We start from the raw sequence: 46,146 nt of genomic DNA on the forward strand, positions 1-46,146 counted from the left end.
TGGGATTTGTGCGGGTGGTTGGTGGTGGGCGTCGGGCGTCGCTGCGCTCCGCCCTGTCGTGGCATTGTCCCGGGCCTACGGCCCGTCAATCGGTCGGCTTTCCCGTCTTGTTGGGCCGGTGTTTTCACGGCCCTACGGGCCGATTGGCTGGCAGGGCTTCCCGGGCTGCGCCCGGGGGTGAGCGTTGACGATGTGACGCGGAATTCGGGTAGTGGCCCATCCCTCCGGGGCGGCGGGGTGCCGGCCGGGGCCTGCGGCCCCTCGTCGTTGACGATGTGTCGCAGAGTTCGGGTATCAGTCACAACCCCACCCCCGGGGGGCCTCCCCCGGTCCCGGCCGGTGGGGTGCTCGGGCGCTGGTTCGCCTTGCGGTTGCTGGGCTCGCGGCCCGTCCTCCGCCCTTGGGGCGAGGCCTGCGGCCCTCGGGAGGCAGTCCTCGGGCCACCGGTCCGGCCCGGGCCTCCCCGGCCCCGGTGGCGGACCCTCACCGGCCGCCCGTACGGCGGTCCCTGACGAGCCCTCCACCACAGACTCCCGGCCGAATCCGAAGCGAATCCAGCGGCGTTCTGAACGCGTTCCCGGGAACACCGTACGGCTCTTATCCTGGCGGCCTTGGGCGGGAGCGATACGCGAACATTCCAACATCACGGCAACCATCCATCCAGGCACTATCCGACGGAATTCCTGGCGGAAATCCGAATTCCCTCCCGATCCCTTTCCGGCCGCAATCCGAAACTCTCCCGGGGCGCAGCGGCCTGGAATCGAATCCAGGCACACCGGAAAGGGGCCTATGGCCCTCCACGCCGACACGGCGACCGCCATTCCAGACCACCCAGGAAATCCCGCCCGACGTCACCCGGGCAATTCCCGGAGTGACGACACCAAACCGAACACCGGACCAGGACGACGGCCAGGGCCAGGGGCCGGTCCCGGCAACGGGGCGCGGTACCGGGCAGCGCGGGCAGGACGGCGAGGCGGCGGGGAACCGCCGAGGCCGGCCGACCGGGCACAGCCCGGTACAACAGCAGGTGCAACACGCCCACCCGCCCCCGGCCACATAACACCTGGTCAGAACCGCAACACGCCCCCATGTTGCCCCCCGCTAGGCGGGCGGGACGCGCCGATTCCAAAGGGGCGGCAAGACGGCAATCACCCGGGTCTCCAGATTCCTTGCCTCCTCGCCGGTGCCCGTGACCGCCCAGCACAGCTCCAGTTCAGCCCGCACGATCGCGGCCTTGGCCCAGTGTGCGGCCCTCATCGGCTGGCCGGCCTCGACTTCGACCAGGCGCTCGCGCAGCCAGTGCGGATCGGCCAGAGCGCGGTCCAGCGCCGCCTCGCCCAGCCCCGACGCCAATCCGCCGGTGTACTTCGCGATCCGCCCTCTCATGCCCTGGGGCGGCCGCGAGCTCGTCCCTCGCCGCTCCGCGGCGCAGCCGACGTACACCACCCGGTCCTCCAGCCCCGACCGAGCCATGTACACCCCCGGCAAACGCGGCACCGCCAACCTCGCCTCCTCCAGCCCCACCCACGACGACCACGACGCCATCCCCCACACATCCACCAGCCACTGCCCTCCCCGATACCGATGCCCGCCCAGACGGCGGGCAGGAACAGCCTCCCGCACCACCCCGGAAACGCCATGCAGAGCGGCCTGACGGCCACCCAGCCGTCCAACGACGGGCGCAGCAGGACGACGGACGGCCCGGGACGGCGGCCTGGACGGCCGACCAGGGCGCAGCAGCGGGCAGCCCCGACGACGGGCGCGACGCCCACCAGGACGGGCCCGGAGACGGAGGGCAGGACGGCCGAGACGGGCGCAGCGGAACGGCCTGGCGGCCGACCAGGACGGCGGCCAGGGCCTGGTCCCAGCAGTGGGGCGCGGCACCGGGCGGCGCGGGCAGGACGGCGAGGCGGCGGGGAACCGCCGAGGCCGGCCGACGGGCGCAGCCCGGTGCAACACGAGCCGCAACGCGCCCACCCACCCCCGCTCTCGGCCACACAACGCCTGGTCAGACCCGCAACACAGCCCCGCGTCGCACCCCACCGCAACACCGCGTTGCACCCCCGCGTTGCACCGCCACCGCCCGCCACCACGCCACCACCCGGCCGCCGGCCACCCGCCGCCGAGCACCACCACCAGGACCAAACCGCCCGACAAGGCCAGCCCTCCCGACGACCACCGCCCCGGCCACACCCCGCCGCCCAAGACGGCAACCAGGACGGCAGCCCGGCGACAGCGGCGCAGCGGGCCCGAACGACGGCGCAGCGAGGCAGACAGGGCAGCACGCCAGACCCGGGACCGGCAGCGGCAGGCACCCGGACGCGGCACCGGCCCCGCTGGACGGGGCACAGCAGGACCACCCGGGACCTGGACGGAGCGCACCAACTCCGCCACCCGAACCCCACGTCACACCACACAACACCACCCCGACGCGACAAGGGCATCCCCGGGACGGGCGGGACGGGACGGCGGCCGCGGCCGAGCAGCAGTCACGTTCCCGTCCCGAACCCATAGGGTTGCGAGGCATGACGGACGGTTCGACCACAACAGACCTGCCCGCCCCCGAAACCGTGATCCGCGAGACCGACTGGGCGAGCCTGGAGTGCGGGTTCACAGACCCCCTGCGGGTGCCTGCCGGCCTGCGGAACGTGCTGCACCCGGACCCGGCCGTCCGGCAGGAGGCACAACGGAACCTACGCGGCGCCTTCGACGCCGAGGCCTGCCAGGCGCTTCCGGCCACTGCCCCCGCCGCCACGTACCTGGCCGCGCTGCTCGCCGACCCCCGGGCCGCCGAGGCACTCGACTTCCCCGACCCGGATGCCAGTGATCGATCGATGCGCGCCGTCCTCCTCGACGCGCTCGGTCACTACTTCCACTCCGCCGACGACCGGACCTGCGCCTCGCTCGGACACGGACCCGACGAGAGCGCCCTGCGGTACCTGCGGCCCGCTGTCCACCGGGTTGTCGCCCCGCTGCTCGACCACGAGGACCGTGCGGTCCGCCATGCCTGCGTCTTCACCGCTGTCTCCCTGGTCGAGCACCCTCGACTGGCACCGCACCGCGCCGCACTCGCCGGCCATGCCCGGCGCCTGCTGGCGGAGAGCGGTCGCTTCGACTACCGCGACGCCGCCCTCGAAGGCCTGCGTGACTGGGGGCACGACACCAGCGGTCTCGAAACCGACGAGGACAGCGAACGGCGGCTACAACTGGCCACCGAGCCACCGTTCTAACGGGAACCGAAACCGGCGGACAACAGAGCGGGACCCCGACGCGGCCAGGGCGGGCAGCAGGCCGGCAGGGACGGCGGAGCGGCGAGGCGGGCACGGGCACCGGGAACGGCGGGAAGGGCGAGCACGGCCTGGACGGCGGCACCCAGCCCAGACGGCGGACCCGGGACGGCGGCGGCCGGGCAGGGGCACAGCAGGCCCGGACCACACCGGACCCGACCACCGGGGACGGCGGGCCCGGCCCGGACGAAACCGAACACCAACCCCCGCCGCCATCCCCTGACCCGCAATTCCGACCCGAATTCAGACCACCACCGGAAACCAATACACCAAAACAACCGGGCGAAATATCCGGCGGAATTCAGCCCCCAAAACAAGCCCACAACACGCCACCCGCCCCCGAGCGGCCCCGACCCAACCCCCCAACCCCACCCACCACCACACACAGTCACCACCCCAACCACCCGACACCACCCCCGGACACCCCGACAATCACAACCAAAGGTCCAGACAACCCCGTATGCGGGGCCATTTCACGCCCCGCAAGACCAACAGGTCACACCCTGGGGCCTTCGGGTGGTTCCGTCACCAGGAGGCGGTGACGCAACCACCCCGGTACGGCCCAGGCCAGCGGCGGGCACTCAGGGGTCGACCCCGCGCGGCGACGGGCCTGGCCGGGAACAGGGGGACCGCGGGCCGGGCGACGACCAGGCGTCCGGCCCCGAGACGGGCCGGACGCCGGCCGGGACGGCGTGCGGCCGGGAGTCACGCGCCGGGGTCCGCTTCCGGTCCGGCCGGTGTTTCGTCAGAATCCTCCAGGTGACGGAAACCTTGAGCACCGGGCCGGTCTGCGCGCGGCCGGGCTGTGGCCGCGCCCTGCCGAAGGCGGCCACCGGCCGTCCCGCCCTGCACTGCAGCCCGGCCTGCCGCCAGGCCGAACACCGCCGGCGCCGCCTCGAGGAAGAACTCCCCGCCCTGCGGGACGAGGCCCGCGCCCTCCTGGCCCGCCTCGGCGGCGACGAACAGGCCCAGCGGGCACTGGAGGGCCTGGACGGCGGCCAGGTGGCGGTGTTCGTCCGGCACGCCCGCACCGCCCGGGCCGCGCTCGACGGCGCCTTCGCCCTCCTCGGACTCCCCGCACCCACCCTCGACCAGGCGGCCCGCGAGCGCCAGGACGACACGGCCGCCTCCGCCCTGGCGGCGGCCCCCGCGGGGCGCGGCAAGAGCGCTCAGGTCCACGGTCAGCAGGCCGTCCCCGAAGCCCTGCTGACCGCCTTCCAGAACGCCTGCCGGCCCGGGACAGACAAGACGACGGCGGAGGCGGACGCCCTGGTCCCGGACGGCGGCCACGGCCACGGTGAAGGCCCCGACCGTGGCCGTGCGCCGGCCGCCGAGCCGGTACGGATCCGGGCCATCCTGCCCCCGGACACCCGCCCCCTGCCCACCACCACCGCCTACGACGAACTCCTCCCCACCCGCCGCCGACGCGCACCAGGGGCTCCCGACCGCCCGGCCGACAACACCCCCGGCAAGGACCGCAAGCAGACCACCACCGCCACGACCGGCGCGAAGCCCGACCCCAGCGGCAACGACAGGACCGCCTGGGCGCAGCAGACGACCACGGCGGCCGGTGCCCGGCTCACCGTCGTCTTCGACGACGGCACCCCGCACACCCACCCCGAACCGGCCGTAGCACCACCACACCGGCCCGAGCGGCCCGTACCCGGCCAGACCGGGGCCGCCACCCCACCAGGCCCCGGCCCGGAACAGGACGACACCACGCCCGCGGCCACCGAGGACGAGCTCGCCGCCGCCCGGCCGGACCTCGGCCTGGTCGGTGAGGTCGGCGACGACACCGCCACCGGGCCGCGCGAGCGGCCGGACGTGCCGGCCGCCGAACCGGAGAGCGGGCCGAACTACGACGGCGGGACGCAGCGGCAGAAGGACCCCGCCCCCAGCCAGGACGAGGACGACGACGCGCTCGCGGCCACCGGGGACGAACCCGCCGACGGCGGGCGGGCCGACACCACGGTGGTGCCCGCGCCGACACCCGACAGCCACGACACGTTCACGGCCGCCGAGACCGAACTCGCCGCCGCCCGGGCGCTCATCGGCGACCCGACGTCCGGCCTGTCGAAAGCCGTCGACCGACAGCTGTACCGACACACCACCGCGCTGGTCCGCGGTGAGGACATGCTGCTGCCCCACCTCCGCTACGCCACCGCCGACCTCGCCAGCCGCCGCGGCCGGCTCCGCCTACCCGACACCCCCCAAGGCCAACGCCTCCACACCGCCCTCGCCGCCTACGAGAACGCCTGGAACACCACCAGAACCGGCACCGGGACGGCATCAGGAACGGCACCGTGACGGGACCACACCACGATCCGCCACAACCCAGCCCGTAACGAAACCAACCACCGGGCAGCGCAGCCGCACCAGAGCAGGCCAGGCCGGGCCGGCCGGGCGGCCGCTGAAGGCGGGGCAGCGGGCCTCGACCGGCGGCGGGCCGGGCGGCGGTGCGGGCCCGACCGGGCGGCGACTCGCCGACCGTCGGGTGACGGTACGCCGGCGGCCCGAGCGAGGCGATCGGCAGCAGGCGGTACAGAACCAGCCAGCCGGCGGCGGCCGGGGCAGAACCGGACGGTGCGCGGGCAGGCGGCAGTGCAGCGGGCGGGCGCGCGGCGTCGTCGGCCGACGGGGCCCGACGCTGGCCGGGACGGGCACCGGGGCGGCCGGCGACGTCGGCCAGAACGACGGGCTCGTCCTCCTGGCGGCCTGGCGGAGTCGCCGTCGCCCCACGCATGGGAGGCGGCCGGGCGGGGGGCCGGCCTTCGCCGAGCGCTCACCACCGCCACGGCCCGCCCCCGGCGGACAACGTCGCCCGGCCCCGGGCGCACCCGCCGTCCCTCCCGCACAGCGGGCGCCACCTAATCGGCGAGTTCGATGGCAGGTGGAAGGACGCCGCAGCCCTCATGGATCGGTGCCTGTGCTGGCTGCCCTCGGTGACGGTGCGGAGCGGGCGGCCGAGTCGCGGCCGGTGTGCGAGTTGGCGCGCAGCGCTTCCAGTGCCTTGGTGGCGCCGAGCTCCTTGGCGCGCTGGGCGGCGCGGTCGGTGACCACGGCGTCTGCCGGGTCCGGCTGCTGGTGCTGGTCGGTCACTCGGCGCCCTGCCGCGCCAGCAGGTCGGCGACGGCCTGGTCGACGGCGTCGGATGTCTCCGGGTCGGCGGCGAGCAGCACGCGGCCGCGGTAGGCGGCGGCGATCTCGGCGACCGCGACCAGGTCCACGACGGCGGGGAACCTGGTCGACCTGGTCGAGTCGGTCGACCGGCACGCGGCGCAGCAGCTGCTCGGCGAGTTCGGCGTCCAGGCGCTCGGCGTCGCCGGGGTTAGCCGTAGCCGGCCCGCAGCGCGGCTCGCAGTTGTGGCTGCGCTGGCCGGCGGCCCTGTGGTGCCACTATCTGAAACCACCGTCGGAGCGAGCTACGGAGTGATAGAGGTGATGAAAACGTCGTAGAAGTCGATGGTCGCGGCGCCGTCGCTGACGTGACCGTTGTTCCTGACGACGATGTCGAGGAAGTGGCTCGTCGCAGGTCCAGGAAAGTCGATCTGACTCCGCGTGGCCATCTGTATCACCTCGGCAAACACGGTCTTTCCCGAGCCTGAGCCCGCCTGGACAGTGGCCGTGATCGCGGCGCCGCCGAAACGATCATCCGGGCCTACCGAGAAAAAGACCGTCCCGTCGGGCGGGATGGACTGTGGTTCCGGGTGGACCGAAAAGCATGTGACGTTGGCCATGATCATTCCCCGTGCTGTAGTCGGAATCTGCTCGCTGACCTGGAGCCACGCGGGCGCCACGCCCAGCTCCAGGATCGGGTCATAGCCAGGCAGGTGCCACTCGACGTAGTGGCTGCTGCTCACGCTCACGGTCCGCCGCCGCCTCGCCGCCCTGTCGGTCCCCACGGTCGTAGCTCTACGGGGCGATAGGGCCGTTCTTCTTCTCCGGGTGTGCGGACAGGACGTAGCGGGTGGCGGCGAGGCTGGAAAGGCCGAGAAGCGGGGCACGGTCGGCGCCGAGTTCGGGGTGAGCCGCTCGACCGCCTACCGGCTGCTGGACCTGGCGGCCACGGCCGAGGCGATCGAGGCGACGGTCCGGCGGGAAGCCGGCCTGGAGCTGTCCCACGCGTGGGACACCGGCCTGGTACTGCCGGTGCGGGCGGTCGTCGAGCTCAAGGGCAGGACGGCGGAGCTCACCGACCTGATCGCCGAGCGCCTGGCCGACGCCGGCGCCTCGGGCGGGCGGCCGCCCGAGGCCACGGTCGTCGCCGAGATCGTCGCGCGTTCGGTCGCCGACGTCCGGTCCCGGCCCGACGTTCCGGCCGCCGAGCTCGCCGTCGTCCACGGCCCCGACGGCTGGGACACCGAGCAGTGGCACTCCTGCGTCGCCCGGGGCCGCGACATGGCCCGGAAACGGCTGGACGTCCGCCACGAGCTCGGCCTGCTCGCCCTTCAGGTCGCCCCCGGCTACCTCTGCGACCGCAAAGCCGAGGAAGCCCTGGGTATCCCCGGCGAGGAGATCGGCAGCACCGCCGAACAGCCGCCCGCCGCTACGCGCTGACCAGCGACCCGCGGGCCGTCGAGGCACCCTAGGCGACGGAACGGCGCGCGGCCGCGGGGCACCGCCCGGCGGCCGAGCACGGGCCCAGCTGGTTCCGTCACGGCGGGACGGTAACGGAACACCACGGACAGGCCTCCGCCGTGTACGCCGGCCCCGCCGCGAGCACCCGCTACTCGGCCCAGCCCAGCGAACAAGCCGGGCCAAGCCGGACCACGACACCGGGACGGCGGCGGGGCGGCGGGACGGCGGCGGGGCGGCGGCAAACGCCGAGGCCGGACGGCAGGCGGCAGGCGGCAGGCGGCAGGCGGCAGGCCAGGACGTCGCGAGGACGAGCCGGAACGGCGGCAGCAGGCTGGGAACAGCAGCGAGCCGAACGACGGGCGGCCATGACCGGGGCAGCGGCGAGGACGTCGACCCGGCGCGCTCGGCGAGCGGACCGACCGCCGACCGCCGACCGCCACGACGACAGCACCGGATGCGGGTGGGACGGGACGTCGCCGAGGCAAGCCGGACGGCACCCGGAGCGGCGACGAAGCCGACAACCGACGCCGGAGCCCGACAACCGCCGGAACGACGACGCCGGGGCGAGGCCCCCTGGCGAACCCGGCGACGAACCGGTGCGGCAGCGGACCGGGGCGGGTGGGCCTCAGACGAGCTGGACGCCGATCGGGGCGACGCGGGAGTCGACCAGCTGCCGGCGCCGAGGAGAACCCCGCCGTCGACGAGCCGTTGGCCGCAGCCCCGGCCCGGTGCCGCCCGGATCGAAAACCTGGTGCAGCACGGACTGTCCGCACCCGCTCGGTGCCCGGGGCGGGCGGCCAGCGCGCGGGCAAGCGGCAGCGGCCACCCGGGCGGCGGGTCCGGTTCCCGGTCAGCGGCAGTTGTGGGCGGGTGGGTTGCAGAGCCTGACATCGCTGACGCCCGGCAGGCCCGCGATCCTCTGCCGCAGGACGGCCAGATCGGCGGCGGGAGTACGAGGGGCGAAGACGACCGTGAGCGTGCCGCCCGGTACTCCGCCGGTCTGCCCCACACTGACGCTTGTGGCGCCGTGGCCGAGGCCTGAGCCGTCGACCAGGAGCTCCGCCGGAAGCGACGGGCCAAAGAGTGAACTGCCCTCGCGAACGGTGGCGAGGAAAGCGTCCGGCTCCCTGAAGTACGGGCCGATCAGCAACGGGCCGAACATCCAGCCGGCAAGGCCGAGGGTCACCACCGGCACCAGGGTGCCGACCAGCAGCGGGAGGCGGCGGGACCCGGGACGCGACCGGCTTGCCGCAGCGAGCAGAACGATGCCCACCGGCGCCAGCACGAAGAGGCCGAAGAGGAAGCCGACAGCCGAGAGCGCGAGCACCCCCCAGCCGGTGACCCGGCAAGCTGCCCGAAAGTTGTCCGCACTCCGCGCGAGAAGGGGTACGGGTGTTACCAGTGAACCGAGCATGAGCGGACCGTCGAGGAAGGTCCCGCCGCTGGCGGCCGCCCAGACCAGTGCCGGCGCCGTGCACAGCATCGCCAGTACCACCAGAACCCGTGCCTCCCGCGGCACCGGCCGACACACGCCCGACGTATCCACTCGCCCCCCAATATTGAACACGTTCAAAGTCTAGGGGCGTGACAATAGCAGGAACCGTCCCCGCGGTGGTGTCTAAGTACGCTGGCCCGGGACGTTCATTCCGGTCCCTCCAGCCGGTCCGGACGGCGGCCAGGGCCACGACGAAGGCTCCGACCACAGCCCCCGCCCCGGCCAGAGCGGGACAGCCCCACCCCACAGCGGCGGGACGCGGCGGCAGACGGACGCCGGACGGGGGCAGGACGACGACGCGCTCGCGGCCACCGGGGACGAGCCTGTCGCCGACGGCGGGCGGGCCGACACCGCGGTGGTGCCCGCACCGACACCCGACAACCACGACACGTTCGCGGCCGCCGAAGCCGAACTCGCCACCGCCGCCCGGACACTCGTCGGCGACCCGACGTCCGGCCTGTCGAAAGCCGTCAACCGACAGCTCTACTGGTACACCGCGGCACTGGCCGCCGGCAACACCACGGTCCTCCCCGCCAGCCAGGCAACCGCCGACCTCGCCCACCGCCACAGCCTGCCCGACACCCCCCAAGGCCAACACCTACGAGCTGCCCTCACCACCTACCAGCACGCCTGGAACAGCGCTGTCCAAGACGACACCGCAGCAGCGGGACCACACGACGATCCACCACCCGGCCCGTGACGAATCCACCAGCCACCAGGCGACGGCGGCCGACGGGCCGAGCGGCGGGGTGGTCCGGCGGCCGCTGAAGGCTGGGCGAGCCCGGCACAGCAGGCGGCTGACCGGGAAAGGCACAGCAGGCAGCGCCAGCGGACGAGGCCTTGGTGCCGGGCGGCGGCCCAGGCAGATGCACTCGGCGGCGAGCAGGCGGCGGGGCGGCCGGCTCGGTGGGCGGCCTCGCGGGCGCAGTCGGCGACGTCGCGTCGGTGGCGTTCGGCGCGCAGGGCGTGTTGGAGGGCGGTGTCGTGGTCGGGGTCGTAGCGCTCGGCGCGGGTTTCGGCGGTGTGGTCGCGGACGCGCTGCCACTCGGCGCGGATGGTGTCCGCGGTGGCGTAAGCGGTCTCGTCTCCGGCGTTGGCATAGCGGTCGGCGGCGCGTTCGTCGTCCCGGGCCTGGTGCAGGGCCTGCTGGATGGTCTCCAGGGTCATCCCGGCGGCCCGGCCGCGGACCCGGTGGCGGATGCCGCCGAGCATCCCGTGCTCCCGGTCGTCGCCCTCGTACCCGTCCCCTTCATCCTCTTCGTCCTGGTCGGCGGGGTGCTGGGCAAGGGCGGCGTGCAGCGTCGCGCCGGCCTGCCAGGCCTCGGCGTGGACGACGGGCTCCGGCAAGCCGACGCCGGGGCGGGCGGCGAGGACGATCCGGCCGTCGACCAGGGCCACCCAGCCGTCCAGGCCGTCGACGTCGCGCTCGGTCCAGCCGCGGGCCGGGCCGGCGCCCTGGTGGAGGGTGCGGATGCCGTCGTGGCCGCTCCAGCACAGCCACATCGCGCCGCGCACCAGCGGGGAATCCAGGATCGGGCGGCCCAGGTCCCGGCCGGCGGGCGCGGTACTCACCCGCACCGGCCACCGCCTCGACGCCTACCTCGCCGATGTCCGCGAATTGCTGCTCCGGGCAATCCTCCAGGAGGAGACGTGGCCCGGCGTCTTCGCCGCCGTCGCCACCCACGTCGACTGGTACGCCGCCGGCCTCGGCCTCGCCGGTCGTCGCCGCGTAGACCCGGCAGGGGCTTCCTGAGTCGCCGCAGCTGACGAACGGCACCCGGCGACGATCCGTACCTGTCGGTCGCGCGCGCCCGACGGGACCCTCAGCATTCGTCCGGCTCGCCCAGGCTCCGGCCACCGACGGCCGCGAGCGGCCCCCGCCAGGCCGGCAGCCTCCGGGCGCTCCGCCCCGAGCGGACGGTGACGTCTTTCAGGTACAGGAAGCGTGGGTCGGCCGCCCTGCGGCGACGCCCACCCTCGACGGCCTGGTCCAGGTGCCCGATCACCTCCCGCACGACCTTCCGCATCCCGTAATAGTCGGCTTCCGCTACCTGTCGGACGTACAGGTCCTCCCATTTCGCGGTCGGGATCACGGTCCCGGTGACGAGCGCCCCGTCCACCGCCAGCGTCAGAACGATGTCCTCGGCGACGTCCTGGTGCTCCACGCCGACGCGCAGCAGCTCCAGGTAGGGGTCCGGGTAGGCCTCCCTTTGCAGCATCACCCTCAACGCCGGCTGTACCGCATCCCGCCACGACATCCTGCTGGTCTCCTTCCCCTGGTGGGTCTGGTTCTGGCTATGCCCCGGCGGGGGTGGCGCTATCCGCTGGTGATCTGTCGGCGGTGGGGTGGAACCTTGGAAACGCGTGCGGCGCCCGGCTGGTGCCGGACGCCGCACGCGCTGATCGAATGTTCATCGGGCCTGGGACTCGGCCTCGCGCTTCGGGAGTTCGAGCAGTTCAGCCGCCATCTGGACGGCCTGGCGGTGGTCCAGCGCGTCAAGAAGCAGTCGGGCGGATGCCCGAGGGTCGAATGGCACCAGGCGGACCGTGGCCTCCGAGGCCCCGGCCGCGTGGGATCCGGCCTTCGCGGACGCGGACGACTGACTTCTCCGGCAACCTCACCACCGCCACCGCCACGATGCCAACTGACGCGCTGTGGGACCCGGTGGCGGGGTTCTCGGCTGACCTCGCGGTCGTGTGGCCCCGAGGCCGCCGGCGCCGTACCGACCGATCTCGGTGGCGAGCGCGGCGCCGCCGGCAAGCCGGTCGGCGTCCCAGGCGGTGACGTCCAGGAGAGGCCGTCGAGCGGACCACCGACACGCTCGCGGTACACGTGCCCGGGGACGGGGTCGTCGTGGTCGGTTCCGTAGACCCGGCCCCGCAGCGGCGTCTCGTCGTCCATGGATGCGCCCGGTCCCGCGACCCGATGGTGCGGCGGTGGCCGGTCAGGAGGTGATCACCTCCAGGACGGGGTGGAAGGTGGTGTGGCTGCGGGCGTCGAGGTTGACGGCGAGGCCGACGGTGGCGAGGGGCTGGAAGAGGGCCAGGGTGAGGGAGGGGTTGCCCGGGGTGACGGCGGGGGTGACGTCGAGGGGGATCCAGTCGGGTGTGGTGGAGATCCGGCCGGTGCCGAGGGGTTGGGCCAGGCCGGGGGCGTTGGCCCAGGTGACGGCGGGTTCGGTCCAGGGGGTGGGGGCGGTGGTGAAGGCCTGGAGGGTGGCGAGGGTGCCCCCGGAGTCGGCGACCGCGCCGTGGACCCAGAGGACGGCGCGGCGGACGGTGCCGGGGACGGCGGTGGTGTCGAAGGTGAGGAGGGCGCGCCGGCTGAAGCCGCTGTCGGTGGTGTTGGTGTTCTTGACCGTCAGGGTGGTGGCGGTGCCGTAGTTGGTGGTGGCGTAGGAGCCGTCGCGGACGTAGCTGTCCTGGGTGGGGTCGAGCAGGGTCGCGGTGGCGGTCGCCGGGGCGCCGGAGGCGGTGGTGAGGGTGATGGTGCGGCCGGCGCCCTGGGTGCCGCCGAGCTCCACCAGGAGGGTCACCGCGCCCTCGGTGGAGAGCACACTGACGCCTTCGGCGGCCTCGGTGGGGCGGCCCGTGCCGGCGAGGGTGAGCGTGACGGTGGCGGCCCGGCGGGAGGGGTCGGCGACGGTGACGGTGCGGGTGCTGTCGGTGTCGCGGACCAGCACCGAGCAGGGGGCGGAGGCGGTGAGCGGCCCGGCCGTGCCGGCGGCGAAGAAGTTGGCGGCGGTGACACCCGAGGCGGAGTCGGATATCGCCTGGACCGTACGGGAGTTGGCGAGGGTGGTGACGGTGGGGGCGGCCGCCCGGGCCGCGGTGGCCGCGGCGGTCGCGCCGGGCAGCACCTGGTACTCGTACCCGGCGTCGGTGGGGTTGGTGCCGTGGTCGAACCAGAGGGTGAGGTAGCGGCGGGTGAGCTGCTCGGTGGAGCCGCCGGTGTTGATGTCGTGCCAACTGCCGGTGCGGGCCTCGCGCTTCGCCCGCAGGGTGGTGCCGGCGGGCAGGACGTAGCCGCCGAAACCCGCGACGGCGACGGCGCGGGCGCCGTCGAGGCGCTGGGACCAGCCGAGGGTGGTGGGCTGGGCGGCGCCGTCCACGGTGAGGGCGTGGGTGCCGGCGGGGCCGAGGTTGCGGTTGTCGACGACGGTCTCCACCGGGGTGCCGTCGGTGCAGCTGATGCCCGCGCCGAGGCAGACCACCGCATCGTCCAGCAGGAACCAGGACTTGCGTCCGGTCAGGGTGGAGGAGAGGCCGCGCAGGTCCTGGCCGACGGCGGCGTAGGTGCCGTCGGTGGCGCCGCCGGCCCAGGTGGAGTCCGGGCGGGGTGCGCCCCAGGTGCCGCCGGCGGCGTCGGCGAGCGGCTTGGCGGAGACGGTGGTGCCGGGCAGGCGGTACGGGTCCACGGTGGGCCAGAAGGCGTCCGAGTACTGGCCGTTGCCGAAGGTGGCACCCCACCAGGAGAGCATGCCGTTGTTGGTGTGCCAGCCGCGCAGGTGCTCGCCGTTGCCGGTCTCGTAGAAGGTGGTGCGGGCGGAGCAGAGGCTGAGCGAGGCGGCCCAGCCGGAGCGGCGGACCACGGCGCGGTCCATCGCGAACACCCGGGCGCCGAGCGGCTCGGGGGCGGCGGCGGTGGCGGAGTTCAGGAGGGCCTGGGCACGGGCGAGCTCGGGGACGTCGAGGTAGGCGTTGGAGAGGTAGGGCAGGTAGTGGTCACGGGTGAGCCAGCCCTTCACGGCGGAGCGCCAGGCGGCGGACTGGGCGGCCGGGGCGGCGCCGGAGTCGGCGAGGCGCAGGATGTGGCCGATCAGGGTGTGGCCCCGGACGTGGTCGTCCTGCTGGAGCTGGAGCTGGTCGCCGCTCTGGCGGCCCCGGCTGACGGCCCGCCCGCTCACGGCGTCCATCACCAGGCCGTTGTAGAGGAAGGGCGCGTAGGCGTCGGTGACGGCGTCGAAGACGTTCTGCCGGGACGGGTCGAAGATCTGCCAGGCGGAACCGGCCAGCAGGGCGAAGAGCCTGCTCAGGCCACCGAGCAGCACCTCCCCGTAGGAGCCGGTGTACGGCACCCAGGTGTGCTGGACGAAGGAGCCGTCGGCGTACAGGCCGTCGCCGGCCAGGACGTACGGGAAGACCGGGGAGAGCGCGGTGGTGGCGGTGGTGAGCTTGGCGGAGGTGCGGCCCAGCACTCCGCGCAGGGCCAGGACGCGGCACAGGTCCACCCGGTTGCCGCCGGTGCTGGTGCCCGTGTAGCTCGACACCAGGGAGTCGGGGACCTGGCGGTCCACGGCGGCGAGCAGGGCGGAGAGCCGGGTGGGCGGCAGGAGGTCGTGGGCCAGGACGCAGGTGTCGAGGAGGGCCTGCGGGGTGCCGATCTGCCAGTCCCACCAGTTGCCGTAGGCGGTGGCCGTGGGGGTGTAGGCGCCGGTGGTGGTGTTGAGGTGGTTCAGGCCGGTGGTGATCGCGGTGGCCAGGGCCTGGTCACCGGTCAGACCGGTGCCGGGCTGCGCCCAGGCCATGGCCAGGGTGCGCAGGCGGGTGTGGGAGGCGGTGACGTTCGCCGAGGCGGTGCCCAGGGGGAGGTCCGGCCAGAGGGACGTGGAGGTCGGGGCCATGGCCTGGAGCTGGGTGCGGGCCCGGTCGCCGAGGGCGGCGAGGGTGGTGGCGTAGGGGGCCGTGGCCGGGTCGAAGCCGGTGCCGGTGAGCAGGTCGAGCCAGCGCAGGCGCAGGGTGTCGTAGGCGTCGGCCGCGGCCGTGGCGGGGGTGGGGAGGGCACCGAGGGTGAGGGCGGTGGTGCCGATGGCGGCGAGTCGCAGCAGGCGGCGGCGGGAGAGCAGGGCGGGGTTCGGCGCGGCGGTCATGGGGGGGGAGCTCCTCCTGGGAGGTGGGGGCCGGGCGGGACGACGGTGGGCGTCTTCGGTATGACCTCGCCGTCGGCGATCGAGTGGAGGCGCTCGGGTGGAGGTGCTCGGGTGGAGGTGCTCGGCGCGGGCCTTCTCGGCCGCGTGGTCCGGATCGCGGGAGGCCTTCCACGTCGTCAGACGGTGAAAGGAGGCGCCGCGCGGGCCAGTCGGGCGCCGGCGGCGGTGAGCCAGTGGGCCGCCCGGTGGCGGGCGTCGGCCGGGTCCCCGGACAGCCCGGTGAGGGTGAGCGCGCCGGGGTCGGAGGCCTCCCCGGCGACGACCCGGGCGGGGACGCCGGCCCGCTCCGCGCGGGCGAGGACCTCGCCGACCGCCTTGCCGAGCAGGCTGGTGCGGTCGAAGCGGCCCTCGCCGGTGATCACCAGGCCGGCCCCGGTGAGGGCTTCGTCGAGGCCGGTCAGCTCGGCCACCGCCGCCGCGCCGGGGACCACCTGCGCACCCCAGGCGGTCACCAGGCCGTACGCGGTGCCGCCGGCCGCGCCGGAGCCGGGGAGGGCCGGGTCGCCCCCGAGCAGGTCGGCGAAGCGGCGCAGCCCCGCCTCCAGGACGGCGATCCGGGCCGGGTCGGCACCCTTCTGCGGCCCGTAGACGGCGGCCGCCCCGGTGGGGCCGAGCAGCGGGTTGGTCACGTCGGTCAGCAGCCGGACGCCGCCGGGCGGGGCGGCGCGCAGGGCGGTGCGGTCGAGCCGGGCGGCCCGGGTGAGGGCGCCGCCGCCGTCCGGGAGGTCGGCGCCGGTGTCGTCCAGCAGCCGCAGGCCGAGGGCGGCCAGCAGCCCGGCGCCGCCGTCGGTGGACGCGGAGCCGCCGAGTGCGACGGTCACCTGCCGCGCGCCGGCGTCCAGTGCGGCGGCGATGGTCTCGCCCGTGCCGCGGGTGCCGGCGGTGAGCGGGGCGAGGGCGCCGCCGAGCAGCGGCAGGCCGCCGGTGTCGGCGAGTTCGACCAGCGCGGTGCCGTCCGGCAGCAGCGCGTAGCGGCCGGTGACCGGCCCCCCGTCGGGGCCGGTGCAGTCGGGGACCGGGTACGGGACGGCGCCGGGGAGGGCGGCCGCGAGCGCGTCGAGGGTGCCCTCCCCGCCGTCGGCCATCGGACGGAGCAGCAGCTCGTCGTCCGGCCGCACCGAGCGCCAGCCGGCGGCCAGCGCCAGGGCGGCGTCCCGGGCGGTGACGGTGCCCTTGAAGGAGTCGGGCGCGACGACGACTCTCACGGCGAGGCCAGGTGCGTCAGGTGCCGCTCGATCAGGGTGCGCAGCGTCAGCTCGCCCGGGGTGTCCCAGATCTCCTGGTTGAAGATCTCGACCTCGATCCAGCCCTCGTACCCGGCGGCGGTGACCAGGTCGGTGAGGGTGCGGAAGTCGATGTGGCCGTCACCGACGTGGCCCCGGCCGAGCAGGGCGTCGGCGGGCAGCGGCAGGGTCCAGTCGCACACCTGGTAGGAGGCGATCCGGCCCTCTCGACCGGCGCGGGCGATCTGGTCGGGCAGTGCCGGGTCCCACCAGACGTGGTAGCTGTCGACGACGACGCCGACCTGCCGGGCGGGGTACGGGGCGGCGAGGTCGAGCGCCTGGGCCAGGGTGGAGACCACCGCCCGGTCGGCGCAGAACATCGGGTGCAGTGGCTCGATCGCCAGTCGCACACCGAAGTCGCCCGCGTGCGTGGCGAGTTCGGCGAGCAGGTCGGCGACGGCGGCGCGGGCGCCGACCAGGTCGCGGCTGCCGGCCGGCAGGCCGCCGACGACCAGGACCAGGGTGTCGGTGCCGAGTTCGGCGGCCTCCTCGATGGCCTGGAGGTTGTCGGCGAGCGCGGCCCGGCGCCGCTCGGGGCCGTCGGCGGTGAGGAAGCCGCCCCGGCAGAGGCTGCTGACGGCGAGTCCGGCGTCCCGGCACAGCTTCGCGGAGCGGGCCAGGCCGGTTTCGGCGACCTTGTCGCGCCAGAGCCCGATGGCCGGGATGCCGGCGTCCACGCAGCCCCGCACGGCCTCCGGAAGGCTCCAGCCCCGGGTGGTGATCTGGTTGAGCGACAGCCTCGCGAGGCCGTTCGCCGCGCCGGCTCCGCTCATGCCGCCACCCCCGCGACGGCGAGCAGCCGGCGCATCCGGTCGGCCGCGAGATCCGGGTCGGGGAGCACGGCGGCGGCGTCCGCGAGCCGGAACAGTTCCACCAGGTGGGGCACCGAACGTCCGCTCTGCGCGCCGCCCACCATGGTGAAGTGGTCCTGGTGGCCGGCCAGCCAGGCGAGGAAGACCACGCCGGTCTTGTAGTGGAAGGTCGGCGCGGCGAACAGGTGCCGGGCCAGCGGCACGGTCGGCGCGAACAGCTCCTCGTAGCGGTCGAGGTCGCCCTCGTCGAGCGCCCGCAGCGCCGCCGCGGCGGTGGCCGCGATCGGGTCGAAGACGCCCAGCAGGGCGTGGCTGTGGCCGTGTTCGTCGCCGCGGATCAGCTCGGGGTAGTGGAAGTCGTCGCCCGTGTACATCCGCACGCCGGCCGGCAGCGCGCGGCGCAGGGCGATCTCCCGGTCGGAGTCCAGCAGGGAGACCTTGATGCCCTCGATCCGGTCGGCGTGCGCGCCGATCAGCTCCAGCACGGTCGCGGCGGCCGGGTCGGGGTCGGCGGAGCCCCAGTAGCCGGCCAGCGCCGGGTCGAACATCTCGCCGAGCCAGTGCAGCAGCACCGGCCGCTCGCAGGCGGCGATCAGCTTGCCGTAGACCTCCAGGTAGTCCTCCGGGCCGCGCGCGGCGGCGGCCAGGGCGCGGCTGGCCATCAGGATCGGCTGCGCGCCGGCCTCCTGGACGACGGTCAGCTGCTCCTCGTAGGCGGCGCGGACGGCGTCCAGCGGGTGGGGGCCGGGAGCGAGCTGGTCGGTGCCGACGCCGCAGGCCAGCAGGCCGCCGCAGGCGCGGGCCTCGGTCCCGGAGCGGGTGATCAGCTCGCGGGTGGCCGGCCAGTCGAGGCCCATGCCGCGCTGGGCGGTGTCCATCGCGTCGGCCACGCCGAGGCCCAGCGACCACAGGTGTCGGCGGAAGGCGAGGGTGGCGTCCCAGTCGACGGCGGCGGGTGCGCCGGGGGCGTTGTCGCCCAGCGGGTCGGCGACCACGTGGGCGGCGGCGAAGGCCGTCCGCGAGCGGGCGGGGGCGGGCGGGGCGGGCAGGACGGCGGGCTCGCGCAGCCGGAGCCGGCCGTGGCCGGGCAGGTGGATCTCGGTCATGGTGTCAGCGCATTCGTCTCGTCGGCGGGCGGCTGCGGGGCGCTCGGGTCTCCCCGGCGGCCGGGTGCTCGGTGGCCGGCCCGGATGCGGCCGGCGGCCGTCACAGGGACAGCTCGGGGACGTCCATCCGGCGTCCCTCGCGGGCGGAGCGCAGGCCGAGTTCGGCGAGCTGCACGCCCTTGGCACCCTCCAGCAGGTCCCAGTGGTACGGGGAGCCGGTGGTCACGTGGCGCAGGAAGAGCTCCCACTGTGCCTTGAATCCGTTGTCGAACTCCTCGTTGTCCGGGACCCGCTGCCACTGCGCGCGGAACGGCTCGGTCGCCGGCAGGTCCGGGTTCCAGACCGGCTTGGGGGTCGCCGCGCGGTGCTGGAAGCGGCACTCGCGCAGCCCGGCGACCGCGCTGCCCTCCGTGCCGTCGACCTGGAACTCCACCAGTTCGTCGCGGTCCACCCGGACCGCCCAGGAGGAGTTGATCTGGGCGGTGATGCCGCCCTCCAGCTCGAAGACGCCGTACGCGGCGTCGTCGGCGGTGGCCCGGTAGACCTGCCCGCGCTCGTCGGTCCGCTCGGGGATGTGGATGGCGGTGTGCGCGTACACGGAGCGGACGGGGGCGATGATGCCGTCCAGCACGTAGCGCCAGTGCGGGAACATGTCGAGGACCATGCCGCCGCCGTCCTCGGCGCGGTAGTTCCAGGACGGCCGCTGGGCCTGCTGCCAGTCGCCCTCGAAGACCCAGTAGCCGAACTCGCCGCGCACGGAGAGGATCCGGCCGAAGAACCCGCCGTCCACCAGCCGCTTGAGCTTGCGCAGGCCGGGGAGGAAGAGCTTGTCCTGGACGGCGCCGTTGCACACCCCGGCGTCGCGGGCGAGGCGGGCGAGGTCGAGCGCGGCCTCCAGCGACTCGGCGGTGGGCTTCTCGGTGTAGATGTGCTTGCCGGCGGCGATCGCCGTGCGCAGCGCGGTCTCCCTGGCGGGGGTGACCTGGGCGTCGAAGTAGATCTCGGCGAGCGGGTGGGCGAGGGCCTCGTCGAGCGAGGTGGTCCAGTGGGTGAGGCCGTGCCGGTCGGCGAGGTCCTTGAGCTTGTCGGCGCTGCGGCCGACCAGGATCGGCTCGGGCCACAGCGTGTCGCCGTCGCCGAGCGGCAGGCCGCCCTGGTCGCGGATGGCGAGGATGGAGCGGACCAGGTGCTGGCGGTAGCCCATCCGGCCGGTGACGCCGTTCATGACGATGCCGATCACCCTGCGGGGCATGGGGTTCTCCGATTCGTTGCTGGTGCGGGGAGCACGTGGTGCGAGGGACGTGCTGAGAGGAGCGTGCTGCGGGGCCGCGCGGCACGGGGGCGCGGCGCGGGGTCACGCGGTGCGGTGTCCGTCCTCGGCGAGGACGGGGTGGGCGAACGGATGCCCGGCGGTGTAGCGGGCGAGCTCGTCGGCGGCGGCGGCCGCCATCCGGTGCAGCTCGCCGCCGAGCGAGCCGGCCACGTGGGGGGTGAGGAAGACGTTCGGCAGCTCGTAGAGCGGGGAGTCGGCGGGCAGCACCTCCGGCTCGGTGACGTCGATGACGGCGTCGAGGCGTCCGGAGGCGGCCTCGCGCACCAGTGCTTCCTGGTCGACCAGGGAGCCGCGCGAGGTGTTGACGAGGGTGGCGCCGTCGCGCATCAGGGCGAGCCGGCGGCCGTCGATCAGGTGCCGGGTGGCCGGCAGTTCGGGGGCGTGCACGCTCACCACGTCGGAGGCCGCGCAGAGTTCGTCCATCTCCACGGCGCGGGCGCCGAGCCGGGCGGCCTCGGCGGGGTCGACGTACGGGTCGTGGAGCAGCAGGTCCAGGTCGTGCGGGCGCAGCAGTTCCATCACCCGCCGGCCGATCCGGGAGGCGCCGACGATGCCGACGGTGCGCCGGTAGTTTCCGGCAGCCCCGTACGCCAGCTGCCAGTCGTGGGGGGCGCGGCGGCGCCGGTACTCCTCACGGATCGGCAGCAGCCGCTTGTTGGCGAGCAGGACGACGGCGACGGTGTACTCGGCGACCGGCAGGGCGTTGGCCCAGGCCGCGGAGGTGACCTTGAGGCCGTGGCGCCAGCAGGCGTCGGTGATGTGGTGTTTGACCGAGCCGGCGGCGTGGATGACGGCGCTCAGCCGCGGGGCGGCGGCCAGCACCTCCTCGTCGATCGGCGGGCAGCCCCAGCTGGAGACGATCACCTCGGCGTCGGCGAGCGCCGCGCGGGCCTCGGGGGTGGTGAAGTCGTCAAGGACGAGTGCCGGGTCGAGGTCGGCCAGGGCGGTGAGCCGGGCCATGGTGTGCGGGTCGATCAGGCGCCCGGCGAGCTCGCGGTGCATGGCGAGGACGGCGCGGGGGCGGCTGGCGGGCCGGCCGTCGGGCACGGTGGTCTCCCGGTCGGGCGTAGGGGCGGGCGTGGTGGCGGTGCCGGTCGCGGCGGTGGCGGGGTTCGGGCTCACTTGACGCTCCCCGCGGTCAGGCCGGCCTTCCAGTGCCGCTGGAGCAGCACCAACGCGAGGACGAGCGGCACGACGGCGAGCAGCGAGCCGGTGATGACCAGCGGGTAGTACTCGGGGAAGGCCTTGGTCTGGGCGTTCCAGCTGAACAGGCCGAGGCTGACCGGGAAGAGCCGGCTGTCGGAGAGCATCACCAGCGGCAGGAAGAAGTTGTTCCAGATGGCGGTGAACTGGAACAGCAGGACGGTGACGAAGCCGGGCATCACCATCCGCAGCCCGATCGACCAGAAGGTCCGCAGCTCCCCGGCGCCGTCCATCCGGGCGGCCTCCAGGACCTCGTTCGGCACGTAGCCGGCGCAGAACACCCGGGCCAGGTAGACGCCGAAGGGGTTGACCAGCGAGGGCAGGAAGACCGCCCAGAAGGTGTTGACGATGCCGAGCTCGGAGGCCAGCAGGTACATCGGCAGGGCGAGCGCGGTGGTGGGCACCAGCACGCCCAGCAGCACGAGGCCGAACACCTTCTCCTTGCCGGGGAAGCGGTAGACGTGGAAGGCGTAGCCGGCCGCGACGCACACCAGCGCGCACAGCAGCGAGCCGATCCCGGCGTACAGCAGCGAGTTCAGGTACCAGCGGAAGTAGATGCCGCCGCCGGTGGTGGCCAGGTCGTGCAGGTTCTGGCCGAGCCGGAAGTTGTCGGCGCCCAGGGCGTTGCCGCCGAGCAGGTCGGCGGTGTTCTTGGCGGAGGCGGTGAGCAGCCAGCCGAGCGGCCACAGGGTGTAGACGGTGGCCAGGACCAGGGTGCCGTTGACGGCGGTCTTGGAGAGTGTCCAGGGGCGGCGCGGCCGGGCGGCGCGGGCCGGGCGGCGGGGCGGGGCGCCGCTGGGGCGGGTGGCGGTGGTGGTCATGCGTCGGCCTCCCGCCGGCGGTCGGAGCGGCCCCGGGTGAGCCGGGTGACGGCGAAGGAGAGCCCCGCCGCGGCGAGGGCCAGCAGCACCGAGGCGGAAGCGGCGAGCCCGTAGTCGTGGCGTTCGAAGGCGGCCGTGTAGGCGTACATGTTCGGGGTCCAGGAGGAGGTGACGCCCGGTGAGGTGCCGTAGAGGATCATCGGCTCGGTGAACAGCTGGAGCGAGCCGATGACGGTGAACAGGCCGACCATGGCGATCGAGGGCCGGATCAGCGGCACCTTGATGTTCAGGGCGGTGCGCAGCTCCCCGGCGCCGTCGACGACGGCGGCCTCCAGCACGGAGCGGTCGACGGCCTGCAGCGCGGCGTAGAAGATGACCAGGTTGTAGCCGGTCCACTGCCACAGCGCCATGTTGACGACGGCGGGCAGCGGGTGGCCGAGCGGGTCGGGCTGGGTGCCCAGGGACTCCAGTGCGTCCAGTACGGGGCTGATGCCGGGGGTGTAGAGGTACATCCACAGCAGCGCGGCGATGATGCCGGGCACGGCGTGCGGGATGAACAGCGCCAGTTGGAAGAAGCGCCGGGCGCGGGCCAGCGTGGAGTCCAGCAGCAGGGCCAGGACGAGCGCCAGGCCGGTCATCAGCGGGATGTAGATCAGGCAGTACTGGGCGGCGGTCAGGAAGCCGCCGCGGAAGGCCGCGTCCGACAGTGCCCGGGTGTAGTTGCCGAGCCCGGTGAAGACCGTCTCGGCGTCGCCGAAGCCGAGGCCGGAGCGGTGTTCGGTGAAGAGGCTGAGCCGGATCGCGTAGCCGATCGGGATCAGCGTGCACGCGGTGAAGAGCAGGAGGAACGGGGCGAGCAGCACGGCCGGTGCCCCGTACCGCCCGCGCCACCGGCCGGCGGTGGCGCGGGCGGTACGGCCTGGATGGGTGCCGGTGGTCACTGGGCGACCTTCAGTCCGCGGTTCTTGAACTCGGCGAGGGTGGCCTGCTGCGCGGCGGTGAGCGACTCGTCGATGGTGCCGGTCCGGCCGGCGACCTTGCCGAAGGAGTCCTTCAGCGAGCCGTTGGTGACGCCCATCGCCGGGCCCCAGGTCCAGCCCGGCTTGACGGACTTGGCGGCGTCCGCGTAGAGGGCGTAGAGGTCCTGGCCGCCGTAGAAGTCGGTGTTGAAGGCCTGCTTGGCGGCCGGCACGAGCTCGGTGGCGGCCGGGTAGGCGGAGGAGGTGCCGGAGGAGATCCGGGCCTTGAAGCCGTCCGCGGTGGTGGTCGCCCAGGTGGCGAACTCGACGGCGGCCTTGGCCTTCTTGCTGTCCTTGGACACGGCGAAGGTGGTGCCGCCGAGCATGCCGCTGGCGGGGCTGCCGTCCCAGCTGGGCATCGGCGCGGCCGCCCAGGTGCCGTTGACCTCGGGGGCGGTGCCGAGGTTGGCCTTCAGGACGCCGCCGCCCCAGGTGGCGCCGAGGTAGCCGGCCGTCTCGCCCTTTTGCAGGGAGGCGGTCCACTGCTGGCTGAAGGACGGCATGACGCGCACGAGGTCCTCGTCGGCCAGCTTCTGCCAGTAGTCGGCGACCTTGCGGGTCTCCGGCCCGGTCAGGTCGGCCTTCCAGGCCTCGTCGGCGGCGGCGAACCAGTGGGCGCCGTTCTGCCAGGCCATCGCCTCGAAGGTGGTCGGGTCGTCGGGGAAGAAGGTGGCGATGCGGGTGTCGGGCTGGGCTGCCTTCAGCTGCTGCGCCGCGGTGCGGAACTCGTCCCAGGTCTTGGGGACGGTGATGCCGGCCTTGGCGAAGAGGTCCTTGCGGTAGTAGAAGACCTGGGGGGAGGCGTCCAGCGGCAGGGCCCAGGTGCGGCCGCCGAGCGAGGTGAGTTCGACGGCCTGCGGCAGGTACTTGGCCTTGAGGTCGCCGTCGACCAGCTTGCTGATGTCCTGGACGGCGCCCTGGCTGACGAAGTCCGGCAGCTGCGGGTACTCGACGTTGAAGACGTCGGGGGCGTTGCCGGCCTTCACCGCGTTGGAGAGCTTGGCGTAGCCGCCGGCCGCGCCGGCCGGGATCTCCTCGAAGACGACCTGGATGTTCGGGTGGCTCGCGTTGAACGCGGCGACCACGTCCTTGGTGCCCTTCGCCCAGCCCCAGAAGGTCAGGCTGACCGGCTTGCCGTCGTCCGCGGCGGTGGCCGCCGCCCCGTCGCCGCTGCTGCCGCAGGCGGCGAGCAGGGTGACGCAGAGCGCGGCCGAGGTGGCCGCGGCGGCGGTGCGGAGGGCTCTGCGCCGGGAGAGGGGGGTCGAGCGCATCGGTGGGCTCCTTAGGACGAGGGTGCACAGGGCCCGGAAACGGTCGGCTCCGGCCGGGACCCGTCAGAGGGTGGGGGCGATTGGCTGTCATCCTGAGCAGATAGGCGATCGGAGTCAAGAGATTTGGATCAAATGATCTGACATGATCGACCTGCCGGGCTTCCGAAGCCGCCCTCGCGATCACTGGAATGCCGGAAAATCGGGGCAATACGCTGCCGCGGCGACAACATCACAATCCGATCAAGCCGCTCATTTGATCGCTCCAGCTTGACGAACGATCAGGCACTACCTAGATTCCGGCCCACCACCCGATCACGGAGGACCTCATGCGCCTGCCCCCGGAGGACCGCGACCTCAGCCCGCACACCGGCTGGACCAGGGAGCACTGGGAGGTGGTGGCCGACGGCCTGCTGACCGCGGTCCTCCCCCACGCCAGTCCCGCCGGGGCGCTGATCGACCTGCCCGGTCCCCGCCCGAGCCGCTCCGGGCGCCGCTCCGACGCCCTGGAGGGCTTCGCCCGCACCTTCCTGCCCGCCGCCCTGCGGGTGGCCGGCGCGGGCGGCACCGATCCGCACGGCCTGCTGGCGCACTACGCCGCCGGACTCGACGCCGGCACCCGCACCCCCACCGGCGAGCGCGACCTCGCCGACGGCGACCGCGAGTCCTGGCCGCTGATCACCGACCGGGGCCAGGCCATGGTCGAGGCCGCCTCCATCGCCTTCGCCCTGCGCCTGACCCGCCCCTGGCTCTGGGACCGGCTGTCCGGGCCCGTCCGCGACCGGGTCGGCCGCTGGCTCGCCGACGCCCTGCACCGCGTGCCCAACGACAACAACTGGCAGCTCTTCCCGCTGTCCGTCGGCGGCTTCCTCGCCGAGGCCGGCATCGCCGAACCCGAGGCCCGCGCCGCCGTCCGCCGCGGGCTGGAGCACATCGACCGCTGGTACCTCGGCGACGGCTGGTACACCGACGGCCGCCCCCGCGCCTTCGACCACTACAACGGCTGGGCCCTGCACCTGTACCCCGTCCTGCACGCCCACCTCGCCGGCGACCGGGCCCTGGGCGCCGTGTACGGCGAGCGCCTCGCCGCCCACCTGGCCGGCTACGCCCACACCTTCGGGGCCGACGGCGCGCCCGTCCACCAGGGCCGCTCGCTCACCTACCGCTTCGCCGCCACCGCCCCGCTCTGGGCCGGGGCTCTGACCGGCCACACCCCGCTCGCCCCCGGCACCACCCGCCGCCTCGCCTCCGGCGCCCTGCGCCACTTCCTCGACCGCGGCGCCGTCGACGACCGGGGCCTGCTCACCCTCGGCTGGCACGGACCCGACCTCCGGCTCGTCCAGGTCTACTCCGGCCCCGCCTCCCCGTACTGGGCCGGCAGCGCCTTCCTCGGCCTGCTGCTCCCGCCCGGCCACCCGGTGTGGACCGCGCCGGAGGGACTCGCACCCGTCGAGGAGCGCGACACCGTCCTCGCCCTGCACGGGCCCGGCTGGCTGGTGCAGTCCACCGCCGCCGACGGCCTGGTCCGGCTGCACAACCACGGCAGCGACGACCAGCCCGCCGACGCCGTGGGCCCGGACGACCCGTACTACGCGCGGCTCGCCCACTCCACCGCCACCGGGCCGGCCTTCGAGGGCCCCGCCGACAACCACCTCGCCCTGCTGACCGACGCCGGACCCACCGAACGCGGCCGCGTCCACCCGCTCGGCACCGGGCCCGGCTGGGCCGCCTCCCGCTGGCACCCGCGCGTCGGCGGCCGTGAACTGCCCGGCGTCACCGTCACCTCGCTCACCCTGGCCCACGGCGCCGAGGAGTTCCGGGCCCACCTGGTCACCGGCGGGCCGGCCGGCACCCCGGTCACCCAGACCGGCTGGGCCGTCGCGGGCCGGGGCGCCGGGCAGCGTGCCGGTGCCGGAGTGCGAGCCGACGGCGGGCAGCGCGCCGGTGCCGGTGTGCGGGCCGACGGCGGGCTCGCCTCGGAGCTGCACGCCCTGCGCGGCTTCACCACCGCCGGCGCCGAGCACGTCCCCGGCGGTACCGCGTTCGGCCCCGAGGCCGCCCTGCCGGTGCTCACCGGCGAGCTTCCCGCCGACGGCCCGGCCCTGTTCGCCTGCGCCGCCCGGCTCACCGCCGTCGCGCGGCCGCCGGCGCTCGCGGACACCGTCCAGCTGACGGCCCGGCCGGACGGGCAGGACCCGGAGGCCGTCCTGCTGACCGTCCGCCTCGCCGGCGCACCGGGCCTGCGGATCCGCCTGGCACCCGCCGCCGTCACCGTCCACCCCGCCGAAGGGGACTGAACCGCCGTGCCCCTCGCCCTCGCCACCCTCGGCCTGCCCGGGACACCGCTCGACCGGGCCGCCGCCCTCGCCGCCGAACACGGCTGGCACGGCCTCGAACTGCGCTGCGCCGACGACCAGCCGGTCCGCCTCGGGCTGGACGCGGACGAACGCCGCCGCGCCGCCCGCCTGCTGTCCACCGCCGGGGTCCTCCCGCTGACCCTCGCCTCCTACGTCGGCGTCGCCGCGCCCGGGCCGGACGCGCCGGTGCTCGCCGCGCTGACCGCCCACCTGCGGCTGGCCGCCGACCTCGGCTGCCGCCACCTGCGGGTCTTCCCGCACGGCGGCCCCGGCCCGGCGGCCGAGGCCGACGAGCGCGCGGTCCGCCGCCTGCGCGCGGCGGCCCCGCGGGCGGCGGCCCTCGGCGTGCGGATCCTCGTCGAGACCCACGACTCCCACCGCGCCGGGGCAGCCCTGGCACCCCTGCTGAACCGGGTGGACCACCCCGCGGTCGGAGCGCTCTGGGACCTGCTGCACACCTGGCTGGCCGGCGAGACCCCGGCACGGACCCACCGCGCGCTCGGCCCCCACCTCGGCTACGCGCAGGTCAAGGACGTCGCCTCGGCGGACGACCTCACCCCGCTGCCGCTCGGCACCGGAGTGCTGCCGATCGCCGACTGCCTGCACCTGCTGCCGCCCGGCACCTGGGCGGCCTGGGAGTACGAGGCCCCCTGGCACCCGCGCGCCGCGCCCCTGGCACCGCGGCTGGGCAGCGGGGCGCGCCACCTGTCCGCGCTGCTGCCGGGCTGAGGCGCACACGGGTTCCTCAGGCCCTGTCCGGCCGAGGCGGCGCCGCGCCCCTCACCCCAGGGTCGCGGCGCCCGTCCGCGGGGCCGTCTGCTCGGCCCCGCAGGAAGCGCGCACGCGCAGGACCGGGAGCAGCGCCGTGCGGTGCACCGGCAGCTCGGCGCCCGCCGCCAGGCGGCGCAGCAGCAGGTCGACGGCCGCCGCGCCCACCGCGTGCTTGGGCGGGGCGACGGCGGTCAGCGGGGGCGCGGCGAGCGCGGCGAAGACGTCGTCGTAGGCGACCAGTGCCACGTCCGCGGGCACCGCCAGGCCGTACGCGCGCAGCAGCGGCGCCAGCCGCAGCGCGTCCTGGTCGTTGTGGACGAGCAGCGCCCGGGTCCCGGACCGCGCGGCCTCGGCGATCCGTGCCACCAGCGGCTCGGGATCGGCCGGCAGGTTGCCCGGCCCGAGCATGTCCAGCGCCGGCAGGTCGGGCAGTCCGAGCAGCCGGGTGCCCTCCCGGTATCCGGCCCGCACCTCGGCGGCCGTCCAGGAGTCGCCGCGGGCGGCCAGCAGCACGCTCCCGTGGCCGAGCCCGGCCAGGTGGCGCAGGGCGCTCAGGACCCCGTGCCGGTGGTCGGAGGCCACGGTGTCCAGTCCGGCCCCGGGGCCGTCCGGGGTGGGGGAACGGCGCTCCACCAGCACGGCGGGCACCGGCAGGGCGTCCAGCCAGGCGTAGTCCTCGGCCGTCCGGCCCGGGACCAGCCCCGGGGCCAGCAGCAGGCCCTCGGCTCCGGACTCCAGCAGGCGTTCGGCCTGTAGCCGGTCGCCGCCCGCCCCGTACGGGGCGATGCCCAGGACCAGCCGGGCCCCGGCGGCCGCGGCGGCGGCCCGGGCCCCGGCGATCACCTCGTCGAAGTAGGAGCCGACCGAGGGCACCAGCAGGCCGAGGGCGCGGCCCTGCCCGGGGCCGGGGGCGAGCGGCGGCCGGGCGCCGTCGTCCGGGCGTTCCAGGGAGACGAAGCCGTGCGAGCGGGAGAGCCGGCCGGCGTCGGCGAGCGCGGCGACGTCCCGGCGGACCGTCACGGCCGGGATGCCCAGCCGGTCGGCCAGCTCCGTGAGGCGGACCCGCCCGCCGAGTTCGCCGACGGCCGACACGATCAGCCTGCGGCGCTCTTCCCCCGAGATGGCCATTCCGGCCTCCATCCGTCGTGCCGGCCGACGCGTCGTCCGGAAGCGGTCAGCCGATGATATTCCGATCGAAGAGTATCGTTCGATCGGAAATTGATCAATAAAGCCGATGATCGCCGATCGATTGACCGTGCGATCACCGAACTCCTAGGGTGACCACGGTGGCCGCCGCCGATCCGCCCGCGGCCACCCGCGCAGCCGTGCGCCCGGACCCACCGAGGTCCCCACACCCCCCTCACTCCCGCTCCCCTCCCGCGGAGGACCCGATGGCCGACCAGGCCCCCCACCCCGCCCTCACCACCGACGGCGACACCTTCCTGCGCGGCGGACGTCCGCACCGGATCGTCTCCGCCGCCGTCCACTACTTCCGCATCCGCCCCCAACAGTGGACCGACCGCCTCACCCGGCTGCGCGCCATGGGCGTCAACACCGTCGAGACCTACGTCGCCTGGAACTTCCACCAGCCCGCCCCCGGCCGCGCCGACTTCACCGGCGACCGCGACCTCGCCGCCTTCGTCCGCGCCGCCGGCGACCTCGGCCTCGACGTCATCGTCCGCCCGGGCCCCTACATCTGCGCCGAATGGGAGTTCGGCGGCCTGCCCGGCTGGCTGCTCGCCGACCCCGCGATGCGGCTGCGCCGCCTCGACCCGCCCTTCCTCGCCGCCGTGGACGCCTGGTTCGACCACCTGGTGCCCGTACTGCTCCCGCTGCTCTCCTCCCACGGCGGCCCGGTGGTCGCCGTCGCCGTGGAGAACGAGTACGGCAGCTACGGCAACGACACCGCCTACCTCGAACATCTGAGGGACGCCCTGGTCGCCCGCGGCGTCGACGTCCTGCTGTTCACCGCCGACGGTGCCGAGGACGGCTTCCAGCTCGGCGGCCGGGTGCCCGGACTCCTCACCACCGGTACCTTCGGCTCCCGCCCCGAGGAGTCCCTCGCCTGCCTGCGCCGCCACCAGCCGGTCGGCCCGCTGGTCACCATGGAGTACTGGTGCGGCTGGTTCGACCACTGGGGGGCACCGCACCACGTGCGCGACGCCGAGGACGCCGCCGAGGTCCTCGACGCCCAGCTCGCCGCCGGCGCCTCCGTCAACATGTACATGGGCCACGGCGGCACCAACTTCGGCTGGTGGAACGGCGCCAACCACGACGGCACGAGCTACCAGCCGGACGTCACCAGCTACGACTACGACGCCCCGGTCGGCGAAGCCGGCGAACTCACCGAGAAGTTCCACCTCTTCCGCGCGGTGATCGAACGCCACCTCGGCCCCAACCCCCACCCGCTGCCGCCGCTGCCCGCCCGCCTCGCCCCCCGCAGCGCCCCCGTCACCGCCGGCCGCCCGCTGCTCGGCGCCGGCGGCGCCCTCGGCGAACTCTCCACCGCGCACCGCCTCCCCGAGCCCCTCCCGATGGAGCGGCTCGGCCAGAACCTCGGCCTCATCCACTACCGCACCCGTCTGCGCGGCCCGCTCGCCCGCGGTGAACTGCGGGTGGACGGCCTCGCCGACCGCGCCCAGGTCTTCCTCGACGGCGAACCCCTCGGCGTCCTCGACCGCAACCACCCCGAACAGGCCCTGCCGCTGCGGGTGCCCGAGGGCGGCGCCGTCCTGGAACTGCTCGTCGAGAACCTCGGCCGGATCAACTACGGCCCGCTGCTGCACGACCCCAAGGGCATCACCGGCGGTGTCCGGGTCGACCGGCAGTACCAGTTCGGCTGGGAGATACGCCCGCTGCCCCTCGACGACCTGACGGCCCTCGCCCTCGGCGCGCCCTCCACCGCCGACGGCCCCGGCTTCCACCGCGCCGAACTGACCGTCGACACCCCCGCCGACGGCTTCCTCGCCCTGCCCGGCTTCACCAAGGGCATGGTCTGGCTGAACGGCTTCGCGCTCGGCCGCTACTGGGACCGCGGCCCGCAGCGCACCCTCTACGCCCCCGCGCCGCTCTGGCGGGCCGGCGCCAACGAGCTGCTGGTCCTCGAACTCCACCGCCCGGGCGACCGCGTCGAACTGGTCGAGGGCCCCGACCTCGGCCCCGCCGTCCCCGAGGAGCGCTACGGCTCCTGACCCCTCCCGCCCCGCGGGCGCGCGCCGGCCCCCGGCCCGGGCCCGCGGGGGCCCCGCACCGGCCGTCCGCCCGGTGACCGAATGGTAGGTTCCTGTCCACCTCGACAGACCGGCCCACCGACAGGGAGTGCCATGCCGATCCCGGCGGACGATCGCCGCGCCCGCATCCTCGACACGGTGCGCGGCCTGGGCACCGTCCGGGTGGTGGACCTCGCCGAGCGGCTCGGCCTGCCCGCCGTCACCGTCCGCCGGGACGTCGCGGGCCTCGCCGACGCGGGCCTGCTCCGCCGCACCCACGGCTCCGTCTCCTTCGGCGGCCCCGCGGACGCCCCCGCCCCCGTGCCGCCCCGGCCCGCCGAGGCCCCCACCCTGGGCCTGCTCGTCCCCGCCGTGGTGCAGTACTTCGACGAGGTCATCGCCGGCGCGCGCACCGCCGCTGCCGAGGCCGGCGCGCACCTGGTCCTCGGCATCTCCTCCTACGAGGCCAGCGCCGACCGCGTCCAGGTCGACCAGCTCCTCGCCTCCGGCGCCCAGGGCCTTCTGCTCGCCCCGAACTGGACCGCCGCCGACCGCCCCGAGGACCACGCCTGGGCGGCCGAACTCCCCGTCCCCGCCGTCCTGTTGGAACGACGCCCGGCCCCCGGCAGCCCCGCCGCGGCCCTCGACGCGGTCGGCTCCGACCACCGCCACGGCGTCCTGCTCGCCTTGCGCCACCTCACCTCCCTCGGCCACCGCCGGGTGGCCCTGGCGGCCCGCACCGACACCTGGACGGCCTACCAGGTCCGCCTGGGCTACACCGACGCCTGCCGCACCCTCGACCTGCCCGCCGAACCCGTCATCGACGTCCGCACCCCGGCCGCCGGCGTCGACTCCGTCGCCGCCCGGCTCGCCGAGGCGGTCGCCGACGGGGTCCGCGCCGCCCTCGTGCACAACGACCAGGACGCCCTGCAACTGCTGCCCCTGCTGCGCACCCGCGGCGTACGGATCCCCGAGGACCTCGCCCTGGTCGCCTACGACGACGTGTTCGCCGCCCTCGGCGCCCCGCCGCTGACCGCCGTGGCCCCGCCCAAGCGCGCCGTAGGCGCCGCCGCGGTGGACCTCCTGGTCCGCCGGCTGGCCGCCACCGGCCCCGCCCTGCCGGTGCACCACCTGGACCTCCTGCCGGACCTGACGGTGCGCGAGTCCTCCGGGGCCTGAGGGGGCGATGAAGGTGTACTTCATCCCCATTGGCCCGGCGCGGCTGAGCCGGTTCGAGGAGATCGGCCGCAGGCTCGGCCACCACGAGTGGGTCGTCGAGGACGACAGTCTCAACATCTCGTCGGACCTGGAAGACTGACCGGGACATCGCTCCGGCGCCGGTGACGATCAGGGCCACCGGCGGGTACCCGGTCAGGGCCTCGGGTCGAGCGCGGGGCTGAGCCCGATGTCCTCTGACACGCGATCCTGACCGATTGCCAAGTGATCCTGACCAGCGCGGTGAAGTGCTCGCCGGTACGGGCTGTCACTGTCCCGCCGTACGGTCCCCCGAGCTGGAAGAGCCAGCCGGTCCGGGATTCCCGGGGCCGGCAGCGAGAAGGGTGCGGGACACGTGAGCTGGGATCCAGTCGGGACGGAGGAGCCGTGAGCCGATCGGACGAAATCCGTGGACACCCGCCGCCGGGGTGCCGGCCGGAGACCCGGTGGGCTGAACACTGACTGCCGCCCGGGACCGGCGAGCGCGAGGGAACGAGGAGACCTGGTGGACCACGGAATGAGCGTGCTGCTCCGGGCGATTCCGCTGCTCATGGGCGCGGTGTCGGCCGCGCTCGGCGGCTACGTCCTCGCGCACTCCACCGGGCCGAGCGCCCGGGTCGCGGGCCTGACGCTGGTCTTCCTGGCCGCCGTCTGTCTCTGCCTGTTCGCCGTCGCGGCGACCGTCGTGCGGCAACTGACCGGCCGTTTCGGCGCGTTGGACCGGATCGGCTACCCGGCGTTCGGCTTCGCGGTGTCCGGGGCCGCCGTCGGCTACGGGCTGGGCCTGCTGGCGGAGAGCCACCGGCCGGTGGCCGACTTCGTGGCCGGCGGCGTGGTCCTCGGCATCGGCCTGGTCTGCGTGTGCGTCTCGTCGGTGGCCGCGGTCGCCACCCGCTTCACGCTGATCGGGCAGAACGCCGTCCTGCCGGAGGGTTCCCCGCCGCGCTCGCCCGCGCCGTTCGGCCGGTCCGCGGCCCGGGCGCTGGTGGCGGTCCCGGTCCTTGCGGCCGCCGCCGCCTGGGCGTGGGCGACCGTCATGCTGGCCAACGGGGGCGGCGGGGACTCGGACGGGCGCTTCACGGCCGGGCACGTGGTGGTCGACCAGGCGATCGTCTGCACCGCCCTGATCGGGCTGGTGATCACCCTGCTGCGGCAGACCCGGAACACCTACACCCGGCGGGAGCGGGTCTGGTGGCTCGTCCCGGCCGCCGTGCTCGGCGCCATGGACATCACCGGGGGCCTGGTCGTCGTCGCCCTGGACCCCCGGCCCGGTCAACTGGCCACCGGGTACGTGCAGATCGGGCTGGGTCTGCTGTGCTGGACAGTGCTGAGCGCGGTGCTGCTGCTCGCCCTCGGCTGGCGCCGTGCCGCGCCGCCGGCCGGCCGCGTCCCGCTGCTCCCGGTCGGCACCACACTGCTGTGCCTGTTCATGTCGGCGTTCCTGTTCGAGTCGGCCGACCCGGACGTGACGGTCGCGGCCCGGGTCCTGGTCGGCCTCGGCGCCGTCTGCTTCTCGCTGTTCGCCGTGGTCTCCGTCCTGGAGGCCGGCGTCGCCGACCGGAACTGACCGGCCGCGAAGGTGACAGACGCGGAGAAAGAGGCCCGAAACCTCGCCGCAGCCACCCAGGACCGCGAACGGATGGCGGCCGCGCGGGACCTCGCCTGCGGTCCCGTCATCGCCACTGGCACGGAGCCGTGGCCACCGCCGGCACCGGATTCGGGCATCGCACCGCCCTTCGGCGGTGGGTCAGGTGCGGTCGTCGGCCGCCGTGTCGGGGAGGGCGCCGTGGCCGAGCCGGCGGCGGGCGGGCGCCGGTTGCCGCGCGGGGATGCCGCTGCCGTCGGCGGGCTCCAGGAACGGGGCCCGTTCGATCGCGAGCAGCCGGGGTCGGCCGGCCTGCGGGACGGCCTGGTCGGTGGCGGGCTCGGAGAACGGCTGCCACAGCGGGCGCCGGGCCGGACGGCCGGAATGATCACTCATGGGTGACAGTCTGTCACCCGGCACAGCGCGCTGCCCGGGCGGGCGGCGGGGACCGGGCCGGCGGCCGCGTCGCGGTCCGGCACGCCGCGGGACGCGGTCCTCCTCCCCCGGTGGGCGTTCCCGGGTACGGGCGCCCGCTGGGGAGGAGGGTGGGGTGGTGGGCGTCGTCGTGGTGGTCGAGCGGCTGGAGGACCGGGAGCTCCTGGTCGTGCGCGCGGCCGGCTCCGGCCCGGGCGTGCCCGGCGACCCGGCCGCGGTCACCGCCTGCGGGCCCGACACGGCGGGCCGGGCGCCCGCCGTGTCGAGGAGTTCACCGCCCGATGGTCAGACGGCCACGAGGTGGAAAAGGTCCGGCTTGACGTCCTGGACCATCTGGTCGATGTCCTTGTCGGAGTGGTTCGCGGCGGCGACCCACTTGCCGGAGTGCTGGGCCTGGAGCGCGAACAGGGTACTGCCGTGCACATACGCCATCCAGAACGACTGGTTCGCGGGGACGTCCTCGTCGATGCAGCCGTATGTGGTGATCAGGGCGCCGTTCTCCTGGCCCCAGTGGTCGACCGCCATGCACCATCGCCGCATGGCGTCCTGGAGGTAGGCCAGCGTGCGGCCGTCGGAGGTCTGCTTCCGGCAGACGCGCCACTTCTGGTTCGACTCGTTGTTCCAGAAGTACTGGAGGACGGTGCCGTAGTTCCCGGAGGAGAGGGCGACGGTCAGCGGCCGGCCTTCGTCGGCCGTGTTGATCCGGTACAGGCCCGGGTCGCAGCGGTAGTTGCTCGAAGGGTCGGCGGCGAGGGGGCCGGCCGAGGAGGGGGCGGCCGAGGCGACGGGGGCGGCGGTGGACAGCAGGACGCACGCGGCGGCCGCCGCGCCGAGGACGTTCAGCGGACGGCGGGCACGGGCGTGCCGACGGTGCGGGCGAGGAGGCATCGTGGACTCGCTTTCGCAAGGGGCGGGCCTGGCTGCTCCGGTGGTCGGGGGCATCAGCAGGCGAGCCGCGCGCGGGCGGCGGCTCGAAGGGTGCCTGCGGGCTCCGGGAAGGAGCAGGCGACGGTTCCCTGCTCCATGACGTTGAAGGTGGTGAAGGTGCCCGGACCACCCGGGTTGAGTTCGACCCAGTAGCCGATGTTGCCGTCACGGGCGCAGATGAAGCGCACCCACTCGCCGGTGACCTTCTGGGTGCCGCGGTAGAGGCCGTAGTAGCCGGGGCTGTTGAAGTTCACCGTGTCGGTGACGGTGGTGGTCCGGGTGGTGGCCTTGGTGTCCGACACCGAGAATCCGACCTTGACGCTCACCCTCGCGAAGATTGCCTTGAACTCGGCGCTCACCTCGACGCTGGAGTTGATCGTGGTGCTCACCGTGGCGACCTCGCTGAGGGTCTTCGTGTAGGTGCCCGTCGTGCCGGGGGCGACCGCGACCGCGAGGAAATCGGTGACGGTCGGCTCGACCCTGACGTTGTCGACGTCCTCCCAGTAGGTGTCCTTGGCCGGGTCGCACTGGGTGGTCGGCGGGTAGGGGGTGGCGTGCGCGGGCGCCGCGCCGAGGCCAAGCCCGGCAACCGCGACGAGCGCGGAGATTCCCGAGGTGACGGCGGTGCGGTTGACGTGCCTGGTGCGTTTGGTGTGCCTGGTGCGCGAACTCATGGGGGAGCTCCTCCGGTGGAAGGGATGCGCAGCGATACGTCATGTGCATGACGTGACACCGTGGAGGAAATTCTCACATTCGCGCGGGGACCGTCCCATCCCAGATTCCTGGGAGCGCACACCGGGGCGCACCGGGCACGGGGAAACCGCTCGCCCACCGCGCTCGGGTCCGTACGACCCGGCGGCGTGCCGAACTCCCATGGGGAACCCGTCGATCCTTCGGTCCACTCCCAGCACGGTGATCACCGGCGGCCGGAACGGTCGGCTGCGGAAGGAGTACGCGCCATGGCCGAGGCCGGCGGCATGACCCTCGCCGAGGGACGGCCGGCGGGCTCCGAAGTACGCGGCGCGGTGGCGGAGGAACGGCCCGCGGGACCGGCCCTCGGGTCGGCGAGAGCGGCCCGCTCACGCGCCCGGGTGTGGTGCGGCTCCGTCCGGAGTGCGGGGGGAGTTGAAGGTGAAGGCGCGCGGGGAGGGGCCGTTCGCGCGCAGGTCGGCCAGTCGCTCCAGGGCCTCGTCGACGTCCGGCAGGTGCCCGGCCGGGACCCACCACAGGACCAGGTGCGCCTCGACGTTCCGCTCGAACCACTCACGCCGCCGCCGCATCGCCTCCAGGTGCCCGCTGCGGTAGGTGAACTCCCACAGCGCCTCCCGGCTCTCCCACACCGACATGTTGACGATGACGTCCTCGCCCGCCGGGCGCAGGGCGGTCGCGTCGTCCTTCCCGTCCGCGGCGAGCCGCCAGACGAAGCCGGGGGCGGTGTCGGCGGCGGCATTGACCGGGGAGACCAGGTCGACGAACGGCGCGATGCGCGGGTCGTCGACGGGGTGGCGGAGCGTGGCGACGTTGAACTGGGCGAGGTGGTGGGAGGTCATGGCGCCATCCCAGCACGGGCCTTCTTTCTATGTCAATCAATATTGTTTTTAGAAGGCTCGACCACCACGCAGCACTCCCCGGGCCGGGCGTCCATCCGGGCACGGAGGGCGCCGTCCGCGCCGAGAAGTCCCTCCAGGAGGGCGAGGTTCATGCCGCAGACGAGGGGTGGGAAGCGCTCGGCGACGGAGTGGAAGGGGCAGTTGCGCATGCGAATGGCCCCCTCCTCCAGGCGGGGTTCGTACCCGCGGGCGGCCAGCAGCGCGACGGCCTCGTCGAGCCCCCCGCAGGGCGCGGCCGCTCCGCGCTCGGCCTCCCCCCGCCGCCGCGCGGCCGCGCGCAGCCCGTCGTCCAGCCCGGCCCGCTCGGCGGCCTCGGCGAGCAGTTCGGCGGCCGTCCGGTAGTCGCGCGCGGGCAGCGAGACCACCCGCTCGGCGCGCGTCCGCGTGTACACCTTCGCCGGCCGCCCCGCCCCCGGCCCCGACCGCCCGGTGAGCCTGCGGCTGCCGCTCTCCAGCAGCCCGGCCTCGACCAGCTTCTCCAGGTGGTGCGCCGCCAGTGTCCGCGCCACCCCGACGGCCTCCGCCGCCTCGTTCCGGCCCACCTCGCGGCCCTGGGCCGCCACGTACGCGTAGAGGCGGCGGCGCACGGGGTCGTGCAGGGCGGCGATCGCTTCGATGTGCTCCATGCGGCCATTCTAGGAACAATGGTCATTGGAGATAGAGGGGTGGGCCGCAGGGGTCGGCGGGCCGGGCCGACCGGGCGGCGGGGTGGTCCGGTCGGCTCCCGGTGCAACGCCGCCGCGTTGCCGCCCGACGCGGCGCGGACGTGGACACGGGAACGGCGGTCGTGCGCACCGGCCCGCTCCCCCGCCCAGACCACGCGCACAGGAAGTGGGCGGCTTCGCGGGCGCGGTCGGGTTGTTCGGGTTGTTCGGGTTGGCCGGGCTCACCGGCAGGCAGCTGGAACGGCTCGCCGTACTCAGACCCGACCGGCGCTTGCTCCGACGTGACGGCCAGGTGGTGTGGAGACGGCCCTTCTGGGCCGCCGTGCCCCTGCGCCACCACGAAGCGGCTCCGGCTCCTGCCGTTCCCCGCAAGGCTGGTGCCATGGTTCCCGGGACCTTCCGTGTGTCTCCGCGCGCCGGGGAGACCAGTGCCCCGCCGACCATCCGACGACGGCCCACACGTACGGAAACCCGCTTGCCAGGGGCGCACGGGCTGCGCGGATACTGCGGCATGAGCAGAATCGCGCAGGTGATCGTGCTGGCGACGTACGCGGACGAGGCCATGGAGCCGCTGACGCGGCAGGACTCGCCGCACTGGCGCTTCAAGCCGCTCGGTCTGTTCGCCGGCGGGTGGGTGATCGAGTTCTACGGGCTGCGCCACCGTAGCGGACTGCTCCGGCAACTGGAGTCCCTGGCGTGGCCGCACCCGGAGAGCGTGCAGGTGCTGATCCACGACGAGGAGGACGACTGCTACGGGCTGTGGATGATGCGCGACGGCGCCCTGACCGAGGTGCCGATCCCCGGCCACCAGCGGTACTACAACCCCGTGCCTCTCGGACCCTCCCGAACCGACCCGCCCTCACCGGGCTACCTGTGGCGGCCGGAGACGGTGGCGGGAGCCTTCGGGGAGGGTGCCCTCACCTCGCCCCTGGATCCGCGCCCCGCCTGGTGAGACCCACCGGGCCGGCCGTGCCGCACCGTGGGGGGCGCCCGGCGGGCAGCCGGCCCAGGCCGAAGCCGAGGACGCGCAGCGGCGGGCACGGGGCGGTCGGGGCGGCGGCAACCGGAGGCCGTGCGGCTGCGTCCACCCGGATACGAACGGTCGCCCGACCATCGTGCTCCTGGGGGGATTTCCGTACATGCCGATCAACGACGCCGTCTTTGCGCCACCGCCGCCCGGTGCCCTGACGCCCTGCCCGAGCTGCGCGCTGACCGACCAGGTCCGCAGTGTGCCGGCGGTCCACCTGGGCGAGCGGCGGAACGTCACCGTGCGCTCCTCCGGCCGCGACGGCCGCGTTGAGACCCGTGAGGAGGTCTCCGCCCTCGGCCGGGCCCTGGCGCCCGCGCCGCCCGCGGTCGGCACGGCGGTCCAGACGCTGGCGCCCCTGGGCTTCGTGACACTGGTCGGGGCGGTCTTCACCTTCGTCCAGGGGACCATGGCCCGCAACGCGCCCGTCACCCGGAAGCCCGACCTCTCGCCGCCGGACTGGGTGACCGCGCACCCGGGGTTCCCGAACGACTTCCCCACCGACCTCCTCCCGGGCGACCTTCCGAAGGCCGCTCCGGCTTCCCCGGCCACGGACACGGCGGCCGCGCTCGCCGACGCGAACGACGCGCTGGTCCCGCTCTGGGGGTCGTGTCTGATCCTGGCCGTCGCGATCGCCCTGCTGGCGGGCGCGACCGCGCTGTTCCTCGCCAGGCGGCGGCACCTGGCAGGCCGGCCCCGGGCCGAACGGCTCTGGAACCAGGCCTGGTACTGCGCCCGTTGCGGCACCACGCACTTCCCGCCCACCGCCGGCCAGGGCGCCGGGTCGCTCGGCCTCGCGGAGTTCCGCAAGACGGTCTGGACAGCGGGCGGCTACGGCGACCTCGCCGACCGGTACCGGCCGTAGCCGGGTCCGGCAGGCCCCGAGAGGTCGGCGGGATCCAAGGGGTCGGCAGGCCGTGCTCCCGCTGACCACCCACCACTTCGCCGAAGGCAGGGAAGACACCGTGCGCCCGGACGGGCTGCTTCGCCACGGGCGCGCCAGCGGCTCCCGGCGGGCCGAGCGGCGGCGGAGGGGACGGCGGCCGGGCGGCGGCCGCCCGCGCCTACCTCGGCCCGACCAGCCCGCACTCGTACGCGAAGATCACCGCCTGCACCCGGTCCCGCAGGCCCAGCTTGGCCATGACCCGGCCGAGATGCTTCTTCACCGTGGGCTCCGCGAGGCCGAGGGCGGCGGCGAGTTCCGTGTTGGTCAGGCCGCGGGCGGCCCCCAGCAGGACCTCCCGCTCGCGCGCGGTCAGCACGCACAGCCGCTCCGCGTCGCCCCCGCCGCCGCCGTCTCCGGCGGCGGGGAGCCGGTGCGCGAAGCGGTCCAGCAGCAGCCGGGTCACCCGAGGGGAGACCACGGCGTCCCCCCGGGCCACGTCGCGGATCGCCCCCAGCAGCTCCTCCGGCCGGCTGTTCTTCAGCAGGAAGCCGCAGGCCCCGGCGCGCAGCGCCTCGACGGCGTACGCCTCCAGGTCGAAGGTCGTGAGCACCAGCACCCGCGTCCCAGGCACCTCGCGCAGCAGCCGCCGGGTCGCCCCGATGCCGTCGGTGCCCGGCATCCGCACGTCCATCAGCACCACGTCCGGCCGCAGCCGCCGCGCCAGTTCCACCGCCGCCGCCCCGTCGGCCGCCTCCCCGACCGGCTCCATGTCCGGCTCGGCGCGCAGGATCATGCCGAACGCCAGCCGCAGCAGCTCCTCGTCGTCCACCAGCAGCACCCGGACGCTCACGGCGCGCCCCCGGGATCCAGCCGTACGAAGACCCGCCAGCCGCCGCCCGGCCGCGGGCCCGCCTCCAGCGCCCCGCCGAAGGCCGCGGCGCGCTCCCGCATCCCCGTGAGACCCCGCCCGGACCCGGCGGAGCCCGGCCGCCCGGTCCCTGCGGCCCGCCCGTCGTCGGTCACCTCGACCGTGACCGCCCCCGGTGCGCAGGACACCCGCACCTCGGCGCGCGACCCCTGTGGCGCGTGGCGCAGCGCGTTGGTCAGCGACTCCTGGACGAGCCGGTGCACCGTCAGCTGCGCCGCGGCCGGCACCCGGGCGGCCTCGCCGTCCACCCGCAGCCGGGTCACGAGGCCCGCCGCCGCCATCTGCTCGCACAGCGCCCTGAGCTGCCCGATCCCCGGCGGCGACCGCCGGTCGTCCCCGGGCCCCGTGTGGGGGCCGGCGTCGGGACCGGTGTCCTGGAGCAGGCCCAGGGCCCGCCGCATGTCGGTCAGCGCCTGCCGCCCGGTCTGCGCGATCCGGGCCGTCACGATGGTGGCGTCGGCCGGCCTCGCGTGCCCGAGCGCGTCCGCCAGCGCTACCACCACTGACAGGCCGTGCGTCACGCTGTCGTGCAACTCCCGTGCGATCCGGGCGCGTTCCTCCTCCACCGCCCGGCGCTCCCGCTCGTCGCGGTCCAGTTCCAGCCGTGCCAGCCGCTCCGCCCGCGCGGCCCGCCGGATCCGGGCGTTCGCCCCGAGCAGCGCGCTCGCGGCGACCGCCGCCGTCATCGCGGCGGCCGAGGCGGGGAACCGGCCCTCGGGCGCCCAGCGCGCCGCCGCCAGCACCGCCCCGGCCGCCGCCACCAGAGCCGCCGCCCACGCCGACCGGTACGGCGCCCGCGCGGTCACCGTCCCGAGGGCGACCAGCAACGCCGCGTCGGCGGGCAGCTGAACGCCCAGCAGCCACTGCGCGAGCGCCGCGGCGGCGATCGCCCCGAACGCGGCCCGGGGCGCCCGTCGCCGCCACACCAACGGCAGCACCAGGGCGGTCTGCAGCGCGAAGCCCGTACCGTTCGCCACCCGCCCCGGCCCGAGTGTCATCAGGAACAGGGCCGCCGCGAGCGCGGCGTCCGCCACCAGGGGCGGCACCCGCCCCGGCAGCCGGGCGAGGGCTCCCGGCGGGCCCGTCCGTACCGCGCCGGTCTCGGTCATCGTGTCCGTCCTCGCGTCCGCGTCGTCCGGCGTCCTCGCCGGAGCCCCACGGTAGGGCCCTCGCACCCGCGAAGGCGTCCGCCCGCCGGCGGACATCGAGGGAGACCCCGGGACACCGGGGGCTCCTCCGCGCGGAGGAGCGAACGCGCGCCGGGGCGACCCGTGCCCACCGGCGGGATCGTCCCCCGGCAGGGCGCCCCGCACCCCCCGGCGGCGGAACCCTGGTGGCGACCCCGCAGCCGCACCACCCGAGGAGTACGCGCCATGCCCCCGACCATGCCCCCGACCCGCCGCGCCCTGCTCGGCACGCTCGGCGTCGCCGCGCTCGCCACCGTGGCCGCCGCCCCGGCCGGGGGACACGGCCCCGCCGCCCCCGTCCCGCTGTGCCTGCCCGCGCCCACCGGGCCCTGGCCCGTCGGCACCGTCGCGCTGCACCTGGTCGACGACAGCCGCCCCGACCCCCTCCTCCCCGCCAAGCCCTACCGGGAGCTCATGGCCGGCCTCTGGTACCCGGCGGAACCCGGCGCCGGGCACCCGACGGCCCCCTGGCTGCCCCCGGCCGCGGCGGCCGACTGGGACGCGCACTCCGCACCGGCCCTCGGTGTCCCCGCCGGCGCCGCCGACTGGCGTGGGATCAGGACCCACGCCCGCACCGGCGCGCCCGTCGCCCGCCGCGCCGGCCGGCTGCCCGTGGTGCTGTTCTCCCCCGGCGACGGCGGCACGCGCGCCCTCGGCACCACCCTGGTCGAGGAGTTGGCGAGCCGCGGCCACCTCGTCGTCACCCTCGACTCCACGTACGAGGCCGAACAGGTCGAGTTCCCCGGCGGCCGTGTCGAACGCGCCCTCCCGCTCCCCGACGAGCTCACCCCGGAGGTCGTCGCCGCCCTCCTCGCCGGGCACTCCCGGGCCCGCCTCGCCGACGCCCGCTTCGTCCTCGGCGCACTCGACCGGCTCGCCCGCGGGGACCGCCCCGACACCGGCACCGACCCGCTCCCGAACGGGCTCGCCGAAGCCGCCGACCCGGCCAGGACCGGCGTGCTCGGGCAGTCCCTCGGCGGCTCCGTCGCCGCCCAGCTCGCCCACGACGAGCCCCGCGTCCGCGCGGCGGCCGACCTCGACGGTGCCCTCCTCGGACCCGTCGCCGACAGCGGCCTCGCCAAGCCCTTCCTGCTGATGGCCTCCGGTACGAAGACCCTGCGCACCGAACCGAGCTGGGCCTCGTGCTGGGCGGCGTCCACCGGCCTGCGGCATGCCCTGCGGCTGCGGAACGCCGCCCACGGCTCGTACACCGACCTCCAGGTCCTCCTGCCCCAGCTCGTCCACCGCCTCCCGGTCCCCGACGCGGCCGGACTCATCGGCACCGTCGACCCCCGGCGCTCCCTGGCCGCCCAGCGCACCGCCGTCGCCGCCTTCTTCGCGCGGTACCTGACGGGGCGGCCCACCGGCTTCCTCGACCGGCCCGGCGACGACTGGCCGGAGCTGGAGGTGCTGCGCTGAACCGGCCCGCCCGCCGACACCGCGTCACAGGTACGGCCCGACCCGCAGCACCGTGACCGTGCCGCCGTCCCGGCCGCCACACCCCCGGCCCAGTGGATCCGCCAGACGCCCGGCCCCCGGGTCGATGTGGGACGCCCACGCCACCGCACCCGTTCGGTCCATCAGGTGCGGAGCCCCGGAACGGGCTTCGGGCCCGTCCTGGCGTCGAGCTGACGGGTGTCCACATCTCCCGGCCGCTCTTCCCGGAAGCACCGCCGGGGACTCGTACTCTCCCGTGGTCAGGAGCCGCAGTTCGATCCGCAACTGGTCCCGCAGCCGATCGGGCCGTTGCTGCCGCAGCTCCTGCCGCTGTAGCTGCCCCCGCTGTGGGAGCGGCGGGTGCTCCTGCTGGCCCGGGCTCGGGCCGAGGCACGGGCGCGGGAGGCTTCGAGGCAGACCCGCAGGGCGTGCTCGGCCGGCAGGGCCGACATCCCGACCAGGGCCACGGCCATCGGCGCGTGCTCGCGACGGTCGGCCGTGGGCCCGTGCTCGCGACGGTCGGCCGACCGGGCTTCGGAGAGCACCCGGGAGCCGAGCCCGGTGTGCCGACTGAAGTCCCCGTACATGTCCACCAGTGCGACGGCCAGCCGGGCCACCGCGAACAGCACGGAGAAGGCCAGCAGCGGGAGGAGCCAGCTCTCGTCCCGCACGAGTGCGTACACGAAGGCGGCCACGCCCACCGCGGCCACCACGAAGGACACCAGGACCATCAACTCCTCGGCCAGCGACGCCCGGTCGAGGAGCTTTGCGTCATTGAGCAGACCCGCTGCCACCAGGCGGCGGCGCACGGCGTGTGGCGGCGCGTCGTCGTCCAACCACATGGTCAGCGTCCTCATGTCACCAGTGCGGGTGGGACCGAGACTGCGGACGGCCGCCGCCTCGAAGTAGTCCTCCGGGTCGGTCGCGGTCACGGTCGCGGTGACGTCCCCCGAGCGGGAGACGACGATCCGGCCCGCGTCGTGCATCTTCAGAAGCCTCAGCTCCACCAGGTGGCCCGCCAGGCAGGCCACTTCCTCCACACTGGGGTCGAACTCCCGTCCCTTCGCGCGCCGTTCGATGCCGTACAGCTTGCCCATCCAGACGCCGGCATTCAGCCAGGTCGCGGCCACTGCCGTCCCTGCCCCCACCAGCAGGCCCGGTACCACCCACATGACGCCCCCTTCGCATCACTCAAGTGTGGGAACGTCCCGTGCCGCCCGGCAAGTCCGTCGACGAGGGCGGGCACCCGGCCCTGCCCACAGGACGCCGTCGATCACCCCGCGGGACGGCGGCCTCCAGGCATTCGGTCCTGGGTTGTCCTGATGGGGGCAGAGGCTCAGGCGAAGCTCCGCGCTTCGGTTTCCACTGCCGGATCGGTCCCACCGGCGCCGGGCGTCGGAGGTCAACCCGTCGGCGGGCCTGGGGCCTGTCGTCGAACTCCCGTCGTCCGCCCGGAGGGCGGGCGGGGCGGCGTTGGGGTGTGTGCATCGCAAGGCGGAGGAGGGAGCCACTGCGGTGGGGGTACCTCCCGGCCGAAGGCTGGGGGAGCGTCGCCCCGCAGACGCGAGTTTGAAGACACGCCCTAGACACTCCCGACGTAGACGCGCAGGTCGGAGTGTCCGGTCGGCACCTTCCACCGGTTCAGGGCGTCCGCCATGTGGTACGGCCAGCCGGCGTCGTCCTGGTCGGCGACGAACCGCACGACACGTTGCTGCACGTCACTCAGGTCCCCGAAGGACTGCGGCGGTTCGGCTGGTTCGCCCGGGAAGACCGCCGTGAACAGCATGTGCGTGATGTAGTACCTGTCGCCCTGCCTTTCGCCGCCCGCGCAGTCAGCCAGGCCGGCCAGCATGGCATCGACCGCCCGGAGCGTCGTGGCCTCGGGCATCTCGGCCAGGGCCGTCACTGCGAGGCCGCCGTAGGAGCCACTCAGGAACGACATCGTCGCGGTCCTTTCCGGCGGCCGGGCGACGACCCGGACCAGCACGTCGACGACGGCTTGGCCGGCGATGCCGAGCCGGGTCAACGCGAAGGCGGAGGCCCAGCGCAGTTCGACGACGGGGCTGTCCAGGTAGCTTTCGACGAAGGGGACGACCGCCGGATCGCCGAGCAGCCCGAGGGCGACCAGGCCCGTCGCCGCGGCGCCCGGCGAGGCTTCGTCGGCGACGAACGCCTTCAGCAGCGGGATCGACGTCGACGCGGACTCGGGGAACCACGCGAGCAGGTTCGCCGTCTCGGCGCGCAGTTCAGGGCTGTTCGAGGTCAGCAGGACGGCGAGTGCGGGAAGCGCCTCCCGCACGGCGTCGTAGCACACCACCACCGCTTCGGCGTCGATGAGCACCTGCTCGCAGCCCTCCTCGCGCTGCTTGCGCTGCTCGTCGTCCGCGGCCTCGGCGATCCACCGGGCCCAGTCGTCGGCCTCGCCTCGCATCCTTGCCAGGTAGTCGCGGTCTTCCCGAGGGTTGTAGCCGTTCGGCAGATGGTTGTTGTCCAGCCCGATCTCGATGGCGACCAGCAGACCGACGAACCGATGCCTGTCGACCGATCTCGGGTCGAGCGCCATCCGCACGAGAAAAGGGACGGTGTGCACCGCGGCCTGCGACCGCGTGCCCTGGTGCACGATCTTGTTCGCGAGCAGCGCGCTCGACGGGTACGGGCCCTCCCGATCCCCCGTCTGCATCGCCCGGAGATGTCCGGGTACATCGTCGGCCTTGCCATAGGAGTGCTGCAGTTGGGCCCAGGGCACATCGTCCAGGCCGGCAAGAGGATCGCGGGTCACAGCAGCAGATCCTGGCACACCGGGAGTCCGCCCTGCGATTCGACGTTCGATTCCTGACCTGGCCAGATGGTGCCCGGATCTTTGGGAACAGGCTCCGCCCCAGGTTCCGCCGGCGCGACGAGGCGGCGACGGCAGGACGACGGCGGCAGGACCGCGCCCCAGAGCGAATCCATCCGGGACCTCACGTCCGCGCGGTACCTCGCCGCCGACGGTGGGGCGACGGCGCGTTCCACGGGCCGCCCACCGCTGAAACAGCCGAAACCGGAAGGGTGACCGCGGCATCCGGCCACGGCCACCCCACCACTCTTGATCCGGGGTTGCGGTCAGGCCTGTACGGCGATGAGCTGGAACTTCTCGTTCGGGTCGCCGGTGCAGTCCCACAGGACGATCGGGGTTTCGTTGTTCCAGACCGGGCCGGCGCCGGCGACGTTCAGGCAGCGGTTGCTGGCGGGGTTGCGCAGCTGGCCCTCGGCGGTCCACTCGAACTTCTCGTTGCCCGCGGAGGCGACGCAGTCGAAGAGGATGACCGGGTTGCCGTTGTTCCACGGCCCGGCACCGGCGACGTTCAGGCAGCGGTTGCTGGTGTAGTTGTAGAGCTGCCCGTCGGCGGTGAGCTGGAACAGCTCGTTGTTCTGGCCGTTGCAGTCGAACAGGATGATCGGCGTGCTGTTCGGCCAGGTCGGGCCGGCGCCCGAGATGTTGAGGCAACGGTCGCTGGCAGGGTTCTTGATCCGACCGACCGGGTGGGGGATCTCGTTGTCGGCGACGAGCTGGAACTTCTCGTTGCCCGCGGAGGCGACGCAGTCCCACAGGACGATCGGTGTGCCGTTGGCCCACGGGCCGGCGCCAAAGACGTTGAGGCAGCGGTTGCTGGCGGGGTTGCGCAGCTGGCCGTCGGCGGTCCACTCGAACTTCTCGTTGCCCGCGGAGGCGACGCAGTCGAAGAGGATGACCGGGTTGCCGTTGTTCCACGGCCCGGCACCGGCGACGTTC

At 74.6% G+C, this 46,146-nt stretch carries 40 protein-coding genes and 1 pseudogene; 12 read left to right on the forward strand and 29 right to left on the reverse strand.

From position 1 onward, the window contains the following. Window positions 1–1,101 precede the first annotated feature (1,101 nt). A complete protein-coding gene (locus tag ACFRQN_RS11265) occupies window positions 1,102–1,503 on the reverse strand; it encodes a hypothetical protein (protein ID WP_380719744.1) in 402 nt (133 codons plus the stop codon). A gap of 1,022 nt (window positions 1,504–2,525) precedes the next feature. On the opposite strand from ACFRQN_RS11265, the gene ACFRQN_RS11270 reads away from it, so the two are divergent. Continuing rightward, window positions 2,526–3,230, forward strand: coding sequence for a hypothetical protein (locus ACFRQN_RS11270; RefSeq protein ID WP_380739873.1), 705 nt, complete (start codon window positions 2,526–2,528; stop codon window positions 3,228–3,230). Window positions 3,231–4,046: 816 nt separating this feature from the next. Beyond that, window positions 4,047–5,594, forward strand: coding sequence for a hypothetical protein (locus tag ACFRQN_RS11275; RefSeq protein WP_380739875.1), 1,548 nt, complete (start codon window positions 4,047–4,049; stop codon window positions 5,592–5,594). A 603-nt stretch (window positions 5,595–6,197) separates the two neighbouring features. Here ACFRQN_RS11275 and ACFRQN_RS11280 read toward each other — a convergent pair. From ACFRQN_RS11280 to ACFRQN_RS11290, 3 genes are all read right to left on the reverse strand, one after another. Further along, entirely contained in the window at window positions 6,198–6,386 is a 189-nt protein-coding gene (locus tag ACFRQN_RS11280) for a hypothetical protein (protein ID WP_380739877.1), read from the reverse strand. After that, window positions 6,383–6,514, reverse strand: coding sequence for a hypothetical protein (locus tag ACFRQN_RS11285; protein WP_380739879.1), 132 nt, complete (start codon window positions 6,512–6,514; stop codon window positions 6,383–6,385). Before ACFRQN_RS11285 ends, ACFRQN_RS11280 begins: the two co-directional genes overlap by 4 nt. A gap of 195 nt (window positions 6,515–6,709) precedes the next feature. Further along, window positions 6,710–7,147 carry a hypothetical protein gene (locus ACFRQN_RS11290; RefSeq protein WP_380739881.1) on the reverse strand — a complete coding sequence of 146 codons (438 nt, stop codon included), beginning with the start codon at window positions 7,145–7,147 and terminating at the stop codon, window positions 6,710–6,712. An 85-nt stretch (window positions 7,148–7,232) separates the two neighbouring features. Between ACFRQN_RS11290 and ACFRQN_RS11295 the strand changes: the two genes are divergently transcribed. After that, on the forward strand, window positions 7,233–7,844 hold the full coding sequence (locus ACFRQN_RS11295; RefSeq protein WP_380739883.1) for a hypothetical protein: 612 nt from the start codon (window positions 7,233–7,235) through the stop codon (window positions 7,842–7,844). 871 nt (window positions 7,845–8,715) lie between these two features. On the opposite strand, the gene ACFRQN_RS11300 is transcribed toward ACFRQN_RS11295, so the two are convergent. From ACFRQN_RS11300 to ACFRQN_RS11365, 14 genes and pseudogenes are all read right to left on the reverse strand, one after another. Then, a complete protein-coding gene (locus ACFRQN_RS11300; protein ID WP_380739885.1) occupies window positions 8,716–9,432 on the reverse strand; it encodes a hypothetical protein in 717 nt (238 codons plus the stop codon). A gap of 546 nt (window positions 9,433–9,978) precedes the next feature. Next, complete coding sequence (locus ACFRQN_RS11305; RefSeq protein WP_380739887.1) at window positions 9,979–10,932, reverse strand: hypothetical protein; 954 nt, start codon at window positions 10,930–10,932, stop codon at window positions 9,979–9,981. A gap of 251 nt (window positions 10,933–11,183) precedes the next feature. Continuing rightward, complete coding sequence (locus ACFRQN_RS11310; protein WP_380739889.1) at window positions 11,184–11,618, reverse strand: hypothetical protein; 435 nt, start codon at window positions 11,616–11,618, stop codon at window positions 11,184–11,186. A 153-nt stretch (window positions 11,619–11,771) separates the two neighbouring features. After that, window positions 11,772–11,897, reverse strand: coding sequence for a hypothetical protein (locus ACFRQN_RS11315; RefSeq protein ID WP_274538712.1), 126 nt, complete (start codon window positions 11,895–11,897; stop codon window positions 11,772–11,774). An 81-nt stretch (window positions 11,898–11,978) separates the two neighbouring features. After that, window positions 11,979–12,262, reverse strand: a pseudogene (locus ACFRQN_RS11320) (hypothetical protein). A gap of 43 nt (window positions 12,263–12,305) precedes the next feature. Further along, window positions 12,306–15,230 carry a polysaccharide lyase family 8 super-sandwich domain-containing protein gene (locus ACFRQN_RS11325; RefSeq protein WP_380739891.1) on the reverse strand — a complete coding sequence of 975 codons (2,925 nt, stop codon included), beginning with the start codon at window positions 15,228–15,230 and terminating at the stop codon, window positions 12,306–12,308. A 176-nt stretch (window positions 15,231–15,406) separates the two neighbouring features. Then, on the reverse strand, window positions 15,407–16,495 hold the full coding sequence (locus ACFRQN_RS11330; protein ID WP_117484817.1) for a glycerate kinase: 1,089 nt from the start codon (window positions 16,493–16,495) through the stop codon (window positions 15,407–15,409). Beyond that, complete coding sequence (locus tag ACFRQN_RS11335) at window positions 16,492–17,346, reverse strand: sugar phosphate isomerase/epimerase family protein (RefSeq protein ID WP_380739894.1); 855 nt, start codon at window positions 17,344–17,346, stop codon at window positions 16,492–16,494. The genes ACFRQN_RS11330 and ACFRQN_RS11335 overlap by 4 nt, the downstream gene beginning before the upstream one ends. Next, entirely contained in the window at window positions 17,343–18,491 is a 1,149-nt protein-coding gene (locus tag ACFRQN_RS11340) for a dihydrodipicolinate synthase family protein (protein ID WP_380739896.1), read from the reverse strand. The genes ACFRQN_RS11335 and ACFRQN_RS11340 overlap by 4 nt, the downstream gene beginning before the upstream one ends. 100 nt (window positions 18,492–18,591) lie before the next feature. Continuing rightward, window positions 18,592–19,743: a Gfo/Idh/MocA family protein gene (locus ACFRQN_RS11345; protein ID WP_049657187.1), complete on the reverse strand. Its 1,152-nt coding sequence runs from the start codon at window positions 19,741–19,743 to the stop codon at window positions 18,592–18,594. A 102-nt stretch (window positions 19,744–19,845) separates the two neighbouring features. After that, window positions 19,846–20,826 (reverse strand): hydroxyacid dehydrogenase, encoded by a 981-nt coding sequence (locus ACFRQN_RS11350; protein ID WP_074006233.1) that lies wholly within the window; start codon window positions 20,824–20,826, stop codon window positions 19,846–19,848. 116 nt (window positions 20,827–20,942) lie between these two features. Continuing rightward, complete coding sequence (locus ACFRQN_RS11355) at window positions 20,943–21,848, reverse strand: carbohydrate ABC transporter permease (protein WP_049657190.1); 906 nt, start codon at window positions 21,846–21,848, stop codon at window positions 20,943–20,945. Further along, a complete protein-coding gene (locus ACFRQN_RS11360; RefSeq protein ID WP_049657191.1) occupies window positions 21,845–22,789 on the reverse strand; it encodes a carbohydrate ABC transporter permease in 945 nt (314 codons plus the stop codon). Before ACFRQN_RS11360 ends, ACFRQN_RS11355 begins: the two co-directional genes overlap by 4 nt. After that, complete coding sequence (locus ACFRQN_RS11365) at window positions 22,786–24,138, reverse strand: ABC transporter substrate-binding protein (RefSeq protein WP_079272882.1); 1,353 nt, start codon at window positions 24,136–24,138, stop codon at window positions 22,786–22,788. Before ACFRQN_RS11365 ends, ACFRQN_RS11360 begins: the two co-directional genes overlap by 4 nt. A gap of 326 nt (window positions 24,139–24,464) precedes the next feature. Here ACFRQN_RS11365 and ACFRQN_RS11370 point away from each other — a divergent pair, with 326 nt between their 5' ends. After that, window positions 24,465–26,432 (forward strand): DUF2264 domain-containing protein, encoded by a 1,968-nt coding sequence (locus ACFRQN_RS11370; RefSeq protein WP_074006087.1) that lies wholly within the window; start codon window positions 24,465–24,467, stop codon window positions 26,430–26,432. Window positions 26,433–26,438: 6 nt separating this feature from the next. Further along, window positions 26,439–27,221 (forward strand): sugar phosphate isomerase/epimerase, encoded by a 783-nt coding sequence (locus tag ACFRQN_RS11375; protein WP_074006088.1) that lies wholly within the window; start codon window positions 26,439–26,441, stop codon window positions 27,219–27,221. A gap of 51 nt (window positions 27,222–27,272) precedes the next feature. On the opposite strand, the gene ACFRQN_RS11380 is transcribed toward ACFRQN_RS11375, so the two are convergent. Beyond that, entirely contained in the window at window positions 27,273–28,391 is a 1,119-nt protein-coding gene (locus ACFRQN_RS11380; protein ID WP_380739902.1) for a substrate-binding domain-containing protein, read from the reverse strand. Window positions 28,392–28,654: 263 nt separating this feature from the next. On the opposite strand from ACFRQN_RS11380, the gene ACFRQN_RS11385 reads away from it, so the two are divergent. From ACFRQN_RS11385 to ACFRQN_RS11400, 4 genes are all read left to right on the forward strand, one after another. Next, window positions 28,655–30,454, forward strand: coding sequence for a beta-galactosidase family protein (locus ACFRQN_RS11385; protein ID WP_079272883.1), 1,800 nt, complete (start codon window positions 28,655–28,657; stop codon window positions 30,452–30,454). A gap of 132 nt (window positions 30,455–30,586) precedes the next feature. Further along, window positions 30,587–31,651 carry a substrate-binding domain-containing protein gene (locus ACFRQN_RS11390; protein WP_380739905.1) on the forward strand — a complete coding sequence of 355 codons (1,065 nt, stop codon included), beginning with the start codon at window positions 30,587–30,589 and terminating at the stop codon, window positions 31,649–31,651. Between the two features lie 7 nt (window positions 31,652–31,658). Then, window positions 31,659–31,790 (forward strand): hypothetical protein, encoded by a 132-nt coding sequence (locus ACFRQN_RS11395; protein ID WP_380739907.1) that lies wholly within the window; start codon window positions 31,659–31,661, stop codon window positions 31,788–31,790. Between the two features lie 402 nt (window positions 31,791–32,192). Continuing rightward, on the forward strand, window positions 32,193–33,254 hold the full coding sequence (locus ACFRQN_RS11400; protein WP_380739909.1) for a DUF2776 family protein: 1,062 nt from the start codon (window positions 32,193–32,195) through the stop codon (window positions 33,252–33,254). 180 nt (window positions 33,255–33,434) lie between these two features. Here the strand turns inward: ACFRQN_RS11400 and ACFRQN_RS11405 are convergent, their stop codons facing one another. The 5 genes from ACFRQN_RS11405 to ACFRQN_RS11425 form a co-directional block, all read right to left on the reverse strand. Continuing rightward, window positions 33,435–33,668, reverse strand: coding sequence for a hypothetical protein (locus tag ACFRQN_RS11405; RefSeq protein WP_117484835.1), 234 nt, complete (start codon window positions 33,666–33,668; stop codon window positions 33,435–33,437). Window positions 33,669–33,992: 324 nt separating this feature from the next. Beyond that, the gene (locus ACFRQN_RS11410) at window positions 33,993–34,595 is read right to left on the reverse strand and encodes an RICIN domain-containing protein (protein WP_074006093.1); all 603 of its coding nucleotides are present in this window, start codon (window positions 34,593–34,595) and stop codon (window positions 33,993–33,995) included. A 53-nt stretch (window positions 34,596–34,648) separates the two neighbouring features. Then, entirely contained in the window at window positions 34,649–35,308 is a 660-nt protein-coding gene (locus ACFRQN_RS11415) for a hypothetical protein (protein ID WP_074006094.1), read from the reverse strand. A 405-nt stretch (window positions 35,309–35,713) separates the two neighbouring features. Continuing rightward, the gene (locus tag ACFRQN_RS11420; RefSeq protein ID WP_049660689.1) at window positions 35,714–36,184 is read right to left on the reverse strand and encodes a DUF3291 domain-containing protein; all 471 of its coding nucleotides are present in this window, start codon (window positions 36,182–36,184) and stop codon (window positions 35,714–35,716) included. Between the two features lie 32 nt (window positions 36,185–36,216). Then, the gene (locus ACFRQN_RS11425) at window positions 36,217–36,870 is read right to left on the reverse strand and encodes a helix-turn-helix transcriptional regulator (RefSeq protein ID WP_380739912.1); all 654 of its coding nucleotides are present in this window, start codon (window positions 36,868–36,870) and stop codon (window positions 36,217–36,219) included. Between the two features lie 550 nt (window positions 36,871–37,420). On the opposite strand from ACFRQN_RS11425, the gene ACFRQN_RS11430 reads away from it, so the two are divergent. Next, window positions 37,421–37,861: a hypothetical protein gene (locus ACFRQN_RS11430; RefSeq protein ID WP_380739914.1), complete on the forward strand. Its 441-nt coding sequence runs from the start codon at window positions 37,421–37,423 to the stop codon at window positions 37,859–37,861. 187 nt (window positions 37,862–38,048) lie between these two features. Next, window positions 38,049–38,801 (forward strand): hypothetical protein, encoded by a 753-nt coding sequence (locus tag ACFRQN_RS11435; RefSeq protein WP_380739916.1) that lies wholly within the window; start codon window positions 38,049–38,051, stop codon window positions 38,799–38,801. A 199-nt stretch (window positions 38,802–39,000) separates the two neighbouring features. On the opposite strand, the gene ACFRQN_RS11440 is transcribed toward ACFRQN_RS11435, so the two are convergent. Then, entirely contained in the window at window positions 39,001–39,672 is a 672-nt protein-coding gene (locus ACFRQN_RS11440) for a response regulator (protein ID WP_380739918.1), read from the reverse strand. After that, window positions 39,669–40,859: a sensor histidine kinase gene (locus tag ACFRQN_RS11445; protein ID WP_380739920.1), complete on the reverse strand. Its 1,191-nt coding sequence runs from the start codon at window positions 40,857–40,859 to the stop codon at window positions 39,669–39,671. Before ACFRQN_RS11445 ends, ACFRQN_RS11440 begins: the two co-directional genes overlap by 4 nt. 264 nt (window positions 40,860–41,123) lie before the next feature. Between ACFRQN_RS11445 and ACFRQN_RS11450 the strand changes: the two genes are divergently transcribed. Continuing rightward, window positions 41,124–42,356 (forward strand): alpha/beta hydrolase family protein, encoded by a 1,233-nt coding sequence (locus tag ACFRQN_RS11450; RefSeq protein WP_380739922.1) that lies wholly within the window; start codon window positions 41,124–41,126, stop codon window positions 42,354–42,356. 278 nt (window positions 42,357–42,634) lie between these two features. Here ACFRQN_RS11450 and ACFRQN_RS11455 read toward each other — a convergent pair whose 3' ends face one another. The 3 genes from ACFRQN_RS11455 to ACFRQN_RS11465 all read right to left on the reverse strand — a co-directional run. Continuing rightward, a complete protein-coding gene (locus ACFRQN_RS11455) occupies window positions 42,635–43,546 on the reverse strand; it encodes a TIGR04222 domain-containing membrane protein (protein ID WP_380739924.1) in 912 nt (303 codons plus the stop codon). A 410-nt stretch (window positions 43,547–43,956) separates the two neighbouring features. Further along, window positions 43,957–45,153: a HEAT repeat domain-containing protein gene (locus tag ACFRQN_RS11460; RefSeq protein WP_380739926.1), complete on the reverse strand. Its 1,197-nt coding sequence runs from the start codon at window positions 45,151–45,153 to the stop codon at window positions 43,957–43,959. A gap of 323 nt (window positions 45,154–45,476) precedes the next feature. Further along, on the reverse strand, window positions 45,477–46,146 hold a 670-nt coding region (locus ACFRQN_RS11465; RefSeq protein WP_380739928.1), incomplete at its 5' end, for a ricin-type beta-trefoil lectin domain protein.

The sequence above is a fragment of the Kitasatospora sp. NPDC056800 genome, assembly GCF_042789775.1.
In the GTDB taxonomy this organism is placed as follows: domain Bacteria; phylum Actinomycetota; class Actinomycetes; order Streptomycetales; family Streptomycetaceae; genus Kitasatospora.

Bases quoted from the DNA above. Each gene is read 5' to 3' on its own strand.
- ACFRQN_RS11270 (WP_380739873.1), top strand. From the start codon at position 2,526: ATGACGGACGGTTCGACCACAACAGACCTGCCCGCCCCCGAAACCGTG.
- ACFRQN_RS11310 (WP_380739889.1), bottom strand. From the start codon at position 11,618: ATGTCGTGGCGGGATGCGGTACAGCCGGCGTTGAGGGTGATGCTGCAA.
- ACFRQN_RS11325 (WP_380739891.1), bottom strand. From the start codon at position 15,230: ATGACCGCCGCGCCGAACCCCGCCCTGCTCTCCCGCCGCCGCCTGCTG.
- ACFRQN_RS11335 (WP_380739894.1), bottom strand. From the start codon at position 17,346: ATGAGCGGAGCCGGCGCGGCGAACGGCCTCGCGAGGCTGTCGCTCAAC.
- ACFRQN_RS11340 (WP_380739896.1), bottom strand. From the start codon at position 18,491: ATGACCGAGATCCACCTGCCCGGCCACGGCCGGCTCCGGCTGCGCGAG.
- ACFRQN_RS11345 (WP_049657187.1), bottom strand. From the start codon at position 19,743: ATGCCCCGCAGGGTGATCGGCATCGTCATGAACGGCGTCACCGGCCGG.
- ACFRQN_RS11350 (WP_074006233.1), bottom strand. From the start codon at position 20,826: ATGCACCGCGAGCTCGCCGGGCGCCTGATCGACCCGCACACCATGGCC.
- ACFRQN_RS11355 (WP_049657190.1), bottom strand. From the start codon at position 21,848: ATGACCACCACCGCCACCCGCCCCAGCGGCGCCCCGCCCCGCCGCCCG.
- ACFRQN_RS11365 (WP_079272882.1), bottom strand. From the start codon at position 24,138: ATGCGCTCGACCCCCCTCTCCCGGCGCAGAGCCCTCCGCACCGCCGCC.
- ACFRQN_RS11370 (WP_074006087.1), top strand. From the start codon at position 24,465: ATGCGCCTGCCCCCGGAGGACCGCGACCTCAGCCCGCACACCGGCTGG.
- ACFRQN_RS11380 (WP_380739902.1), bottom strand. From the start codon at position 28,391: ATGGCCATCTCGGGGGAAGAGCGCCGCAGGCTGATCGTGTCGGCCGTC.
- ACFRQN_RS11385 (WP_079272883.1), top strand. From the start codon at position 28,655: ATGGCCGACCAGGCCCCCCACCCCGCCCTCACCACCGACGGCGACACC.
- ACFRQN_RS11390 (WP_380739905.1), top strand. From the start codon at position 30,587: ATGCCGATCCCGGCGGACGATCGCCGCGCCCGCATCCTCGACACGGTG.
- ACFRQN_RS11395 (WP_380739907.1), top strand. From the start codon at position 31,659: ATGAAGGTGTACTTCATCCCCATTGGCCCGGCGCGGCTGAGCCGGTTC.
- ACFRQN_RS11405 (WP_117484835.1), bottom strand. From the start codon at position 33,668: ATGAGTGATCATTCCGGCCGTCCGGCCCGGCGCCCGCTGTGGCAGCCG.
- ACFRQN_RS11410 (WP_074006093.1), bottom strand. From the start codon at position 34,595: ATGCCTCCTCGCCCGCACCGTCGGCACGCCCGTGCCCGCCGTCCGCTG.
- ACFRQN_RS11415 (WP_074006094.1), bottom strand. From the start codon at position 35,308: ATGAGTTCGCGCACCAGGCACACCAAACGCACCAGGCACGTCAACCGC.
- ACFRQN_RS11420 (WP_049660689.1), bottom strand. From the start codon at position 36,184: ATGACCTCCCACCACCTCGCCCAGTTCAACGTCGCCACGCTCCGCCAC.
- ACFRQN_RS11425 (WP_380739912.1), bottom strand. From the start codon at position 36,870: ATGGAGCACATCGAAGCGATCGCCGCCCTGCACGACCCCGTGCGCCGC.
- ACFRQN_RS11430 (WP_380739914.1), top strand. From the start codon at position 37,421: ATGAGCAGAATCGCGCAGGTGATCGTGCTGGCGACGTACGCGGACGAG.
- ACFRQN_RS11435 (WP_380739916.1), top strand. From the start codon at position 38,049: ATGCCGATCAACGACGCCGTCTTTGCGCCACCGCCGCCCGGTGCCCTG.
- ACFRQN_RS11445 (WP_380739920.1), bottom strand. From the start codon at position 40,859: ATGACCGAGACCGGCGCGGTACGGACGGGCCCGCCGGGAGCCCTCGCC.
- ACFRQN_RS11450 (WP_380739922.1), top strand. From the start codon at position 41,124: ATGCCCCCGACCATGCCCCCGACCCGCCGCGCCCTGCTCGGCACGCTC.
- ACFRQN_RS11455 (WP_380739924.1), bottom strand. From the start codon at position 43,546: ATGTGGGTGGTACCGGGCCTGCTGGTGGGGGCAGGGACGGCAGTGGCC.